The following is a 57,671-nucleotide window of genomic DNA, read 5'->3' on the forward strand; positions in this document are numbered from 1 at the left end:
TGGTTGGGTCCCCATGTAGAAGTCCAGTGTTTGTGTGAGTTTCGTGTCCGAGAATGGACGCAGGAGGAAATTCACGAATCATGGCACGCAGACACACCCCCGAGCAGGTCATCGCCAAGGTCCGGCAGGGCCAGAAGATGCTCAACGACGGACGTCCGATGGTCGAGGTCATCAAAGAACTGCAGATCACCGAGGCGACCTGGTACCGGTGGCTGAACCAGTACGGGTCCGAGAAGAACGCCGAGGCGTCAAGGCGGACCAAGGAGCTGGAGAAGGAGAACGCCCGGCTCAAGCGTCTGCTCGCTGAGAAGGAGCTGGCCATCGACATCCTGAGCGAGGTGGCGAAGGGAAAATTCTGAGCCCTGAACCCCGCGGCCGTGCCGTGCGCATGGCGGTGGAGAAGTTCGGGGCGTCCGAACGCTTCGCCTGCAAGATTCTGGGCCAGAACCGTTCTGCGTTCCGCAAGAAGAAGCCGGACATGGGTTTCGAGGAAGCGCGGCTGCGGATGGAGCTGCGGGCCGTGGCCGGGAAGCATCCCGCCTGGGGATGGCGGAAGGTGCGCTGGCATCTGCTGGCCCAGCCTGCATGGGATGGCGTGGGGCTGAACCGGAAGCGGGTGCGCCGGCTCTGGCGCGAGGAGGGTCTGGTCTGCAAGCCCAGGGCGCGGAAGAAGCGAAGGACCGGGCCCGGCGCCGGGGAACAGCAACGGCTGACGGCCCAGTATCCGATGCATGTGGTCAGCTTCGACTTCCAGTCCGATGTGACCTCCTGCGGGCGGCACATCCGGTTCTTCAACGTCATCGATGAGTACACCCGCACGGCGCTGGCGATCATTCCGCGCCGGTCGTTCAAGGCCTCCGATGTCGTTGCGGTGCTGGAGGACATCATCGCCGAAACCGGCACCGCCCCGACCTTCGTCCGCTGCGACAACGGGCCGGAATTCACGGCCGCCGCCTTGATCGAGTGGTGCAGCACCGCCGGCGTCGACACGGCATTTATCGATCCCGGATCGCCGTGGCAGAACGGCTTTATCGAATCGTTCAATGCCCAGTTCAGAAGGGAGCAACTCGCCGGAGAAATCATGGACACCGTGGCCGAAGCGAAGTATTTGGCCGAGGAATGGAAGGCTATCTACAATCATGAACGGCCCCATGGATCCCTGGACGGTATGACGCCGAAACGCTACTGGGAAACCTGGACGCAAGAAAACCAATTAGCTATCGCATAGGCGCTGGACTGCTAACGGGGGCCCAATCAGGTCACGGCGAGTCTGCGTCGCTCGGTCGACTTCAAAATGAATGTAACCGCAGTAAGAAGGCAATCAGGATGGGTTGTTCTGCCGGCGAGGGCACCGAATACTCTTGCTCGGACGGTACCATCGACCGCCGACGGAATGTCGGAACGATCAATGGTGGTAATCAAACGTCCATCAATATCGACGATCAGGGCCATATGAACGTGATCATCCCTAAATAGGAGTCGGACCTGATCCACAGTGGCGAGAGGACCCAAAGTCTTCGGCACAGTTACCATGGCGTTCTTAACAAGGAGTTGCCGGGCTTGCCCCTTGTTGTGCGGTTCATCGGTTCCGCTCATAATTACGACTTCCTTGCCGCTGTACAGCTCGTGCCTTCAATATGGTTTGGATTCGGGCCCGGATGGCCAGACCCTGAAAGCGATACCGCTTCAGTATCGGTGGCAGCGGGCGCCTCGCCATCGTGCAACCAATAGGTTACGAGTTTGAGTATTAGTGCAATTTCCAGTATTTGTGCCAGCAGACCATCCTTCTTCGTCGCTTACCATGCTTGCCAAGTGGCGCGGGCTGTCACGGCAGTGAAAATTCCCAGCCAATCTTAATGAGAAAATTATGGACGGCGATGAACTTCAGGCCGACGCTGAGCGCATTGCCCTGGATCTTCCTGAAACCACACAATCCCAACCCTTCGGGCCCGATTACGAAGTTTTCAAAGTGGCAGGCAAGGTGTTCATGATGACTACAGAAGTTCCCGGCAAGAAAGTAGTCACCTTGAAGTGTGAGCCGCCCCACGGCGAAGCCCTGCGCCAGGAGTTTGAAGGGATTGTTCCCGGCTACCACATGAACAAACGGCACTGGATTTCGGTGGGAGCCGACGAACGGATGACTTCAGAACTACTCGAGGAACTCGTTCAAAACTCCTATCTCCTAGTCCTTGAAGGTGTTCCGCGCTCCATGCGTCCAATCGATCTCGGTGCTTTCACGGATTAGGGTCCCATTGGGCCACCTGCGGGACCCCCGTGCGGCTTGACAGGCACTCTTGGAGATCCCACGATCTCAGGATTGCGCCGTCGGCTCTTCTCCAATTCTTATGCTGCTGAGCTCGCCATAGTCTTGGTTGCAAAGCGGCTTGAAGCGGCTGAACAGCATTATCTCCGTCATGTAGATGAGTACATCAACAGCGAAGCCCCGGTCGGTGTATTAGGACAAAGGACTCAAAGGGACGGCATCATGCGTACGCATTTGACACACTGGGGAGCCTTCGAGGCCGAAAGTGACGGTAAGTCACTCCACTCGGTCAAACCGTGGTCTGAAGACCCGGACCCCCGCGACCTCCTCGACAACGTAGCTTCATCGCAGCACCATCCTACGCGTGTACTGCGTCCAGCAGTTCGGTTGGGATGGTTGGAAAACGGCCCAGGTAGTGGGTCGGGTCGGGGGAATGAACCCTTTGTGGAGGTTTCCTGGGATCGGGCTATCGAACTGGTCAGCGCAGAACTGGGACGGGTCTATTCCGAAAAGGGTCCCTCCGCTGTATACGGCTGTTCCTACGGATGGGCCAGCGCCGGGCGATTCCATCATGCCCAAAGCCAAATCCATAGATTCCTCAACTCTTTGGGGGGATATGTTGCCGGTGTCACGGACTACAGCTATGGGGCGTCCGGAGTGCTGTTGCCCCACGTCATCGGCGCCACCCCGGACCAAGTCATGGCACGTGCAACATCATGGAACGTGGTCAGTGAAAACACGGAACTGTTCATCGCCTTTGGTGGGCTGTCCGAAAAAAATAGCGGCATTGGACCTGGCGGTATTGGCCGGCATGTTGCCCGGGACGCGATCCGGAAGGCAGTTGCTCGAGGATGCCGGTTCATTGACGTAGCGCCGATCGCAGATGACACGTACAGCGAAGCCAACGCAGAATGGATCGCCCCAGTGCCCGGCAGTGATGGTGCCCTGATGCTGGCACTCGCCTTCGTATTGGATGCTGAGAACCTCGCTGATCGCGATTTCCTCTCCCGGTATTGCGTCGGCATGGACAAATTCCTGCCCTACCTCCGCGGTGACATTGACGGCACGCCCAAGGATCCCCTCTGGGCCGAGAGACTCACCACGATTCCCGCCGACAGGATTGTCCGGCTCGCCCGAGAGATGGCCGCTTCGCGAACCATGATCAATCTCAGCTGGTCTATGCAGCGGCAGCAACATGGTGAACAGCCTATTTGGCTAGGCGTGACGCTGGCAGCGATGCTTGGACAGATCGGATTGCCAGGGGGTGGATTCCAGCACGGGTACGGTTCCTCAGCCGACGTCGGGCTGCCGCTGAGGGTCTCTAGCGCGCCGTCCTTCCCTCAAGGGCGCAACTCTGAGCTTTCCTATATCCCACTGGCAAGAATCTCCGACATGCTGCTGGAACCCGGTAGCCAGATCGATTTCAACGGTACGCGAATCACGCTGCCGGAGATTGAGCTGATCTACTGGGCTGGCGGTAACCCCTTCCATCACCACCAGGATCTAGCGCGCTTCCGCAGGGCCTGGTCCAAACCGGCGACCGTCATCGTGAATGAGCAGTTCTGGACCAGTACGGCAAGGCATGCTGACATTGTGCTTCCGGCCACCATGTCATTCGAGCGCAATGATTACGGAGCCGGGCGCAACGACCCCACCTTTTTCCCGATGCATGCCCTGACGGCACCGGCCGGTCAAGCGCGGGACGACTACGACATTTTCGCAGATATAGCGCAAAAGCTGGGACGGAGTGACGTCTTTACGGAGAACCGAGACACCATGGGCTGGCTTCGCCATCTATATGAGGGGTGGCAGAAAAAGCTTGCTGACCATGGTGTCAGCGTCGTTGATTTCGACACGTTCTGGGCGTCGGAGAAAATTGAAATACCGGTCGTCGAACCAGATCAGGTTCTTTTTTCCGAGTTCCGGCAGGATCCGGAGATGAACCCGTTGGGTACAGCCAGTGGCAAGATCGAAATTTATTCCTCTACTATCGCCGGTTTTGGCTACGCTGATTGCCCTGGCCATCCGGTTTGGATTGAGCCGGACGAATGGCTTGGTTCCACGGGGATTTACCCGCTGCACCTCATCGCGAATCAACCAAAAACGAAACTGCACAGCCAGTTGGATATCGGTGCCACCAGCCAGAAATCGAAGATTCAGGGACGTGAGCCCATCCGTATGAACCCTGAAGATGCGGCCGCCCGCGGCCTCACTAATGGACAGGTAGTCCTCGTTCACAACGACCGCGGCAGCTGCTTGGCGGGTCTGGTGCTTTCCCGAGCCCTACGACGCGGCGTCGTTCAACTTTCAGCCGGGGCGTGGTATGATCCGGCGCCCGATGACCCATCATTCTGTCGCCATGGCAATCCCAATGTGCTCACAGCGGACCGGCCCTCATCAAGCCTTTCACAGGCTACAACGGCACAACATGCACTTGTAGAAGTCAGGGCTTGGTCGGGCGAAGTTCCTGAGTTGACGGTGACGAAGCCGCCCATTCTGCTACATGACGGTCAGAGCGCCTAGCAAGCCTCGATAGAAAGCCAAGGTGAACTAGATCGTGGATATCACCAGGACTCCTAAGCCAGAGACCCCCGAAGTCCCGGCTCCTTACGGAAGCGGCCCTTCCTCGAGTAGGCACCGCGCGACGGATTCCGCTGGAAACCCGGCGGGGCGGATCCGAACGCATCACCTCCAGCAGGCAAAAGATGACGGCAAACGATTCGCCATGCTAACGGCCTATGATCAGTACACAGCCGAGATCTTCGATGAAGCAGGTATTGAAGTGCTCCTCGTCGGCGACTCGGCCTCCAATAATGTCTTCGGCAACGAGACAAGCCTGCCAGTCACAGTTGATGAGCTCCTTCCGCTCTGCCGAGCAGTCACCCGCTCCGCGAAGCGTGCACTCGTAGTAGCAGACCTGCCCTTCGGCAGCTACGAGGTCTCAGAGCAGCAGGCGGTGGCTACAGGCGTTCGGTTCCTTAAAGAAGGCCTAGCTCATGCAGTGAAAATTGAGGGAGGCCGCTTTTATGCGAATACGGTGAGGGCCATGGTCGAGGCAGGAATCCCTGTCATGGCACACATTGGCTTTACACCGCAAAGCGAACACGCGCTCGGTGGTTACCGCGTACAGGGCCGTGGCGACGGCGCCCAGGGGTTGATAGACGACGCAACCGCCCTCGCAGACGCCGGAGCCTTCTGCATACTCATGGAAATGGTTCCTGCCACAATTGCAGAGACCATTGACGCGGCCATTCAGGTTCCCACCATAGGCATCGGCGCCGGGAACGCGACGACCGGACAGGTTCTGGTGTGGCAGGACATGGCCGGGCTCCGTGCGGGGAAGCTGGCGAAATTCGTCAAACAGTACGCCGATCTCCGATCCTCGCTTTTGAGTAGTGCTAAAGCATACGGGCAGGAAGTCCGTGCGGGCCAGTTCCCCGGCCCGGAACACTGCTTCTAGTCGGCAAAGGGGTGCTGCCGAGCTCGGTTAGTGCGTGGTCTACTAGATCTCGGGCCGGTTTCCGGGGGATCTGTCGAATCAAATGAACGCGGTCCCGCCGGCGCCCATGCGGAAGGGAGTGGCTGGGTTCGGCCTACGATTCCCTGGTCCACTCAGTGCTGCGCGAATATGCATTTCCACGCGCCTGCGGCCTCCCTGCGGGAAACCCCTGCTTTGCATAGCCGGAAGAACGACTCTCGGCCAGGATGGGGCTGTCTGCCCGGTTTGCTGGTGTCTCTGTCACATATTCCGGTTTACGCCTAGATTATTAGCAGCAGGCGTGACTGTCCCCAGCTGGTCCAACAGAACGAAGAACTCCTCCTCTAACTTCCTGATGGATCTGGAAGCCCCTTAACGACGGGGCGGTCGTTGCAACACCCAGAATGACTGGGGTGTTGCAACGACCGCTAAAGTCCCGCTCTAAAGATTCCGGCGTTTCAGTGAGGACACGGCCGCTGCCCGGGCTCCGATAGCAGGTCTAGGGTACGTCAGCGGACTTTGACGTCGTCGCCTAACATGTAGTCCCTGATTGCCGCTGACATAGGCCCGAAAACTTCACCTTGTCACGGTGATGGCTTCCAACGAAATTCCCGCCTCCGACGCAGCACGTTGTACGGCGAGGTCATCATGGGGGAGTTGAACGATTGTGCCATCAGGGGAGCGCGAAAATGCCGCGTAAGGGAGTGGCATCTGTTGCCGGTCGATTAGCGCGTTGGCGTCCTGAGTTTGCACGAGGTGCTGTGCCTCGTCTTTGGTTTCGACGTTGGGCAGGGATCCATTTAGTGGCCTCCTGCTCGTCTCCTTGAGGAAGAACACTGAAACGAGGCCCAGTACTGCGGCCCCTATCAGGTAGTAAGCAGGGACCATTACATTTCCGGTGACGCCGATGAGCGCAGCTACCACCAGCGGGGCTGTCCCACCAAAAGCTGCGTTGCCCAGGTTGTAGGCAAGGCCGAGCGCGCTGGCCCTTGATTCTGTTGGGAACTGTTCTGGGAGAGCAGATGCATAGCTCGACGAGAAGAGAGTCGCGCATACCATGATGAACAAAGTCCCTAAGGCCGCGCCCCAAAGATTGCCCGAACCCATCATCATGAACGCCGGTATCGGGAGAAGGATGCCCAATGCTGCACCGATGAAGAGGATACGCTTCCTGCCGATCTTGTCCGAAAGCGATGCAAAAAATTGCGTCGCGAATGCGGCCAGTACGAACAGCGGGAAGATCACGAGGGTTCCTTGAGCACCCTGGAATCCGAGCGTCTGGTTCAAGTAGGTAGGCGTGAAGGACGTCATTGTGTATGCGATGACATTCCCGGCAGCCGCGATTCCCATGACCGGAAGAATGAAGCGACGCTGAGCCCGAATGACCTCAACCACACCCATGTTCTCACGGAGCTCCCCGGTTTTTTGGGCTTCCTCGGACCGTTCCTTCAATACCGCCGAGAAGGCGGGTGACTCCTCAATCCGGTAGCGGAAGTACAGGGCAATCGCAGCGAGCGGCCCGGCGATCAGGAATGGTATCCGCCAGCCGAAGGACTGCATTGCGCCCTCGCCCAAAGTGACCTGCAGGACGGCGACAAGACCGGCCCCAAAAGCAAAGCCAAGATAGCTGGACCCCATGAATCCAACGTAGAAACCCCGCTTGCGGTCAGGGGCGTATTCACTTAAAAAGGTTGCGCCGCCCGTGTATTCCCCGCTGGCCGAGAAGCCCTGGAGCAGTTTCAGGAAAACGAGAAGAGCTGGAGCCCATAGTCCGATTTCGGCATACCCGGGAAGAAGACCAGTAGCGAATGTGGCTACCGACATCAGCAGCAGAGTGAAGGTGAGCACCTTTCGTCGCCCAATTCTGTCGCCCAGCCATCCGCAGAAAACCCCGCCGAGCGGACGGGCGATGAAGGTGACTGCGAAGGTTCCGTACAGATAGAGGGCTTGAACTGTAGGGTCCGCCTTGGGCAGAAAGACCGGGCCAATGACCGTTATCAGATAAGCGAATACCCCGAACTCATACCATTCAATGACGTTTCCGACAACGGTTCCTGCGACGGCACGCCTCAGGGCATCCTTCCGGACGATGCGGACATCCTTCAAACGCAATCGGCGCTTGCCGAAGTAGATGCTTTGAGCATCGACAAACTTTGGCTCGCCAAAGGACATTAATTGCACCCCTTCCAACGCTCTGCTGCTGGCTTAGCAGGTTGTCGCAAGAGAGTGTAGCCATCGCCAACATGAAACAGGCGACGTTCCCCCACTGAAGATCGAAGCCAAATAATGTCCCGGTCATCAGTAAATTCTTCTACCGTACCGGCAAAGCGGTGAGTACCCTTTTCTAAGACCACATCCTGCCCGTGCTCCACCATGGTCCAGGAAAGGCCCCTAAATGAGGTTTCTGTCTGATCCATTTATCCCGCCCCCACTTATGCGCCGGCCTCACGCCAATTAAGCGGCGAGATGGACAAGAGGAGGCGAGTGCCGGGAATTGCTCCGTATTTGACAGTCGTTCCTTTTGGAAGGACGAGCAGCTGGTCCGGTTCCCCGATCAGCGTCTCCTCATTGTCACCGTCAATGATGACGAGGCGCGCCTGGCCTTCAATGACATATATTGTTTCCTCGTACTGAACGGTCCAGGGGTCGCTGAAACCAGTCTGATGGAAAGTCATGAAGTAGGTGCCGAGCTGTGCAAGTCCCGAAGCGGCTGTCCGGTGTTCGATTTTCGCGGGACCAAAGTCATTTACGTTGCCTGGATCGAAGGCTGGTTTGAGGTTCAAAGCGACTGTCATTTTTGGCTCCTAGAATGAATTGTTTGCGATATGGTCAACAGGGGAGTAGTCGCCGGCCCTGGGTTTCAAAGGCCTTGATTCGATGAGCTGACACGTGATGAATTAACCGACTGACGCATCACGAAGTGCCAACACGACCGCCTCTGGTAATGGACGTGGACGGGCTTTTGCGGGATCGACGTTGACGTAGATGAGTTCCACCGTTGCCAACTCCGTCTCGTCACGGGTAATCGAAATATCCAGATGGAAGCTGGAAGTTCCCACTTTCCGGCACTTCACGTCGATGTCGAGGTTGTCGTCGAAATAGGCGGGGGCTTTGAAGGAGAGAATAGCGCTGACTACAGAGGGATCAGTGCCTTCGGCCACGAGTTTGGGGTAGGGCCAGCCAATGCTGCGGAAGAATTCTGTCATCGCTACGTCGGCGACTTCAAGGTAGCGGCTGTTGAAGAGAAATCCCTGCGAGTCGACCTCGTGGTTCCTGACACGATGCTGATAAAGAGGCATTATGCCCCCATTTCCGCCTGGAGCTTGGCGTAGAGGTCCGGCCTCCGGAGTGCCAAGCCGGGGGCTTCTGGATTTGCCCTCGAAGCCATCAGCAAGTCATGGTCCAACTCTGCGATGAGAACTTCCTCTTCAGTTGATGCAGTTGTCGCAAGGATGCCATCGTTGATTCCCACGGTCTTATCTACCGGTCCAGTAATGAGTGCTTTGCCTACGGAGTACATTGGCGAATCAGCCGGCAAACCATTGGCTCCGAACAGTGGCGACATCACGACGTAGAGCTGGTTCTCGATAGCCCGTGCCTGGCATCCGGTGCGTACACGGTGGACGCCGCGCCTATTCCAGGTTAGGGAAGGGCAAAGAATCAGGTCTGCTCCCTTATGTACCAGGTAGCGTGACAGTTCTGGAAACTGGATGTCCGCGCAGATCAGAAGGCCCGCTGTGAACGGACCGATCTTTGTTACGAGCAGTTCGTCGCCGCCTTTGGCGCCCAGCGAGTGCTCCTGGGGCGTGAGGTGAATTTTGTCCTGCGATTCAACTCGTCCATCCGGGTGGGCGATGAATGCGGTATTTCTCAGCGATCCATCCTCCGCCACCCGATTGTGGCTCCCACCGGCGATGACGACGTTGTATTCCCGGGCCATCCTGCGGAGGTCTTGAACGATGTCTTCAGTAAACTTCGGAAGGAACTTCCAGTAGTCCGTTGAGATTGTGGCGGTTGTGACTTCGTGATCGTCAATTGCCCCGAGAAGTCCTGTGCTCGCTAGTTCAGGGAAAAGCACAAGCTCGGCGTCCTGTTCCACCGCGCGCTTTACGAGTGCCTCCATATGATTCAGGTACTCCTGTAGAGACTTCTCGGATCGAAGCTCGAACTGAACGGTGGCTACCTTTAGTGACGTCTTGGTCATAGGAATCTCCTGTCTGAGAAGTCGGCCGCCTTCTGACGGCGATTCTTCTGCTGCCGCCCAACTGGTCTAAGCCGACGAAGTGGCAGTTGTGCCGTAGAAAAACATTCGACGTTCAGCTGAGGTGGTTCAGACTCGCTGCCAGGTCGGCCGGGGCGACTTATGCCTCTGACGGTAACGGAAGGCTAAGGTGCTGAACACTGGGAGGATTCTCAAAGAAACGGTAGGACATTGGTTCGAATGCCAAGGCCGGGACCAGCATGCTGGCTCATGAGGACTGTTGAGGAGGACAAGTTGGTTCAGCAGCCATGCGTGGAGAACCGGCCCAATTGGCCGGTTAAACGAAAGTAAATGCCCATTAAGGTCAAGCGCCAGGACAATCTGGGAAGCGACCGCTGCAGCTGGAGGCCTCTCCTGATGTAGGAATTGACAACAGCGAGGGACTAGGAGGATTGATCGGTGTCGATGGTGAGCGTTTGCCTATTCATTTTTAGAGCACCGGCAAAGCCGCTGTCTTCACCGGCGATGACCTCGGCCATCACCTGGCCGCAGATCGGGCCGCTGGCAACACCCCAGGCATGACCGACGTTGATGTACGAGCCGTCAGCACGATCGACGATAGGAAGGTGGTCAGAGGTTTCGCTTCCCAGCCCGGCCCAAAGACCGGTCACGCCGTAATCGGCGAGGCTCTGATACCTATCCAGCGTCGTTGAAACCATGGCATTTGTGGCGTTGATGCTGATGTGAGGGTTGAGCGAACCCCGCCCGTCGAGGCTGTTGCCGATGAACATGGAGCCACCGCGGTTTTGAGCGATTGAATCGTCATAGCCAACGGACAAAGTGGCCGCTGCGGCGTCGGGGCGAGCGAGCATTGCTCCGTTTGGTATTGCGAAAATTGTTGGGTCATAAGTCTGGAGGTCGGTGAGAGCTCCACACCCATAAACGCCGCGCGGGCCGTGCATAATGGCATTGGCGCGGGTATCAACGGGTTGAGTTAGCATCTGACCCACTCGGGCCGTTTCGATCGGCACGTCGATGCCCTCGGCCCGAAGATTGGTGGACCAAGCACCTGTCGCCCATACCACGCCGGAGGCATGAATTTCACCTCGGACGCTACGGACTCCGATGACGGTGTCTCCTTGTCGCAACGTAGAAAGTACGGACGTATTTTCAAACTTGCGGATACCGGCCCTGACGCAGGCAGCGGCCAGAGCATTGACGAATTGCACACCGTCGATTTGGGCGTCGTCGGCACAGAAAACGGCGCCAATAGCAGTGTCGGGAAGAATCGAGGATTGTTTCAGTGCCTCCTCGCGACTGATCATGGTTATGTCCAAGCCGGCCGCGCGCCGATCGGAGACATAATCTTCCAGAATCCGGCCCTGTTCGTCGTTTTCGAAGAAGAAGAGTCCGCCCTGATTGCGGTAATCGAACACATCACCAAACTCGCGCAGGAATTCCTTGTACTTCTCGTTGCCAGCCTTGGCCAGCGCCAGTTCAGTTCCTGCACGCCGCGTCTGCAGCCAGATGGCACCTGCGTTGCGTCCGGATGCACCGTATCCGGGGAATCGCTGTTCAACGACAACGACATCAAAACCCCTTTTGCGCAGCTCCCACGCTGTGCAGAGACCCACGATTCCAGCTCCTACGACCACAATGTCGCCGGTCGCCAGGGTGTCAGCGCCCATAGCGCGTTTCCTTCCTACTGGGAGGGCCTGTCCAAGGCTCTCACGCTAGTCTTCCAGATCGCCGGGCCCGAAAGCACACATGGGACTGCGCAATGCGAGCCTTTTCCGGTTTCTTCTGAGATGGCAGTTCGATTTGTCAGATAAAAAGGCTGCTTGGTCGTTCATGCAAGCTCCGAAGCTTCGAGTCTCCTGCAAGAGACGTTAAGCGGCCAACGACGGGCCGGTAATTGTTAGTCATCCAAAGGTTTATGCGAAGAGTTAGAATTCTTACAGTGGATTGGTTGCGATCGTGGTCTAATCTGGGCGACAGCGACAGGCGCGAGGGTAACCCGTCCGCCCCGGTCTCTTTCCGAGAGAGTTCCCTTATGATCCTTGAATCGATACCCATACCGCTGGGGGCTGTGCTGGCGGACATAGGTCCAGCTGCGAGACTCCTCACAGGGGATGAATCCCAGCTGTCCAGGCAAGTCCGTGGCACGGTTGTCTTGCTGAAGCCTGAAGACTTGCCTGACGACCCGGACATTGTAGTTGTCTGCCCTCGCTTGGCGAACGCCGCTGACGCGAAGGAGTTTTTTGAGCACCTTCGTGGACCAGAGCGTGTCATATTCATAGCCGGAACGGCCTCAGCAGCAATGGACGAGGTCCAAGCGCTAGCTGGCCGCCATCTCGTTGTCGCAATTGATGAAAACCTGAACGTCGCCGATGTCGTCATGTCGATTTCCGGATCAATGCAGGTACCGGAAGAATCGGTGTCCAGGAGATTGGCCTCGTTGCAGCGCGCGCTCAGCCAAGCCATGACGGACCCTGAGCCGATACCCGCACTCCTGAACCGGCTGGCCCATGTATGCAACGCAACAGCTGCCTTGGTGGATAAGTCCGGCCACTCAGTGCATACAACAGGCCCCATACCTATGAGCCTCCTGTTCGATGAGATCGCTCGCACTGAGGCTGATTCACAGAGGCTGGATGTCGACGGGTGGCGGGGGATCGCTGCCAGAATTTCCGCTCCAGTGGAGGCCGAGTCACATTTCGGATGGCTCGTCGTTACTGCACGACGCCCTAATTTTCCCGACGCCTATTCAACGTCGGCGGCTCATGTGGCGGCCACACTGGTCGAGGCCAGCCAACGGATGGCGGTGGCTGCCCGCCAGCAAGAGAGAGCGATACGGACCGCAGTGCTGGAAGAGGCGCTGGCATTGCGTCGGGAGCCGCACAACCCCGAACTCGCCGGCCGAATTTCAGCTTTCGGCCTGTCCTTCGCCGACGAGCTGCGAACCATAGTGTTCCGTCCAATCCGTTCTTCGGTGGCATCGCGGTCGTTGCCCGGAACCGACGACCTTTCGGAGATGCTGGGCAAGGCGCTCGAGTCGCAGTCGATCGCCTACCTGATGACCACCAGGGATAAAACCGTCACGATAACTGCCCAATGTAGTGTCCAGACCTTCCGACGTATTGTCATAGCCGAAGGCTCCAAACTCCCAGGCGCCCACATCGGCATTGGCCGCAGCGTGCATGCGCTTGGGGACATCCTGGATTCCTACCAAGACGCACAGCTCGCCGTGCGGACGCTTCGCCGGGCCGCCCGCGGTCCAAAAATTATGGCTTACGAAGATTTCAACTATGCAACAAGGCTGTTCGCAGATGTCGGCTTCGACAAGATGATCACGTGGGCGCAAGAGTTCCTCAAGCCACTCGAAGGCAGAGAGCTCCTTGTTGAGGGCCTTCAGACATACTTCGAGCATTCTCAGAACATCAACGCCGCTGCGGATTACCTCGGGATCCACCACAATTCATTACGGTATCGCTTGGCCAAAGCCGAAGAAATTCTCGGTATCAACCTGAGGGAACCGGGCGCGGTCTCTTCAGTCTTTCTGGCACTGACGGCCCTTGAGCTCGGGCGGCTTCAGCAGCCCAGGCCAAAGTCATCAGGGGAGGACGCCCGGAGCGGTAGGCCGTCGGACGTCGAGGCTGTGGAAGCGCTGCCCTATGCGAGGCCGACGGTTGAAAGAGCCGGCGTGGTGCGTGCCCCTGCACGTTGAGTCCTGTTGCGGTGCAAACCGACGCATAAGGCATGTTGGTCTGCGTGCACCAGCGCAAAATGATGGGGCCAGTTCCACCGAAACGGTATGCCGCACGCGCCGTCGCGCCCGGTGTGTCAGGAGAAGATTCCCAAACATTAAGCAAGGGTGTCGGAGTGCTGAACCCGCTGACCCAGCACAGCAAATCCCCAGCTGCTTTTCCCGGGGTTCGATCCCGGGCACGATCAGCAAGTCAAAGTGGCGGATTGCAAACTCTCCCGTTGCTCCGGGCTCTCTTGCCCAGCGGCCGATGGGAACCTAAAGTTTGGAGTTCCTTCACGATGCCAGCGCCGTTGCGGGACGACCCTGAGAACTGCTTCTTGCGGGGCCCGCATGGAAGGTGGCTTGAGAGGAGAGCCGAGAAACCCCGGCCCTCCTACTCGATTTCTCAAGTCAGTGTTGCGGGGCGTCTCCCGCCAGAAGTCCCAGCGCCACGTCCATGGCGGTCGAAATCCGGTCAGATACGTCTGAGATATTGCCCGTCCCGTCGACCTTGGTTAAGATACCGCGTTCGCTGTACAGGGATGTGACAGCCGTGGTTTGCTCAAAGTAGAGAGCCATTCTGTGCCGTCTGACATCCACTGTATCGTCCGTGCGATTTTCAAGGGCAGCGCGTTTGAGGAGGCGTTGAACCAGTTCTTCAGTGTCGGCGACGAGCTGCACAACAACATCCAGTTCCTGGCCCTTCTCCCTTAGGATGCCGTCGAGAAAATCCACCTGGCCGGGAGTACGCGGGTATCCGTCCAGTAGGAATCCATCGGCTGCATCTCGCTGGGCCAAACGGTCACGAACCATCGCATTGGTGACTGAGTCGGGTACGAATTTACCTGCGTTCAAATACGACTCCGCAGCTACCCCCAGCTCGGATTTGCTTTTGACATTTTGCCGGAAGATGTCGCCCGTGGAAATGGTGACGATGCCGAGCCTCTCTCCGATGAAGCTGGCCTGAGTACCTTTGCCTACCCCGGGGGGACCTATGAGAAGCATTCTGATCAAGGGACTGTCCTTTCAAACCGCGCGGAGGCACGACGGACACGTTCGGCAGCGGGGGCGAAGTCGGTATGTTCGGGTGAAGTGGCATCGTGCCAGCAGTCGAAGAGCTCGGAGAGAGTTGGAAACCACACACCTTCGAAGGAGGTGAGGTGGTCGAGGAACTTTTCAAGCATGAGGAGGTTATGCGCTCGTCCGATCGTCTGCGGGTGCAGGGTCCAGGTCATCGCGCCGCCTTGGCATCTTTCATACGCGAAGTCGAAGCTGTCAATCCAGCGGGCGAGTACGGCGTCGTTGCTTTGCATGAGGGCGTTGCCCTTGAAGGATTCGAGTTCGGGGAAGTCGTCCAGGAACCAAGAGACCGGGAACTCCAGAACCCTGCTCTCCGGTCCAAACGTATTTCCTTCTTCCTGGTCTACTTTCACGACCATGCGAGGTCGGTAGGGTTCGAAATCCCTCCCCATAAGTGAGGAGTCCCAATCGAAACCAAACTCTTCCAGCAATTCAAGCGTGTGGTCAGTAACGTCTAGTGCGGGAGAGCGGTACCCTCGTGGACGCCGACCAAGGAGCTCTTCGTGCTGCCTTATCTGCAGCTCGAGAAGCCGCCGTTCCTCGTCCCGTTCGAGGGCAGGCACATACTCGTGATAAACGCCATGGGCACCGATTTCATGGCCTGACTCCACGATTGCATCCACTGAATGACGGAATGTCTGCATCGTATGGGTAGGTACGCACCACGTCGTCGTTATTCCATACCGGCGGAAGACGTCAAGGAGTCGTGGGGCGCCGACCAGTGCGCCGAACTCACCCCTCGACATCAAGGATTGCGACGTCGAACGGAACGTCCCCAGCCAGACGCTCTGGGCATCAAAGTCGGGGCTGAGCGAAACGGCGAGGCGCTTGCCTTCAGGTAGATGAAGTGGCACAGCAGTCAACTTTCTTTCGGGGGCAAGGCAGGACAGTAGTGGCTTTGCGTGGAACTTGCAGGTTTAGATCGGCCGACGCGACAGCAGAACGACCCAATCGCCTTCTTGGCAAACAACGCCGTTCTGGTTCAAGATCCGGACTCGGGTAGTTACGACACCGCGGTCCGGTTTACTGCTGGACGGCCGGATTCCAATGACTTCTTCCTGAACCGTGATGGTGTCCCCGATGCGAATGGGCGCTCGAAGGTTCCAGTTGTCGATACCGAGGAACGCGAGGGCGGAACCGTTCTTCCAGCCCAAGGCCATTTCCAGCCCAAATGCCAGTGACAACGCTCCCGGTCCGTGGAAGATCCGGGTTCCGAATTCGGTTTTCTTGGCATACTCCTCATTGGTATGCAATGGGTGCATGTCACCGGACCATGTGGCGAAAGTTACGACGTCGAACTCGGTGACCGTCCTACCCGCCGACGTCCACTCCTGTCCAAGTTCCAGGTCATCAAGGTACCTCACGGCGGACGCGTTGCTCGTGCCGAGGAGATTCGTAGTCAAGGTGTGTGCTCCAATTCTAAGTAGCTTTTTCGTAGGATGCTTTGATGACTGCAACGTCCGGGGTCAATACCGGATGACTCCCTCAACGGGCGCAGCCAAGGATGGCCGGTAGAGGGACAGTTCATCGAGGGGGAGACTGAGATCCTCGCCTGAGATCAGTTCTGCTACCAGGCGTCCCGTAATGGGCCCGGCCAGGTTGCCATAGACATGGCCGGTTGCCAGGACCAGCCCAGGAAGCTCTTCCACTTCGTCAACGATTGGAAGGGAGTCGGCTGTTGCGGGTACCAAGCCGGCCCAGGCGCTTTCAATGCCAAGTGTCCTGTAGTTGGGGAATGTTCTGAGGAGTGAGTCGATGGCAAGCTTGAGACCTGCCGCAGGCATCCGGTCATCGAGCTGCTCAGGATAATCCATGGGGCAGCCTATGAAGAGATTTCCGTTCTCGGTCTTGGCCACGCACTCCATATGCTCGAGGCCCTGTGAATGGTCCTCGGAAGGTGATGTGAAGTACTCATCCTTGTAACTGGGGAGGTTGCGGATGTGAGCGTATTGCTTTGCGGCCAGCGGTCCGTTCAGTATCTTGTCGAGTTTTTCCTCGACCGGTGCGAGCAGTACAGCTCCAAGCCTGTGTGCCTTGATGGGCACGGTGATGCCTTCGGATTCAAGCATCGTTGACCAGATGCCCGTTGCCCAGACAACCCTATTCGCGGGGACATTGCCGCTTATTGTCTGTACACCCACCGTTTTCGAGCCATTGCGCAACAGGCCCAGGACGGGCGTGTTTTCATGTATGCGAACGCCTAGTCGCCGGCATTCCTGAGCCAGGGCACGGACGAACTTCGGTGTTCGGATTTGGCCGTCCTCAGGGCTGAAGGTTGCTCCGATGACGTCAGGGGGGAGGATGGGGGCAGCTTCGTGGGCCGCCTGGTCATCGAGAAGTTCGGCTTTGAACCCGTCCGCAATGCGGGCTTCTACAAACTCCTTGTAAACGCGGCGCTGATCGTCCGTGTAGAAGAATGTCATTGCGCCATTGCTTCTATACTCGAAGGCTGGTCCAAGGATGTCTGCAAAATCGTCGTAGAGAGCCCTGCCGGCACGAGTCAGTTTGACGGCGTAGTCGCCGTGACGATTTTGCATATGCAGGAATCCCAGGTTGCGCCCGGAGGCGCCGTGCGCAAGTTCCCGCTGTTCGAGGAGCACGACATCGTGGCCCTTTGTTGCCAGGAAATACGCGGTCGTTACTCCTACGATTCCGCCACCTACGACCACTACTCCGGCCTTGTCGAGGTTCATCTCGTCATTGTCCTAACTTCGTCTTTCGGGCAGCCTCTCTAGAAGTGCCGCCCCATTAATTTGGTGGGCGAATACAGCGCCGTTTGCTATGCGTCGCTGTGGCTTGTTTCTTCGGTCAGCAAGGCCGCCACATCCCGCCGGTTGACTTTCCCGGTTGTGGTATTAACGGGAAGGGCGTCGACCGTGATGAATTGGGTGGGGACCTTGTACGACGAGAGACGTGCAGCAGTGAACTCCTTGAGTTCGTCTTGGTCAAGGGGAACGGTGCCGTTTGGGACAATTGCGGCCACGACCCGCTGGCCGTAGATGTCGTCCGGGATGCCCACCACGGCAACCTCGCCAACTGATTCGTGCTGCTGAAGGACCCGCTCAACTTCGGCTGGAGAGATGTTTGTTCCACCCCGGATAATGACGTCGGACAGTCGGCCGACGACGTAAACGAACCCCTCCTCATCAATGCGGACGAGATCTTTTGTGCGGTACCAGCCGTCGTCAGTAATGACGGTTCGAGTTTGTTCATCGTCTCGCCAATATCCGAGCATGAGACCAGGTCCCGTAGAGTAGGCCTCTCCGATTTGCCCGGTGGGAACCTCCTTCCCGTCAGGGCCGAGAACCTTCAGCTTCGATCGAGGCACAAGTTTGCCGGCCGATCCTGGTTTAGGAGTCGGGTTGAGGACAGGGTCGTATGTAACCAGAGGCAGGCATTCTGACGCACAGTAGGCGTCCAGGACTGGTAGACCAGTTTGGGCTTGCCAGCGGCCGAAAGCGGCTTCATTTCTTGGCTCACCGCCTGAGATGCAAAGCCGAAGCGAGGGAAAAGCAGGATAGCTGGAGCTCTTTTCTTCAGCGTATTGCGCCAGTTTTCCGAAGGTTGCAGTGACTCCGGCCAGGAATGTTGCGGAGTGCTTCTCGATGGCCGGGGCTATCATTTCCGGACGTGCCCGCCGGACAACCACCACTGTCCCGCCGCGTAGCAAGACGGCCAATGAGGTGCTGGCCAACCCGTAGAGCCAGGCCATCGGCAGGCAGATAATTGCTGTGTCTTCGGGTGAGAGGTGCCAAACTTCGCCATAGGTTTCCGCGCAGTTGTGAACGGCCGTAGCTGACAGCATGATCGCTTTCGGGCGGCTCGTGGTACCTGACGAGAAGCAGATCATGGAAAGTGGTTCGCGAAGACCCTCGGGGTTGGGCACGCCGTCATGCCGTACCTCTGTAACCTGGAATTCCGCGATGTCGACAATTGGCGCGTTCCGTGAAGCTGGAGTGATAAGCGCACGATCAACGCTGTCGGAGGTGACGATCAGTGCAGGGTCGCTGGTATCGATGGCATATTCCAAGTCCCCGGGTCCAGAGGAAGGATAGACGGTTACGAGTACGCCGCCGCTACGCCAAACGGCCAGAGCGGTTGCAAGATAGTCGGCCGAGCTTTCTGCTATGAGGGCCACTCGATAACCTGGCTGGAGGCCGGCCTTGAGCAGCATCACGGCACGGCGTTCGATCGTTGCCTGCAGTTCCCTATAGCTGATGGTCGTATCGCCGTCGATGATTGCCGTGTGGTCAGGGTACCGACTGGCGATTTTTTCGAGTGCTGAAACACAGCTCGTTTGCTCGAATGACGACTTATTCATATCCGCTCCACTTTGATTTTGAGACTTGGAAGACCAGGTGAGCCTGCTGAGCCCGCCGTGGGTAGACTCAACAGGCCCCTTTGTGGACTTGAACTGCAAGCTATGCTCGTTACTCCCCGGTCGCGAGTCCTCTGAGGATCTTCTCGGCATCCGAGGCCATATTTTCAACGATCTGGCCAGCGGGAAGAATTTCGTGAACGAGCTGCATGGTCTGTCCGACCGGCATCATCCCAAAATCCATGTCGCCGTCCTGGTATCCTGTCTCGACACGGGTGCCTGCGACCGCGTACTGTCCAGGGAACCCTGCGGGCTTCTTTTCTGCCGATTCCCATTCGGAAGTCCATTTGTTTTCAAAGGCACGCATGCGCTTACCGCTGTAGGAATAAGTGATGGTGCTGTCCTTGAAGGTTCCTTCCACCACGCGGTTCTTGAAGTTATCGTGACCGTAGGCTTCGGGGCTCGCGATGAAGCGGGTTCCCACCCAAACGCCGGCTGCGCCCAGAGCGAGGGAAGCCGCCAGCCCACGGCCGTCGGCGATCCCACCAGCGGCCAGAACCGGCTGGTCGACAACATCTATGACAGCCGGGACGAGGGTCATGGTTGACGCGTAGCCTGTGTGGCCACCGGCCTCAGTTCCTTGAGCCACAATAAAGTCAACGCCTGCCGCGCTGGCTTCCTTCGCCTTGCCAACCGAACCGACAAGCGAGAAGACGGTGATCCCCCGATCCTTGCACTCTTTAATGAACCAATCCGGCGTAGCGAAGGTCAGGACAACGGCAGCAGGTGCTGCATCCAGGACGATCTGAACCTGGTCTGCTACGGCACCAGGCGTCAGCAGTGCTTCTACGCCCGCCAGTTTTTCCTGGTCAGCTCCAGAAAGTGACTGCCACAGCTCCCGCACCGGCGCCCATTGTGCTTCATCTTCAGTAGTGAGTGAGTCGGGGAGCAGGAGATTGACGGCATAGGGCTTGTCGGTACCGGCTTCGATCTTCTTGATTTCGGCCCGAAGGTTATCCGGCATGAAGCTGACTCCGCCGAGGCATCCCAGGCCGCCGGCATTGCTGACCGCCGTGACAAGTTCGGCTTGTGCCACACGAGCCATACCAGCTGAGCAGATGGGGTATTGGAGACCGAGGGCCTCGGTCAACGCTGTCTTGATCACTAAGACACCTTTCAATTCTCGGGGCGAGAGCCTCGCTCCAGTTCATGTTTGCCCCAAGGCGGGGAACTTGGTAGTGGTTTGTTTCCTACTGGTGGACTTTGGGGCCGGCAGATTACGTGGCGTTCCAACCGCCATCGACCTGGATGGTCTGCCCATTGACGTAGCCCGCAGCGTCTGAGGCGAGGAACAGGACTACACTCGCGACTTCTGATGGTTCGCCCGACCGTTTCGCAGGAATGAGGAAGTCCATGATTTCGGGCGATACGCCGATGCCGCGCTGCTGTGTTGAGACGAGATCGCCGAGGATTTCCTCTGAGGTAGCACGAAGGTTTGTCTTAATGACCCCGGGGGCGACGACATTTGCCGTTACGCCGTGAGGCGCGACGTCGATGGCGAGGCGGCGGGTAAGACCTTCTATCCCCGCCTTGGAAGCGACATAGGAGATGCCGTCTGCTGCACCCCTCTGGCCAGCGACGGAGCCGATAGTAATGATTCGGCCGGAATTCTGCTTCGTCATGACTTGTGCCGCCGCCCGGCAACCGTAGAAGGTGCCGGTCAGGTTGACCCCGATGATTTTGGCCCACAACTCAGGCGTGGTCTCCAGCACGTCGGCGTACCCATCGAAGACTCCGGCACTGTTGACCATAACGTCAAGTTTGCCGGTCGTGTCCACGACCTCGTCCACGAGAGCCGACACCGACTGGTAGTCACTGACGTCCACGACGCGTGTGTGGAGCGACTTCGGAGAACCGAGTTCACGCTCGGTCTCTGCTAGACGTTCCCCTGAAATGTCGCTGGCATAGACTTCGTAGCCTGCTTCGACAAATGCCAGAGCAATGCCTCGGCCGATGCCCGATCCGGATCCTGTGATAATTACGCTTTTGCTTCCCATGCCATACAAGTTACGGGTGGGGCGTTGTGCGCGAAACTGGCATCTTCACGGCATTTTGTCCTTGGCGTCGTGGAAGCTACAGGAGTTGGGCCCGTAAGGTTCCCGATATATCGAAGGCCCACCAGGAGCGCTAGTGCCGAGCCGCGTGCGGCGCGACTTCGTTTCCCGATTAATCAGGAGAGTGAAAGCTCAGCCGTCGCTGGCGCCATTTAGAGATCGACCAAGGTCGTGTACTTTCGTTTGAACAATTTATGGGGACTGCCGCAGGGTCGTCCGTTCTAAGATCACAGCACGGCCGCTCCATTTTGGCCGACACCGCAATTCCTGCTAGTCGGGTTCAACCGACCACTCCCTCAAGCCAAGGCCCGACCAGCCAATTTACGGAAAGTATCAGCACCATGAGCTCAGCCCCCAGCGAAGCGCTTGTTCGTGATCTTGAAGACGTTGGTGTTGAGATAGACGGAAGTAGTCGGCGACTGACCGAATACTCATTCGATGCCTCCAACTATCGCGTCCGACCAACGGCAGTTGCCTTTCCTCGCAACAGCCAGGAAGTCGGGTCCATTATGCGCATTTGTCAGCGGCATGGATTTCCGGTGACAAGCCGTGGTGGCGGAACGAGCATGGCCGGTAACGCAATTGGCAGTGGCTTGGTGCTGGACTTCTCCCGATATATGAACCGCTTGCTTGACTTGGATCTGGAATCGAAGACTGTCAAGGTTGAGCCTGGCATCGTCCTGACTACCCTGCAAAAAGAGATTCAGGCCGCGACGGGTGGGAAGTATACTTTTGCCCCTGACCCTTCAAGCATGGGCCGCGTCACAGTGGCAGGCGCCATTGGTAATGATGCTTGCGGCAACCATTCGGTCAGGGATGGCAGAACCGTTGACCATATCGTTTCGGTAGACCTAGTAACGGCGTCGGGCCATCTGGTGACAGCAGGTCCTGGGGGAGTGTGGGCGTTTGATCCCTTGGATGCAGAATCGACTGCGGAAGCAGCACGCATCCACGATGGACTCAAGCGCCTTGCCGACGCCAATTTGGCGCTTTTCCGAACTGAGTTTGGCCGCCTTGCTCGGCAAGTTTCCGGATACCAGTTGGCGAACCTTTTGCCTGAGAACGGCTTCAATACCGCCAAGGCCTTAGCCGGCAGCGAAGGTACCTGCGCCGTGATTGTCTCCGCCACCGTCAAGCTGGCGCAAATATCGCCGGCCGCCCTTCTGGTTTGCCTGGGATATCCCGACGTCGTTGCGGCGGCATCTGATGTTCCGGAGATTCTCCGCTTCAATCCTGCCGCCGTCGAAGGCATCGACGACGCAATAGTTCAAACCGTCCGCCACCGCCGCGGAGACGCGGCAGTTGGCGCGTTGCCTGAAGGAAAGGCCTACCTCTATGTGGACCTAGATGGCGACGACCCTGAAGATGTGAAACAGCAGGCCGAAGTTCTTTTGCAGACCCTCGCGAAACGGGGAAACATCCTTGGGGGAATGGCCGTACCGGATCCCGTTGAACGGGCGAACCTTTGGCGCGTTAGAGAAGATGGAGCGGGCTTGTCATCCCGCCTCGTTGACGGCAACCAGTCCTGGGCAGGATGGGAGGATGCCGCAGTTGCCCCTGAAAATCTCGCGGCTTATCTTTCCGACTTCACGGCACTGCTGGACAAACATCAATTGCGTGGCATCATGTACGGCCATTTCGGAGCGGGCTGTACCCATGTGCGCGTCACTTTTGATCCCCGGAGCGAGTCCGGCCGAGAGGTGATGGAACGATTCCTGCGGGAGGCTGCCGCTCTGGTCACCCGACACGGTGGTTCCCTATCTGGCGAACATGGTGATGGCAGGGCCCGCTCGGAACTACTGTCCGTGATGTACAGTCCCGCTGCGCTTACGGCCTTCGCTGATTACAAGGCCATCTGGGACCCGCAGGAAATCCTCAACCCCGGCATCATCACCAAACCCGCCCCAATGATGTCAGAGCTCGCCCTTGCCGGCGTCCCTGCACGCGGTTTCCGGACGACTTTTGCCTTGGAACCGACAATCAAGGGTCAGGAAGGCTTTCCGGATGCGGTTCAGTCCTGCATCGGCGTAGGACGGTGCCGGACAACGGCAGGAGCGGGTGTCATGTGTCCAAGCTATCGCGCCACTCGGGACGAAAAGGATTCGACCAGGGCTCGTGCCCGTGTTCTCCAGGAGATGGTCTTGGGATCCAGAACCGCGCAGGAGGGGTGGAAGTCGCAAGACGTCCGCGATTCCTTGGACCTGTGCTTATCGTGTAAGGCATGTTCAACGGACTGTCCCGCGGGTGTCGACATGGCTTCGTATAAAGCGGAGTTCTTTCACCACTTCTATCAAGGCCGTTTGCGGCCCCTTTCGCACTACAGTCTCGGCTGGCTGCCGACATGGCTCAAATTGACTAGCCGCATTGCGCCCTTGGTCAATATGACCCTTCGGAGCCCCCTTGCTGCCTCCATCGCTCGCGTTGCAGGCATCACAACCCGCCGTAAGATGCCGGCCTTTGCTTCGCGCAAGCAACTTGAAAGGGAAATCGGCACCACTACGCCGGACAATGCGGACACAGTGCTGTTCGTTGACAGTTTCACACGCGGTTTCCGGCCTGCAGTCGCGGGTGCCGCCAAAAGAGTTCTGGAGGACGCCCAGCGGACCGTTGAGTGCAGCGCCGACCAATGCTGCGGTCTGACGTGGATCTCAACAGGGCAACTGGACATCGCACGTAAGCTCCTCAGTCGAACTGCCGCCGCGCTGGATGACGGCACGGACCGACCAATCGTCGTCGTCGAACCCAGTTGCGCAGCGGCATTGCGGAAAGACCTCCCCGAACTCGTTCCAACCGAGTCAGCACGCCGTGTGGCGAACCGGATTCAGAACTTTCCGGGTGCGGTCCTGGAACAAACAAATGCCGGTTGGCGTCCAAAGGCTGTCCCGCCCGCAGTAACTGTCCAAACGCACTGCCACGAATACGCCACCTTTGGATCCGCCACGCAGACGTCAGCGCTGGCCGCCCTGGGAGTAGCCACCATCACACAAGCCAACGGATGCTGCGGCGTTGCCGGAAACTTCGGATTCGAACACCAGCACTTTGACGTCAGCATGGCAGTCGCGGAGCAGTCGCTAGCACCTGCACTTCGGGAGGCACCGGAAGGGACGCCTGTTCTCACCGACGGCTTTAGTTGCCATATGCAGGTCCGGCAGATTCTGGATAACCACTCGGATCAGGCATCAAGGCATCTGGCTGAGATAATCGATCCCCAAAAGGCCAGTAAGCAAGCAACAAGTCCTGATGGTAAAACTATCGCCTACTAAATAACGGAACGCCCTTGGCGGCGCAACCACCTGCGCTGCCCCAAGTCCCCGGGTCCTCCAGCTGTTTTCCGGCGCTGGAGGTCCCGGCACCAAGCAGCAAGGATTGGCAGCGGGCGCAATTCCTAAGAGCAGATGCTGTGCCCTACTGCCTAATCCCTGCCTCTGAACGGTGCAGTTTCGGGGCGGGGCAAAGCACGGGCTTCAAAAGCGACGGATCATCGAATCTGTGTTTCTGCGTCCCGACAGTGAGTGGCGGCCAACAGTTGAAGATCTTGGACCACGAGCCTCTTTGCCTGCTCCCGCTGTCCGATTCTGTGACCCAAATTTCTGCGGGTGCTCCCTCCGAACGGCTTGACGGGCAACAGCGATGCATCAGAAATTGGGCTACTGCTTGGGGTTCCGGTTTCCTGCTCGAAGGGGTCGTAAAAGACCAAATCAGCCATCTGCTCTCCTAGTTCATGAGGTATGGAAGCGTGATCCCGCTCGTCCGCCGGTGATGGCCGAAGAAACGGGAACCCACGGAGATTCCCAGCCTGAATCTCCACTCGCATGTTCGGGCGGAAAGCGCTGTTGTTGGCAGATCATCGACTTCCAGGAAACCTCATCGCAATCCCTGCTTGGCGTGGCTGCTTCATCTGCGTTACAGGGCAACCCGGATACGCCTTTGCTGTCCCAACTGCTCCCGTTCAGCTCCTCCTTCTGCCCCAAGTTCTGCCCCGAGCCGACTGCTCGACAAGTTCAGAAATCCAGGGACGGTAGCCGCGATGGAAGGTGATGTTGTCGGGGAGACCCTGAACCGAGGGAATTGAACCTTTTACATCTATGGTGATCCTCCCAGTCCCCATGGGCGCGTTGGTGATGTGTACATCTCCGTAGGAGGGCGGAAGTACTGGGTCCATCCACATGCCGCCTTGTGAAATGTGGGCGTCGTATCGCATGAGGCTCGTTATGAGAAGGATAGGTGTGGTGGCTGCCCAAGCTTGGGGAGAGCAGGCCGATGGGTAGGGCACAGGCTCAGGGAATTGATCACGGCTAAAGCCGCAAAACAGTTCTGGTAAACGCCCGCCGGTATATTCGGCTGCCTCCAGCAAAGCCGTCGAGATCCTCTGCGCCTCTTCCATAAAGCCATAGCGCAACAAACCCGCGGCAATGATGGCATTGTCATGGGGCCAAACTGAACCGTTGTGGTAGCTAGCGGGGTTGTAGGCACCCATGTCACTGCCCAATGTTCTTATGCCCCAGCCACTGAACATTTCTGGAGACATCAGTCTTTTTGCGATTAGTGGAGCTTTGTCTTCATCAACGAGGCCAAGCCAAAGACAATGACCCATGTTGGAAGCACAAGCATCCACCTGTCGCTTTTCGTTATCCAATGCAACGGCGTAGTAACCGTGTTTGGGCATCCAGAACTGCTCATTAAACTTTTTTTTGAACACCACCATCTGGTCGGCCAATTCGTTTCCCAGGGCTTCGTCACCTGCGTCGTAAGCCATCCATGCCCGGGCGGAGTATGCCGCATATACATAGGCTTGGACCTCGCACAACGCGAGAGGCGGCTCGGCCAAACGGCCATCAGCAAAGTTAATTCCATCCCATGAGTCTTTCCAACCCTGATGGATGAGCCCCTGATCATTCAGGCGTTCGTATTCTACGAACCCGTCACCATCTTTGTCCCCAAAGTTGCGGATCCAGTCCAAGGCACGGTCGGCATTAGGCAGCAACTTGGCGATGATGTCCTTCGCGAAGCCCCAGCGGCTGACTGAGCCAAGCACTGCCACAAATAGAGGGGTAGCGTCTACGCTGCCGTAATAGACTGACTTGCCGCCCAGTGCCAGCCCGCTGGAGACGTCGAGCCTGACCTCATGAAGAATCTTGCCAGGCTCTTCCTCGCTTACAGGATCCACTACTTTGCCTTGGTAGTCAGCCAACGTTTGCAAAGTGCCCAGTGCCAGAGAGGGGTCTACAGGTAGTGACATTTCCGAGGCCCACAAGGAATCCCTGCCAAACAGAGTCATGAACCAAGGTGCGCCTGCAGCTACGACGACCCGCTCCGGATGCCTTGGATCCTCAATGCGAAGGGCGCCGAGATCGTCATAACTGCGCTGGAGAGTTCGTTCAATCGACCGGTTACCCATCTGAAGCCTGGGAGTTTTGGCTACCCACTCCAGCCGACGCACATCACTTGGAGACGGTCCGTCCTTTTTGTCACGGACGAACTCAACTGCATCTGCTTCCTCGGCCGCAGGGACCACACTCAGGGAAGTGCTCCAGTAGCCTCTTGCCGGCACCGTAATCCTAAACGTGAGGCCATCCGACTCAATTTCCGCGGCCGATGCGCTGATGACGATGCTCTTGCGGATGTTATGCCACTCCGAGCTGATAGTTATGGAGTCGACGCCCACATGGCGCGTTTCGTTCCAGCTATTTTGGATACGCGCTGCCTTTACTTCGAACAGATCCGCAAAATCCGCTTCCACGCGCAACGAAACTAGGCAATCCACTGATTCAAGGGAGAAATTTCGGATGGTCAATTTTTCTTGGATACCCGCTCCGACCTCATGCAATCTCTCCACGATCAATGGACTGTCCGCTTTTCCATCGGGGCCGCGGATACGTCCGGCGAACAATGCCCGATATGGCTCCTTTGGCTGTGCCGTGAGGGATTCAAGCGAGTGTCCGTTAACGCTTAGGTTCCAGCGAGAAAGGATACGCGTGTCTTGGTGAAACACACCATGCGGTTGCTCAGGGAAGATATCGCCATTGGACAAGGAAATACAGAAAGACGACCCCTCAACAAGAGTGACTGTGCCAGCCCCAAGGGGACCTGCGGCTGTGTCCACATTCCATCCAGCCATGTTTCAGCCTCCTTAAGACACCAACGCTCTCGGCCCAGAAACCTAGTCGGGCACATGCCGCACCACAACCCAATTGGACGCTACTCCGCTAGGTCCATTGACACCAGAGCGCGCGTTGACTCATAAAAAACCTCCGCGAAGGGGCATACATTGCCTCATAAGTAGACCTCCGGTTGACCGGGGTTTGGGTGAACTGCCTGGGGCTAGGCAGGGTGGATGGGTCTGACGATGACGGAAACGCAAGGCCGTGAGGAAGCAGTTGGCAGGGGCCTATCGGGGCGGTGACCGGGTCCGGAAAGGCAAGGATTCTGGACGAGCTCGTTGAGCTGAGCGGCTGCCACCGGGATCATGCCCGGGCGGTGCTGCGGCATGCCCTGGATCCGCCGAGGCCGCGTCCGGTGCGGCCCGGGCCGGGGCGCCGGTGTACGGGGCGGATCTGCAGCACGCTCTGTTGTTCTGCGGGGCGGTGCTGCGGGCCCCGGCAGGGAAGCTGCTGGTGGCTCAGATGCTTTTCCTTGTGCCGCTGTTACGGCAGGAGGGCGCGCTGGATGTCACGGATTCCCAGGCGTTCCTGCTTTCGAGAATGAGCGCGGCTGCGATCGATCGGGCGGCTGGCCGGGGAGCGGGCGAAGCTGCTGCCCCGCGAGCGGTCCCATATCAAGCCCGGGTCGGTGCTGAAGTCCCAGATCCGGGTCCGCACCTGGGCGCAGTGGGATGACGCCCGTGCTTGGGTTCGTGGAGATCGACATGGTCAGTCACGACGAGTCCAATAGCTCCGGGCAGTTTTGCTTCACGCTCACCGTGACCGACATAGCAACCGGCTGGACGGTGAACAGATCGGTGTCCAACAGGGCGCAGAAACACGTGTTCGCCGCCCTGCAGCCCGTGATGAACGTGTTCCCGTTTCCCATGATCGGTATGGATTTGGACAATGGCGTTGGGCAAAGATCATCTGCTGGTTTACTGCCACGTACACCAGGTCGCGTTCACACGTTCCCGTTCGGAAAAAATCGACGGCGGAACAGTGTACTGCAGGTTCCCGGGGTCGGGTTTCGATTTTAGAAGAAGCCTGTCTCATAGTACTTCTAACGGGACTGCCTGACAGCGCCAGGACATGATGCCGATTCCGATTGAGCCGCGGCCGACCGAAGTGCCGTCGGTCGGCCGCGGAGTACTATGCTGCGTTGACCTGCTCAGGAGTTACGACTTGCCACGTCCTCTGTTCTTGGCCCGCGCGACGCGGTCTGGAGTATCCGGAGCACGTGCGGACCCGATCACTGCCGTCCGATCCGGCTGTAGCATTCAGGCTTCCGGCGCTTGTACACCGTCGCTGTCGCGCAACCAAGGATAAAGACGCCTGCTTCCACAGCCATGAGGATGTTGGCTAGCAGCTGGGATCCCCCGACCATCATCGGGAAATTGATTGCTGCCAAGATCAGGCCTATTCCCAAGCCGACTCCGGCGAGAATTGGGCAAATGACAGTGGCCCACTTGGAAGCCAGAGCGCCACCGGCGCGGCGCATGTATACGGCGACTGCAATGTTACAGATGAAGATGATGGCCAAGCCCATAAAGCTGGTCATACCAAGCATGGCGGCGTAGAAGGCCAGCGGATCGAGACCGATGATGACTGCGATTCCGTTCAGGGCGAGGGCGGCGATGCTTGTGGCGATAGAGGCCACGTGCGGAGAACCGTGACGCTTGTGCACGGCCGCCACCCTCGCTGGAAGAATGTTGTCTGCCCCCAGATTGAATACATATCGTGCTGTGATGTTGTGGGCCGCCAATATGACCGCGAAGGTGCTCGTGTTGACCATGACCGTGGCAAGGTCCTGGAGCAGTTTACCGCCGAAGTTAAGGAGGCTGGTGTTCATGGCACCCGTGGGATCCGCCGTGGTGATAGCCACAGCTTGGTCAGTACCTAGGGAACCCATGAACATGATTGAGGAGATGGCATATATCGTCATGGCTACAGCAATGACAGCGCAGGTGGCACGAGGAATAGTCCGTGCCGGATTGCGGACTTCCTCCCGGAACAGCACCGTCACCTCGAAGCCCCCGTACATGCCGATGGCGAGCATTAGTCCCAGGCTGAAGTTGCCGTCAAACCAGTGTGCTGGGCTCAATGGCTCCCACGAAACTCCCGCTCCATTCGCGCCGCCCTGGAAAAAGACGAGGGCATCGTAGGCGACAATGATGAGAAGCTCGGCGAGCAGGAAGAATGCAAGGACCTTGGCCGAGAGCTCGACCTTCAGGTAGCCCAGAATGGCCGATCCGATCCAGAATACGGCGCCCCAGACGTACCAAGGCAATTCGGGGCCGTGGAAGGTGTTAGCCACGAGCTCACCCAACATCACGCCACCGAAAGAGAAGGTACCGGCGTAGACGCAGAAATACGTCAGCAAAGCCCAGTATCCGGAACCCAGGCCCACCTCTCGGCCCAGACCGGCCGTGATCAGGGCATAAAAGCCCCCAGGATTGGGGAGCACGCGTGCCATCCGGGTAAAACCTACGGAGAATAGTGCCAGGATTATGCCCGCTCCGATAAAGGACATCGGTGTCCCAAGCCCAGCTCCCTCCATAACCATGATGGGGATGATGCCGATCACCACTACCATGGGTGCGTTATAGGCCAGCACGCTGAATATGAGCTCGAAGAAGCCCATGTTGCCCTTTAGGTGTGGATTAGACTGAGGCGCTCGCTCGGTCACTGCCGAGATTGTTGTGTCCATTGTCAGTCCCTTTCAGGTACATATTGATTTTGCAGACGCACCACGGCTTCTGCGAGGCCCCTCGAGTTCTGCTGCCGAAGCAAATTGAGATGATTCGGCCCATAGTCTTCGAGCTTTGGCGACCAGGTGAAGCTGTATGGCGACCGGGCACCTACTGTCATTCGGTGCAACATCGGCGCTGCTACGGGTGTTGGTGCTGCCATACCGTTAGATTTTTCGGAAGTTTCATGCAGCAACATGAAAAGATGGTGCCCTTACGCTGGAGTCTTTGGAATTAGAAGAATGACGAAGAGGCGTCTTCCGCGTTGGCGACCTCCCAGTCGCTGCACTCTCCGGCCTGTCGGTGGGATACTTCGATCGTTTCTTGGGCTGGGCGCCTAAGATCAACGATTCAACTTGAGGTGCCCTGACCGTCAGGTCTCCAGGATGCCCGCTGCCATGTATCCTCCATCGACCGGGATAGTGTGGCCAGTAATAAAAGAAGCATCGTCGGAGCAAAGGAAATCGACGGCGGCAGCGACCTCGTCCGGCCTCGCATATCGGCCTAGGGGCACAAGCCGGTTATACGCGGCGCGGGTCTTTGGCGAATGGGTTGTTTTGGCCAAGGCGGTCTCAACGGGACCAGGTGCTACCGCGTTCACCGTTATTCCGAGCGGCGCTAGTTCGATTGCCATTTGTCGTGTCAACCCAGTGACCGCTGCCTTCGATGTGCCGTACGCCATTCGCCCGGCACTGGCCCGTAGCCCACTGACAGAACTAAGGTTAACGACGCGACCCCAGCCGTTTCGTCCCATAAGGGGGACAGCTTCCTTTGTCATCAGCATCGCGCCCGTCACATTTACGGCAAGGGTGGTATTCCAAGTTTCAAGGGACAACTCGGATAACGGCGTGAGCTTTGCAATACCCGCGTTGTTGACCAGAACATCACACCGGCCAAACATTGCTTCCAGTTCCTGGTAGAACTCGACAATGGACTCCTTAGAGGACACGTCGAGGGTCATGCCTTTCGCAGAGTAGCCTGACGACCGCAATTCGTTAGCAAGTCGGTCTGCGCCGGTCCTATCCAGGTCGGCGATCACGGCGGTAAAGTGTGGTCGCATCGCTATGCGACGGGCCACACTCTCGCCGATGCCCCCGGCACCCCCTGTTATTACGGCGACTCGTGATGCCAGTGAGCCATTAGTGGTCGCGGCGGGAGTCGGGTTCATGGGGATATCACCTTTACTTTGCGGTGGTGGCTCACCCTCACCGGGTATTCGAGCCGGGGCGCTGAGCAGCTGGACGTTGTCACTCGGACGAACTTGTTTGATAGGGAGAGGAGCCTGTCACCGGCTGTGAGTCCGGCCGCTCGAGGTGGGCGAACTCGTTTATCTGGTGCCGCCGTGCCAGCGCAGTATAGGTTCGGGCGTTGTCGAGCAGTGCCTTAGCCTCGGCGTCGGAAACGGACCTAATCACTTTGCCGGGAACTCCGGCAACGAGTGAAAGTGGTGGGATGGCTGTGCCTTCGAGGACTACCGTGCCTGCTGCGATGAGACTTCCATCGCCGATGGTTGATCCGTTCAGGACGACGGCGCCCATACCCACTAATACTCCATGCCCGATTGTGGACCCGTGGCAAATAGCGCCGTGGCCCAAAGTGGTGTTGTTGCCGATTGTAAGGGGGAAATTGGGATCAGAGTGGAGGACACAGTTGTCCTGGATATTGGACCCGTTGCCGACCCGGATCGGGGCCAGATCTGCCCGGGCGACGGCGCCGTACCAGATACTCGATCCCGGACCTACGACGGTAGCGTTGGGGGCCACCCAGGGCCCTGGAGAGTGATTAGACACAGCGGGCCGCCAAGCCGCCGTCGACCGGGAGGCAGATGCCGTTAATGTACGACGCCTTGTCCGAGGCTAGAAAAACGGAGGCGTTGGCGATGTCCTGAGGAGAGCCCATTCGTCCGGTGGGACTCAGGGCATGGCGGGCGGCCAGGGCTTGGGGGTCGTCTGTGATCTTGTGGGTCACGAGTGGCGTGTCGATAAGTCCTGGGAGAATTGCGTTTGCCCGGATTCCTTGCTTGGCGTAAGTCAGGGCCAGAGAGACAGTCAGTTGGTTCACTGCTGCTTTGGCTGAGCTGTAGGACGGGTAGGTGTAGCCGGTGTCGCGGATACTTGCGACTGACGAGATATTCGTGATGACGCCTCGGCCAGCCTGCAACATGTGCGGGACCGTGTGGCGGCAGGTCAGATAAGCGCTGGTGAGATTGAGGCCAATGGAAGCGTTCCAGACGTCCAGATCGGTGTCGAGGACCGATCCCATTCTTGGGGCGCCCACGTTGTTGTGCAGTATTTCGGGGGTCCCGAGCTCTTGCACGACCGTTGCGACTGCACGGGCAACGTCGGTCTCTAAAGTCACGTCGGCGGTGATGCTGATACCGATCCCGCCTGCTGCGACGATCTGCTTCGCGACGCGATCCGCCTCATAGCTGTTTACATCAATGGCCGCCACCACTGCGCCCGCGGCGGCGTAGGCCAAGGCAGCTGCCTCACCGTTGCTCATGCCGGCACCGCTGGAACCGGCACCAAAAACGAGGGCGACCTTGCCCTCAAGTTCATGTGTGTTCATCGCATAATTTCTTCCACTAGCAGGTCAAGAGTGCAGGCCACGATGCTTTCTTCCTCGACTAGTTGTCCGGCATGGACGGCGCCAAAGCGGTCGATGGCAATACCGCTGATTCGCGCGGCAGCGGGTTCGCTCAGGTCGAACTCACCGGTCAGGGCTACCTCTGTAGCGGGACCCTCTACGACTAGAACACTGTCACCGCGGCGAAAGACAGCACCCACAAGGCTGCCGACGCTGCCAGCGATTGAGGCTCGCTCGAAACCCTGCTCGCGCATGATTTCCCGGACGGCGGAGGCGACCTCGACGCCTGGTGCCAAACGGGACATGACGGCACGCACTGAACCACTCTGGTCCAGATTGCGGGAGGGGCAGGGGTGGGGCATGAAGACCGGAAGGTTGCACTCGGGGTCGGTGTCGTTGATTAGCTCGACTTCGTCCAGGGCGTGGACGATGGCATGGACAGGCCCGGGGCCGATGACGGTTTCCCACCAGAGATGGCCTCCTCGGACATCTCCGTTGGCATCAAACCAAGCGGCATGGCAGTGGGCAAGGCGCTCCCCGTCACGGAATCCAACGGTGGCAGACCCTGCGATCACCCGGGCCGGCACCAAAGCCTCGTGCGTCGAGCTGAATGTAACAGCGGCTGATCCGTCGTGGCACAGTGCTGGGATGCAGTAGCTTACCCTGGACAGGGATCCGTCGAGGAGCTCGACCTGGCCTGATGTGGCTCCCAGTGACTCCAGTGCCTCGGCCATGGCATCGAGGAGCCGCGCCCCTGCCGGGAGGATCACGGGTCTCGGGATGGTGCGGGTGGTTACTGCGGTCCTGCGCTCCACAGCGACGACTCCTGGGTGTTTAAGGGGCTTGGTCCGCCGGGTGAGATTCACAGCGTAGCTGCCTTCTTTTCGCCTGTGCCGGGGCCAAGCTGGGGGTCCCAGCCGAGTTCGAGAAAGAGCTGCCGTACTGTGCGGCGAACGATTTTTCCGTTTCCGGAGCGCGGCAGTTCGTCCCAGAAAACGATGTGGCGCGGCACTTTGTAACGGGCCATGCGTTCGGAGAGATACTGGCGCATCTCCTCTTCGCTCGTGGAACTGCCGGGGTGCAGTACGCATACAGCCACTCCGACCTCGCCCCATGTGGAGTGGGGCATTCCGAGGACAAGTGTTTCCTGAACGGCAGGGTGGGAGAGGATCTTTTCCTCGATGTCGCGGGGGTGGATGTTCGATCCACCGGAGATGAACATGTCGGAGGAGCGGCCCGTGATGTAAAGGAAGCCCTCTTCATCGAACGTTCCGATGTCCCCGGTGCGGAGCCAGCCGTCACGGAATGCTGCCTCGTTCGCCTTGGGGTTATTCAGGTACCCAGGGAACACTCCGGGTCCGGCGACGCAGATCTCACCGTGCTCCAACGGCGGCAGCTCGTTGCCCTGCTCGTCTTGGATGCTCACCTGCATCCCCGTTCGCGGGAAGCCGCAGGTGCTGAACTCGATTCCCGGAGGTGACGGGTGACCGTGATGGTGCGGCGGAAGGACTGTGATGTTTCCCGTGGCTTCGGCCAGGCCGTAGTACTGCACGAGAACCTCGCCGAGGACGGCGCGAGCATGCTGCTGGTCTCGGCTCGGCATCGGTGCGCCCGCGTAGACGACGTAGCGCAGGGAGGAGTGGTCACGCGTGCTGCTCGACTCATCGTCGACCAGGCGCTTGAGGATGGTGGGGACCGTGAACATGTTGACTACCCGCTCGGTCTCGATCAGTTCCCACACCTCTGCCGGATTCAGGCTGAACGAGAGCGGGATGACCGTAGCTGCTCCTCGTGCCACCTGTGGTAGAAGGTGGACGCCTGCACCGTGCGAAAGAGGGGCAACAACGAGAGAACGATCCGTTTCAGTTGTGGTGGGCATCAGATCGGCGAGGTGGTTGGTAACTACAAAGCCGAGCTGGTCGTGGCTGAGCACTGCCGCTTTCGGTGGGCCGCTGGTCCCGGAGGTGAAGAAGTACCAGGCGGCATCGCCTTCCCAGACGCCCCGGTCCTGGAGCGGGCCGGCCGGACGGACGTAAGTGCTGATGGCGTCCGGTCCCGAGGATTCGAGCCAGAGCGTTTCCAGTCCCGGCCCGACAGCCGCCTTAACAGCGCCGACGTGGGAGGCGGTGGATGAGTGGGCAATCATCAGCACCGGTTTGCAGACTTCGGCGATCGAGGCGAAGTCACTCTCGTGCAGACGGGTGTTGACAGGCGCCAAGACCGCACCGATACGCCAAGTGGCATACATGGCCTGCACGAACTCGGGATGGTTGGGCGCGTCCAGCAGCACACACTGTCCAGGCTTGACGCCCCTTTCAATCATCTGGGCGGCTAGGGCTGTGACCCTCTCGTCCAGGTCGCGCCAGCTCCAGCATGTTTGTCCATGAATCACAGCATCAGCATCCGGAATTCGCCTGGCAGTTTGGGTCAGAAAATGAGCCAGGTTTACTGCCCTATGAGCCGGGATGCCGACAGGACTTCCGGGGGTGGGGGCAGAGGTCATTTTTGTGTTGATGGCGTTCACCGGCCACTCTCCAGAACCGTTGCATAGTTTGCCACTCCGCTGCCGCCCATGTTGAACACCGCTGCCCGGTTGGCTTTAGCCAACTGCATAGCACCGGCCTCGCCAACGAGCTGCATTGCCGCCATCACATGCTGCGACACGCCTGTCGCTCCCAGCGGGTGGCCCTTGGACTTCAAGCCTCCGGAGACATTTACCGGCAACCATCCATCGCGGTCAGTGGCGCCGCTGGCCAGGACCTGGGCTGCCTTACCGGGTTCGGCGATACCGAAAGCTTCGTACTGCAGAAGCTCGGCGATCGTGAAGCAGTCGTGGGTCTCGAGCAGATCCAAGTCCTGAAGGGTCACCGACGCTTCGTCGATGGCTGTGCGGAAGGCGCGGCCCGCGCCGGTCAAGGCAAGAGGGTCGGGACGCGCGGCGACTGCCAAATGGTCGTTAACGTGCCCACGGCCGCGGACGACAACCGACCGGCGGGCAGTGCGAGCTACATCTGCGTGGGTGATAACCATCGCTGCTGCACCATCAGAGACCATCGAGCAGTCGGTGCGCAGCAGCCGCCCAGCCACCTTGGGATTCCGCTCGGACTCGGTGGCGCAGAAATCAAATCCCAGGTCCTTGCGCATATGTGCCCATGGGTTGTCCACACCGTTGCGATGGTTCTTTGCGGCAATCATCGCCATGGCGTCATGGGGATCGCCGTATCGGTTCGCGTATTGATCGGCGAGCCCTGCGAAGACACCTGCGAAACTGCCGGCAGACGCTTCGGTCCTCCGATGTGAACCGCTAAGCAAAATTCTGTTAACCTCGCTGTTTGCAGTCGAGGTCATCTTCTCCGCGCCAACGACGAGCACGGTCCGGGCTCGCCCGGCCTCGATGCGGTCCAAGGCTGCAAAAATGGCAGCGGAGCCAGTCGCGCAAGCATTCTCCACATGCGTGGCCGGCACTCCGGCCAGCTCCGGCATGGCAGCTCCAGCGAGAGCACCCTCGAATCCTTGCGCTGAAAACCCGTTGTTGAAAACGCCGACGTATATCGCGTCGATGTCGCGGGGCTCAAGTCCTGAGTCTTCTATGGCGGCGCTGCCGATAGCTGCGATCAAGGCTTCAACGTCCTCGTGCGGCAGCCGTCCGAAGGGGGTATGTGCCCATCCAATGATGTGGGGTGAAGTGACCATCGAAACCTCTTCGTTTCAAAGCTTGTGCCGGAACACCTTGACCCAAGAGCCAGGAACCGGCATCAGAACTGGAAAGGAGCGCCCGTTTTGCGTGGGCTGCTGTGTCTTCCCTCACGATGTCAGGGATCGTGTGGGGAAGGGACCGTCTGGCGACGAGAGAAAGTGAAAACCTTTCCTCTATCTGTAGAATCAGTGGCGTGAGTGATAGCCGGATTCAAATCGCCGTGGACCAACTGGCGGAGCACTTGCGCCGTTCGGTGGTCATTATCGACCCAGGTGTCCAGATGCTTTATTCCAGCGTCCATTTCGGCGATGAAGACCAAGTTCGTGTGCAGGCGATCCTCAACAGAGGCGCTAGCACTAAGGCGATAGGCCACGTCCTCGCCCAGGGCGTATCGACGTGGACCACGGCTGGCATCATCCCGGCCAATGACGAGATCGGGATGAAGGCGCGCGTCTGCGTGCCGATCAGGTGGCACGGGGAGCTCCTGGGCCAGATGATGGTCATGGACGCAGACGGAACTTTGACCACTTCCGAGTTGTCAGCCATCAACCAGACGGCCCAGGACATCGCAGCTGCCATGTCCGTTGAGGGGCAAAAAGAATCCGATTCTGGGGTTCAAGAACAGGCGGTCCGGGATCTGGTCCAGCGGGACGCGAGATTACGTCGGCGCGCTCTTATAGAGCTTGGGGCAAGCCACGCACCGGAACGTTTCGAGTACGTGACGGCTGTGGAGTTGGGGGTGCAGGGGATCTCCAACAGTGCGACGGCGTCGCACGCCGATGCCGCCTTACGCGCTGTGTTGACCATGGGTTACCGGCAGGGACGTCTTGCAGAGCTGCACGCTGTGGACTCGGGCACTGGCCTACTCCTTCTTGGCAGCGCTGCGCCCCCCGGGCAGCCCGCCATCCGGCTCCACGTGCAAAAAATGCTCGATCAGCTGGAGGATCTGTCCTCCGGGAGGTTCGGCTGCGTGGCCGGCATCGGACCCTCCCTCTCAGGGCTTGAGCAGGCCCACAAAGCTGCTGGGCAAGCCCATTTGGCGCGGCGGGCAGCGGCGAGTGTCCTCGGTACGCAGGTAGCGGCATGGGCAGATCTGGGACCCTACGCGCTGCTGTTGCGGATACCCGAGGAGGACCTGAATGAGGAATCACTGCCTGAAGAAGTCCGGCGGCTTCTCGCCGTCGATCCTGGTCGGGACCTGACCGAGACGCTGCGGCGCTATCTCGATTACGCCTGCAACGGCCCGGCGGCCTCCGAGGCGCTGCACATCCACCGCACCACGCTCTACTACCGTCTGGGACGCATTTCCGAGCTGACCGGACTGGATCTGTCCGACGGCCGGACGCGGCTCAGCCTTCACCTCGGGCTGACCATGCTTGACCTCCTCCCTGCCGGCCCCTCGCACTGACGCGGCAAGGGAAGCTTCCAGCCCCACACGCGGGGCTAACTCTTTGCCTCTTATTGAGCGGCTTCTTCGGTGCGGAGTCCCGTCTGACGCGGCGCCCTAACTAATGGTCGAGCTGACTGGACCGCGTGCAGCTTTTCGACCATCAGAGGAAAGTGCACGCCAATCTCTCATAGATCAGTAGTAGTGATGTACAGCACACATCACCCAAGCTGGTGTGAGCAGGCTTACGCTCTCGCGGGCTGCTCTTCGACCCGTTCTCTAGCGTTTCCCCTCTTAACCAGCAAGGAGATTGTCCTAATGAGTTCCGGAACTGAACAAGTACACCCGAACAAGGACCAACCGGTCATGCAGGTCCAAGTTATGCGCAAAGTCGCCACGCGGCTCATTCCCTTCCTGGCGCTGGCGTACTTCCTTAACTACCTGGATCGGACCAACATTTCCTTTGCCAAGCTCACAATGAGCGCGGATTTGGGGCTTAGCGAGACGATGTATGGCCTGGCGAGCGGGCTCTTCTTCATCGGTTACGTGTTCTTGGAAGTTCCCAGCAACTTGGCACTGCACAGGTTTGGTGCACGTCGCTGGATAGCCCGGATCATGGTGAGCTGGGGCCTTGTTACCGCAGCAATGGCATTGGTAAACACCCCAGCCTCCCTTTATGTTGCGCGAATCCTGCTCGGCATAGCGGAGGCAGGGTTTTTTCCTGGCATCGTCCTGTACCTCACGTTCTGGTTTCCGCGTGCCGTAAGGGTTCGGCTCATCGGAACGTTCATGGTCGCGCTACCCGTATCCTCGGCCTTGGGCGCCCCCGTGTCGGCTGCAATTCTCCAGTATCTGGACGGCCTGTTCGGCCTGGCCGGGTGGCAAGTGATGTTTCTATTCCAAGGCGTCCCAACAGTTCTGTTGGGTGTAGTTGCGTGGTTCTACCTGACAGACCGCCCGCAGCATGCGAAATGGCTCTCTGCTCCGGAGCGGGAGTGGCTCGCCGGTACCATCGACGCCGAACACCAGAGTGCATCAGAGGTAGGTCACGCATCCGTGGTTCATACCCTTCGCGATCCTCGCGTGTGGGCTCTTGGCCTGGTCTATTTCGGTATCGCCTATGGCCTCTTCGCTCTGAGCTTCTTCCTCCCCACCATCGTTGGCGGACTCGCCAAGACATTCAACACCAAATTCTCCATCCTAGAGACCGGCCTGATAGTCGCGGTTCCTTTCGCGTGTGGTGCGATCGCTATGGTGTTCTGGAGTCGGCACTCGGACCGTACCGGGGAGCGGGTCTGGCACGTCGCCCTGCCTGCGCTCCTTGCGGCCGTCAGTATCCCGCTGGCCCTGTACACGGACTCACCCTTCGCCACGATGGCCGTTATCTCCGTCACCGCCATCGGCATCTTCTGCGCGCTGCCCGTGTTCTGGTACCTGCCCTCAACGTTCCTGGCAGGAGCCGGCGCAGCGGCCGGTATCGCTCTGGTGAACACCTTGGGTGCAACATCCGGCCTCGTCGCCCCCTACATGACCGGGTGGCTGCTTGACATCACTGGCGACTCGCGTGCCGCCATGTGGCTCGTCGGAGGATTCGAGCTCGTAGCTGTAATAGCGGTGCTCCTCCTGCGCAAGAGCCTCCACGCAGCAGACAAGCATCGCGGTTCTGAGGCCCGCACTGCACCCCCGGTACTTCGAGGGAGCGGACCCACCAACTTAAGCCCTGAGGACGGCATAACCGGACGCCCGGTTTGAAGGCCTCACGGTTGATGGGGCGAGCGAGTGCAGATAGAGAATGGTGCCGACGGAACGGTACCTTCCTGTTCTGTCAGGCCGCTGAGGAGGTTGGCGTCCTCGGGATCACGGTCAATTCGCTGACACTCGGCTCCATCCCCCAGGAGTCGAGTGTCACCGGTCAAATGCTGCTGGAATGCGGCAGCGCACGAATAAGGCTCAGACGCCCCGTACACGCAATGGCTCTAAGGTATCTGTCGGCGCCAGAAGGGCCCCACGGCCTAGGCTTCGTGTCCGGTCGCTAGACAGGACGTGCGGATCTTGTAAGGCGCCCGGCTGCGGGACCGTGTTCAACCTGGTAAACGAATTCGGCCCAAGGGATGGCGATTGCGGATTCTCGGCTCAGTCGTTTACTCGGGTTGATCGTCTATATATAAGACATATGGCGGCGAAGAAGAGGGCGGCCCCTGAAGCGCCAAGCAGGAACGTATTGACGCCGACCGTCGCGCCCCAGAAATCCATGGCCAACCCAAGACCGAGAACCGGAAGGGCGCTGCCCAGGTAGGTCACGACGTACATCAGGCTGACGGTCCGGGCCGCGGTTCCCAAAGGAAGCTCGGAATTGAGCCCGGCGAAGAGTGTCCGGAAGCCAATACCCTGGCTCAGACCCGTGAGGGTTGCAGCAATGAACAGCAGACCCCGGAGCTGCTGAATCTGGCTGACCACAACCAGCACAAGACCGCCCGCCATCACCATCAGACTAATCGCTGCTTTATGCCGCCCGCGGACCGGCACTAGCTGGGCGCACGCCGAGCCGCCCAGTACCAGCGCGCCCGACAGCCCGCCCATGATTCTCGACCCACCTAGCATCGGCGCATAGAACGCCGGGGCGACGGAGAGAAAGAAACCAAACACGGCAAAGGACAAAAAGCCCACACCCGAGGTGAGAAAGAACGTTCTGAAAATAGACCGGGGAAGCGACGGGCGGGGAGGGCGCAAACTCCCGAAGAACCCACGTGGTGGGGGATCCAGGACTGGAGGATTAGCACGCACCGCTGCCAGCATGACAAGTACCACCACCACGGCCAGGAGATACACAGAGAACGGGACACCAATAGGATCCCCGAGTTCGGATAACCACCCGCCCACAAGGGGGCCGGCGGCGCCTCCTCCCACGGAAGCCAGTAAGGTGATTCGGGCGCAGAGACCCGGCTCGCCCGGCAACAGATCCCGAAGTGCCGCTGCACCCGCCCCGAAGGACAAGGCGACCGCCAGCCCGTGAAGAGCCCTGCCCGCCAGCAGTTCGGGGAGGCCCGAAGCCAGGAGAAGCACAACAGCGGCAAGGATGCCAAGCCCCAAGCTAGCCACGAGCACCACCCGTCGCCCCATGTACTCAGACCAGTGGCCGAAAAGGGGCAATCCGATCACCACCGGCAGGACATAGGCTACAAAGGCTGCCGTCACAGCACCGTTGCCCAGCATCATACGTTCCTGGAACACGGGAAACAGCGGGGTCATCAAGTTGGTCCCCAAGGGGAGCAGGCCAACGACGAGGGCGGCAAGAACAATGCGTACCGCGGGCGGTGCGTCCCACCCCCGGGGCGAAGGGTTCGGGCGAAGCAAAAACTCCCGGGCGAGATTCAGCAGCATAATATCTTTCTCAATGTCGGAATTCGGCCGTGCGGAGATTTAGCCTGAACGCGTTGCCTTCTCCAGATACTGGAGCACGTGCCAATATGGCCGTCCCGTGGCTTCGGTCATTCCCTGCTCGCAGGTGCGGTTGAGGGAGGCGTAGGCGTCGTACTGGCCGGAATTGATCTCGGCCGCCTCTGCTGCGGTGGCAGACGCCGTTAGCTCGGGGTGCAACATCCCCCTGTCTCCTGCATAGGCGCAACAGCTCCATTCTTGGGGGAGAACGACTTTGCTGGCCACTGCCCGTGCCACCGTTTCCAAGGCGTCGGTGATGCCCAGATGGATAGAGGAGCACGTCGGGTGGAGGGCCATCGAGTCCAGGGGCCTGGTCACGTTGAGGCGGGACAGGACGTTGTCCGCGATGAATTCCACCGAGTCAACGAACCGGAGCATGCTGTATTCGGGAGACGTCAGGGCGAGGTCACGCATGGCCGCCAATCCTTCCGTGCACGAGGACGCGTCGCACACCACCGGTAGTCGGCCGTGATCGGAGGCTTCCCAGAGCATACTGAGCGTACGCGGTGCCATCGTGCGATATCCCGAGGGCAGGCCCTTGGATTTCCAGGGCGTCCCGCAGCACGCGGAGCCAATCCTATCGGGGATGGTAATAGCCACACCGGCCCGTTCGCACAGGGCAAGGAACGCCTCGGAGACGGAAAGCCCAGTCCCGTCTGGAGTGCCGAACATGCCGGAGACGCACGCGGGAAAGAAGACGGCTGTAGCAGCCTCGTCCCGGCGTGAGGGCCGTGGCCGTCCACCTCCAGGCAGCAGGTTCTGATACTGAGGAACGTGTTCGTCGCCCAGTACGGCGCGGCCGACCTGAGTTACAGCCCGTGGCAGCATCGGCGGAAGTGCGTTCGCCAGGCTGAGCCCGAGGCCGGCCACTCGTGTGGTCGTTTCCCACACCGATGCGGCTGCCCCCCAGACACGATCGGCGAGGACGGAATGGTTCTCCGCACGCAAACGGCGAACGAGATCTCCGGTGTTGATGCTCACCGGGCACGCTGTGGCGCACATGCCGTCCACGGCACACGTCTGCAAACCCTCGTAGTCATACTCCTTGCGCAGACGCATGGCCAGTTCATGGTCGCCGTTGGCTTCCGCAGCCTCAATCTCCCGGCGCCCTACGATGCGCTGTCTCGGCGTGAGAGTGAGGTCTTTGGAAGGACACACGGGCTCGCAGTAACCGCACTCCACACACCGGTCGACCTCCTCCTCCACTGTTGGCGCAGTTTTGAGGTGATTAAGGTAGGAGCGCGGATCATCGCTGAGCACAACGCCCGGATTGAACGCGTTCCGTGGATCCACAAGCGCTTTGAGCTGGCACATGACCTCATATAGTTCGTCCCCGTACTGGCGCCGAACATACGGGGCCATGATCCGGCCCGTGCCGTGCTCTGCCTTTAAAGAACCGCCCCGCTCCAGAACGAGCTGAACCATCTCCTCCGTGAACTGCTCATACCGCCCCAAACACACAGAGTCCTCGAAGTTTTCGTTGAGCATGAAGTGGACGTTTCCGTCCTTGGCGTGGCCGAAGATCACGGAATCCTCATACGCGTGGCTCTCGAAGAGGCGCGTGAGCTCCTGGCACGTTTCGCCCAGGACGGCAACGGGAACGACGATGTCCTCCAGCAGGGCATTTGACCCACTGGGCCGACTCCCGGCCACCGTGGCGTACAGACCTTTCCGGACCTTCCACAGAGCCGCGCGTTCGCCAGACACGTCCGTCAGTGTTGCGGGGGTGCTGAGATTCAGGCTCGCAAAGAGCCGTTCAGCCTCTGCGGTGCGGTCGCGGAGTTCCTGATCGTCGCGCCCCTGATATTCCACCAACAGGGCAGCATGTTCCTGCACATTAATCTCCGCCATTCGCGCGGGGGCTTGGCCACTGCGCTGAGCCATGCGCAGCGAGGTCGAATCCAAAAGTTCCACGGTGGCAGATCGCGCGTCCACCAGATCCGGCACAATGCTTGTGGCACTGATCAGGTCCGGGAAGACGAGTAGACCGGTGGCTACCTTGGGCATGACCTCCACGGTGTGAAAAACGGCCTCTGCCACGAAACCGAGTGTGCCCTCGGACCCGATCAGAAGATGCTCCAGAATGCGCACCGGTTCCTCGAAATCGAGGAAAGCATTGAGCCCGTAACCCATGGTGTTCTTCATTGAGAACTGATGGCGAAGGGTCCGCACGGAGGCCGCGTTCTCCACCACGCGACGACGCAGGCCGATCAATCCCGCGTGCAGTTCGGGCTCACGCTCGCGGAAAATGCTGTCCGCCCCCACGTCGGCCGTGTTCACCACTGTCCCAGACGGCGTCACGAAGGTCATTGACTCCAAAGTTTGGTACGTGTTGAACTCCGTACCACAGTGCATCCCCGAAGAGTTGTTCGCGACGACGCCCCCAATGGTGCAGGCTGCTTCGCTCGCCGGATCCGGACCCAACTTCCGCCCGTACTGAGCCAGCCGCTGATTGACTTGCCGCACAGTCGCCCCGGGCTGGACGCGAACGCGGCGGCCCCCGTCCAGCACCTCGATGTTCCGGAAGTTTCGGCGAGTGTCCACAAGGACTTGGTCCGAAACCGACTGGCCCGACAGTGAGGTGCCGCCAGAACGGAAGGTGAGCCCCAAGCCATGGCGATCAAGGACCCGAAAAAGCTCACCCATGCCCGCCACGGAACCGGGACGGACGACAGCCCGGGGTTGGAGAAGATAGTGGGAAGCGTCGTGCGCGGTGGTGCGACGTTCCAGTTCCGACTCCACTACAGAGCTTGGCCCTCCCCATGCCCGAAGGTCGCGCAGCAACGCGTCGTCCTCAGTTCGGGGAGATCGCTGCAGGCGATGCGCGGAGTGGATAAGAGTCATTGTTGAGTTCCTCTAAGGGGAAGGGATTGGAAAAGGTCGGCAGGGCGCGCCTTTCCATGCCGGGGCGGTCCGCACCCTTTCCCACTATGCCCGCGAAACGGTCTTTGATGCACCGACTCTGGACGAAACACCTCACGGAAGATTGCTCCACTTGTAGTGTCTTCTAGCGATAAGTGTCATGAAGAATAGTTCTGAAGATGTGGGGCGTTGTTCTTGAATGGCGCGGCCGATCAGGTAAGGCCCGACGTCTGCACTTGTCCTCCCTATTCATGGCCGCGCTGAGATTGCTATCGGCGATCAAAACTGGTGCCCACCACATGCAGGATGAGCAGGTTGCCGGGCGGCCTCGCCAGCCCTGCCTAGTAGCTCCAGTTTCGCCGTCCAGTCGTTGACTCTCTCGCTTCCGCGGGTTGTTCGTCCCACACGCGAATCGATGCCCACAGGAATTTACTAGGATCCCCTAGTAAATAGTAGGAATACCTAGTATCTTGATGTTGAAGTTCTAACTTGTCATCGCAATCGCAGGAGGAGCGGTTCAATGAAAATCATCGTGCTGGTGAAGCAGGTGCCGGACACCGCAGAGGAACGCAGGCTTGATCCGGCCACCGGGCGCCTGGACCGTGACGCAACGGATCGTGTTGCCGACGAGATCAGCGAACGCGCCCTTGAGGTAGCGCTGCGCTGCAAGGACGCGGATAAGAAGACTGAGGTCGTGGTACTCACTATGGGCCCGGCGGATGCCGACCAGGCGCTGCGCAAGGCCCTGTCCATGGGTGCCGACTCGGCGCTCCATGTTCTAGATGACGGGCTGCAGGGCGCCGACATTGCACGGACAGCCGAGGTGCTGGCCGCTGCGGCTAAGCAGGCCGGCTTTGATCTGTTGGTGGCGGGCAACGAGTCCACAGACGGCCGGGGCGGTGTGGTGCCGGCGATGATTGCCGAACATCTGGCTTTGCCGTTGCTGCCCTCGCTGAACTCGATCGAATTCGACGAGGCGTCCGTCGGCGGTGAGGTCGGCGTCGAGAATGGGGCCCTGACGGTTCGTGCATCGCTGCCGGCGGTGATCTCCGTGACTGAACGGGTAGCCGAGGCCCGCTTCCCCAATTTCAAGGGCATTATGACCGCCAAGCGCAAGCCCTTGGCCACCATGTCCCTGAGCGATCTGGGACTGGACACAGCGCCTCCGCAATCAGCAGTGCTGACTACGTCCGAACGGCCGGCCCGCGCCGCCGGAAAGAAAATCTACGACGGCGGCGGCGCCGGCGTTGAGCTTGCCGAATTCCTGGCCGCCGGCCGCCTGATCTGAGCGAGGAACCTCCATGTCAAACGTACTGGCACTTATTGAAATATCGCACGCCGGAGATATCGCCGGCAGTGCACCGTCCGTCATTGCAGCCGCTGCAAAACTCGGCACCCCGATTGCCGTGGTCGCTGTAGAGCCGGGCCACACCGCCGGCATCTCCGAGCAGCTTGGCGAATTCGGCGCGCAGCACGTCTATGTCGCCGAAAGTACCCAGACCGGCATGGTGCTCGCCGCCCCCCAAGTCGCTGCGCTCGCCAGCGCCATCCAGGCGTTCTCCCCGATAGCGGTGATAGCCGCCAATTCAGTGGAGAGCAGGGATGTTGCGGCGCGGTTTGCCGTTCGCGTCGGAGCAGGCCTGCTGGCCGACGTCGTCGACGTCGCCTTCTCTGCCGACGGCACCCCGGTAGCCTTCCACTCCGTGTTCGGCGGGGCCTACATGGTGGAGGCGACCGTCTCCGCAGGACTGGCGGTCATCACGCTGCGCCAGGGCGCTCTGGATGACCGAGCTCCCGCAGCCACACCGAAGACCACGATCGTGACTGTCGACGCTGAGACTGGCAACGCAGCCGTCATCGAACGGGTCCACCCGGCCATTGCCGACTCAGGACGCCCGCCGCTGAATGGCGCATCCACCATAGTCTCCGGAGGCCGCGGCCTGGGCTCGAAAGAGAACTTTGTGCTCGTCGAGCAACTGGCAGATGCGCTCGGTGCCGCTGTCGGTGCATCCCGCGCAGCTGTGGACGCGGGATACGTCCCCCAGGCCTCGCAGGTCGGGCAGACAGGAATCACCGTCTCCCCGCAGCTCTATGTAGCTTTGGGCATCTCCGGGGCGATCCAGCACCTGGCCGGCATGCAAACCGCCAAGACCATCGTTGCGATCAACAAAGACGAGTGCGCGCCGATCTTCGACGTCGCTGACTTTGGCGTCGTGGGCGACGTTTTCACCGTGGTGCCCCAGCTGATCGAAGCACTCAAAGCCCGCCATAACTAGGACTTCACCCCCGGCCAATGCAGGCCGGCGGTGATCCACGGAAAGGAACAAGTACATGACCACCACGACAAAGCCGGGCACGGCGCCCAGGAGCAGGGCCAAGGTGGTCACGGCCGTCGTTATCGCGGTGGTGACATTGCTGGCCGTAGTGCTCATTGCCAAATGGACGCGGACCCTACCCGCGTTCCAATCCTTCCTGGCAGATTACCCAGGTCATGTGGACCTGCCCGCAGGCGCCCCGACAGGACTGCCGGGGTGGCTGGGTTGGCAGCACTTCCTCAACGCCTTCTTTCTTCTGCTGATCATACGTTCCGGCTGGCAGGTCAGGACCACCACCCGCCCGAAGGCGCATTGGACGCGGAACAACAAGGGCCTGATCCGGACCAAGAACCCGCCGTCCAAGATCAGTTTGGACCTGTGGTTTCATCTGACCCTGGATGCACTCTGGGTGCTCAACGGCGTCGTCTTCGTGGCGCTGCTCCTGGCCACGGGGCAGTGGATCCGCATCGTGCCCGCCACTTGGGAGGTCTTTCCCAACGCCCTGTCCACCGCCGTCCAGTACGCCTCGCTGAACTGGCCAATTGAGAACGGATGGGTCAACTACAACTCTCTGCAGGTGCTGGCCTACTTCACCACCGTCTTTATCGCAGCTCCGCTGGCCCTCGCTACAGGGCTGCGCATGTCAGGCGCCTGGCCCAGGAACGCTCCGAAGCTCAACAGGGCTTATCCGATCGAACTCGCCCGCGCCATCCACTTCCCGGTGATGCTTTACTTCGTCTTCTTCATCATCGTCCACGTGACCCTAGTCTTCGCCACAGGGGTATTGCGCAACCTCAACCACATGTACGCCTCAAGCGACGACGGCAGCTGGGCAGGGTTCTGGATCTTCGCCGCTTCACTGGCGGTCATGATCGCCGCCTGGTTCCTGGCGCGCCCTCTGTTTCTGCGCCCTATTGCCTCGCTGACAGGCAAGGTTTCACGCTAGCGGCAGGGCCTCCTGCCGGCATTGGAAGTGCCCTCGGGCGCGGCTACACAACCAACCACGAGCTCGGAAGGGCGAAAGATGTTTGAACTAAACGAGGACCAGCAAGCAATGGTCCAGATGGTGCGGGACTTCGCGAGCGAAGCCCTGGCACCCAACGCGGCCAAGTGGGACGAAACCAAGCACTTCCCAGTGGACGTGCTTCAGGAGGCCGGCGCCCTGGGCATGGGCGGCATCTATGTCCAGGAGAAGTTCGGCGGCTCCGGACTCACGCGCAGCGACGCGGTACTGATCTTCGAGGAACTGGCCAAGGGCGACACAACGATTGCCGCCTACATCTCTATCCACAACATGGTGGTGTGGATGATCGATACCTTCGGCAACGATCAGCAGCGCGCCCAGTGGGTGCCGCAGCTGGCCTCAATGGAGGCACTGGGCAGCTACTGCCTCACTGAGCCGGGCGCCGGCTCGGACGCCGCGGCACTCAGCACAAAGGCAGTCCGCGACGGCGACGAATACGTGCTCAACGGGGTCAAACAGTTCATTTCCGGCGCCGGAGCTTCCAGCTTTTACATCGTCATGGCCCGCACCGCCGACACCGGGAGCAGGGGCATCACGGCAATCGTGGTTCCCGCCGATACCCCCGGGCTGTCCTTCGGGGCCAACGAGAAGAAGATGGGCTGGAACGCGCAGCCCACCCGCCAAGTCATCTTCGAGGACGTCCGCGTCCCCGTCGCTAACAGGCTGGGCGAGGAAGGCAGCGGCTTCGGGATTGCAATGAGGGGCCTCAACGGCGGTCGTATCAACATGGGTGCGTGCTCCCTTGGCGGCGGCCAGGTTGCCCTGGACAAGTCCGTTGCCTACCTCAAGCAACGTTCGGCATTCGGCGGGCCGCTGATCAACCAGCAGGCCCTGCTCTTCCAATTGGCCGACATGGAAACGGAACTTGAGAGCGCCCGGACCCTGCTCCGGCGTGCCGCCGATGCGCTGGACAGGGGAGCGGACGACGCCGTCAAACTCTGCGCGATGGCCAAGCGGGTTGCCACGGACGCCGGGTTCAACGTAGCCAACGCCGCTATCCAGCTCCACGGCGGCTACGGATACCTCAGCGAATACGGACTCGAAAGGATCGTGCGGGACCTGCGGGTCCATCAGATCCTGGAAGGCAGCAACGAGATCATGCGTCTCATTGTCGGCCGGATGCTGGCGGAGGCGTAGCCCGTGGAAAGCGAAGCATTGCAGAACAACGAGATCCTGCTCCGGCGCGACGGCCGTCTGGGCCACATCATCCTAAACCGGCCCCAGGCAATGAACGCGTTGACCCAGGGCATGGTGAAGACCATCGCCGCCACGCTTACAGAGTGGGAGAACGACGACGGCGTGTCGACGGTTCTGCTGTCAGGTGCCGGAGAGCGGGGGCTCTGCGCTGGCGGAGACATAGTGGCCATCTACCGTGACGCTCTGGACGGCGGGCAGGAGACTGCCCGCTTCTGGATGGACGAGTACTGGCTCAATGCCCACATCGCGCGGTATTCGAAGCCCTATGTGGCGGTGATGGACGGGGTAGTGCTCGGCGGCGGAGTCGGCGTTTCCGCCCATGCGTCGGTGCGCATCGTTACGGAGCGGACGAAGGTCGGCATGCCGGAGACCGCCATCGGTTTCGTCCCCGACGTAGGGGGCACCTACCTGCTCTCCCGTGCTCCGGGCGAGCTGGGCACCCATGTGGCGCTGACCGCGTCGACTATCTCCGGGCCTGACGCCATCGCCTTGGGGCTGGCGGACTTCTTCGTGGACAGTGACACGTTGCCCGCGCTGGCAAGGGCCCTTGGCAGTATGGATGCCCGCGAAGCGGTCCAGGCGTTCGCGCCGGATTACTTCCCCCCGTCGGCGCTGGTTTCGGAGCGCGGGTGGATCGACGAATGCTACGCGTTCGACGACGTTGAGGCGATTGTCGATGCCCTGCAGCGGTCCTCTGCGCCGGCCGCCCGCGATGCGGCAGACCGCATCCTCGCCAAATCACCGACGGCACTGAAAGTGACATTGGAGTCGCTCCGCCGGGCACGGCAGATGCCCCTCCTGGAAGAGGCACTGGACCAGGAATACCGTGTTTCCCTTCGTTGCCTGGCCGGCGGCGATTTTCCCGAAGGTATTCGCGCGCAGGTCATCGACAAGGACCGCAACCCACGCTGGTCGCCGCCGTCGCTGGCTGAAGTCTCGACCGAGGCGGTGGAAGCGTACTTTGCGGACCTTGGTGCCGCAGAACTCGGGCTGGGCGCGGAAGCCATCCACCATCTCAACAAATAGACGAATCCTCAGGACACAGGTCGTCAGGGCAAAAAGGTAGGAGAAGAGTTTCATGACCAAACGGATAGCCTTCATCGGACTGGGCCACATGGGTGGGCCCATGGCCGTGAACCTTGCCAAGGAAGGTTACATGGTTGAGGGTTTTGACCTTGCGCCCGCAGCTCTGGAGTATGCCCGGGACAATGGCGTTACCTTGGCTGCTTCGGCGGCTGAGGCCGCCAAGGACGCCAACGTCGTCATCACCATGTTGCCTGCGGGCAGGCACGTCCTCGCGGCTTATCAGGGCGAGGATGGACTCCTCGCGGCGGCCAAGCCAAACACCCTGTTCCTGGACTGTTCCACGATTTCCGTCGAGGATTCGCGGACCGCCCATGAACTTGTCCAAACGGCGGGGCATCGCTGTCTGGACGCGCCGGTCTCCGGCGGTGTGGTCGGGGCTGAAGGCGGGACGCTGACCTTCATGGTCGGTGGCGATGAGGCAGACTTCGTCGAGGCAAAACCCGTCCTGGAAGCAATGGGCAAGCGCATAGTCCACTGCGGCGGCCCGGGCGCCGGGCAGGCTGCCAAGGTCTGCAACAACATGATCCTGGGCGTCTCCATGATCGCGGTCAGCGAGGCCTTTGTGCTGGGTGAACGGCTGGGTCTGTCCAATCAGGCACTCTTTGACGTCGCCGCCAACGCGTCGGGCCAGTGCTGGGCGTTGACCACCAACTGTCCCGTGCCCGGACCGGTGCCCGCCAGCCCGGCCAACCGCGACTACCGGCCCGGCTTCGCCGGAGCTCTCATGGCCAAGGACCTGGGCCTGGCAGCCCACGCCATGGAAGCCACGGGAGTCGATGCCCGCCTGGGCAGTCTGGCCGAAGAAATCTACCGCCGCTTCGCCCAAGGAGACGGCGCGGAGCAGGATTTCTCCGCAATCATCAACGAGATTCGGGCGAACTCCAAGACAAAGGAAATGGCATGAGCGATTACCAAAACATCGTTATCAAGCAGCAGGGCCGCGTGGGCATCATCACCCTTAACCGTCCGGAAGCCCTGAACGCGCTCAACGATGCGCTTGGCTATGAGGTCCTGGCCGCAGCACTTGAATTCGACCAGGATCCGGGTGTCGGAGCCATTGTCATTACCGGCTCGGAACGCGCCTTCGCCGCCGGCGCGGACATCAAGGAAATGGCCACGAAGTCCTACATGGACATGTACCTGGAGGACTGGTTTGCGGCCTGGGATCAGCTTGCCAGGGTCCGCACCCCGATGATCGCCGCGGTGGCAGGATACGCCTTGGGCGGCGGCTGCGAGCTCGCCATGATCTGCGACTTCATCATCGCCGCCGATAACGCCAAGTTCGGCCAGCCCGAAATCAAGCTCGGAGTCATTCCCGGCATGGGCGGCTCCCAACGCCTTACCCGCGCGATCGGCAAAGCCAAGGCGATGGAGATGGTTCTCACCGGTCGGACCATGGGGGCCGAGGAGGCCGAACGCGCTGGCCTCGTGGCCAGGATAGTTCCAGTAGCAACGCTAATGGACGAGGCCCTTGCCACCGCCGAAACGATCGCTGCCATGTCCAAGCCCGTGGCCCTGCTCGCGAAGGAAGCCGTCAACTCCGTTTACGAGACATCTCTGGCCGAGGGAGTCCGCCTTGAGCGCAGGCTCAACCATTCATGCTTTGCCATCGAGGACCAAAAGGAGGGGATGCAGGCCTTTATCGAAAAGCGTTCCCCCCGTTTCAGTCACCGGTGAACTCCACCCGTTAGCCAGTTGGGCCTCCATGAGGCACAGAAGAATTCTTGAAATGCGAGGAAGCATGACTGAAGTAAGCGTTGACCCACGGTTCGGATCCATCCTGAATGGTACAGATCAACTGATGTGGATCGACGGCGAGCGGACGGAGGCGGCCACGGGGGAGTGGCGCGAGGTCAAGAACCCCGCGCGCCGGGACACCGTGATTGCCCGGGTGCCGTCTGCCGGTACCCAGGACGTGGAGCGCGCCGTCGCCGCATCGCGCAAGGCCTTTCCGGGATGGCGCTCACTGCACTTCACGGAGCGTGCCCGTGCGTTGTCCCGGATCGCCGACGATATCGAGGCCAGGGCCGAGGACTTCGCCCGGCTGACCGCACTGGACACCGGCAACGCGCTACGCACCCAGGCCCGCCCGGAGGTGGCGACCCTGGTGGCCCTCTTCCGCTACTTTGCCGGCATTGCCGGCGAGGTCAAGGGCGCCACGCTGCCAGCCGGAGACAACCAGCTGCAGTACACCCGGCTGGAACCCCTCGGCGTGGTCGCCTGTATCCTGCCCTGGAATTCGCCGCTGATGATCGCCGGCTTCAAGGTACCCGCCGCGCTGGCTGCGGGCAACACGGTGATCCTGAAGGCGGCCGACGACGCTCCGCTGACCATCCTGCTGCTGGCGGAAATCTGCAACCGGCATCTGCCCGCCGGCGTCGTCAACGCTCTGACCGGGCGCGGCAGTGTCATCGGTTCGGCGCTGTCACGGCACCCGGGAGTGGACAAGGTTTCATTCACCGGCTCCACTGACGTGGGGCGCGGTGTCGCACGCGAGGCCGGAGAACGGCTGGCCCACGTGTCGCTGGAGCTCGGCGGCAAGAACCCCTCAATCGTCTTCCCTGACGCGGTCGATGACGAACTGATAGACGGTCTGCTCGCGGCCTCACGATTCACCCGCCAAGGTCAAAGCTGCACAGCGGGCTCGCGGCTGTTCCTGCACGAGGACGTCTATGAGGAGGTACTCGATCGGCTGGTGGCCAAGCTTGGTGCCCTGAAGGTCGGGGATCCTCTGGACGAGGCCACCGACATGGGCGCCATCATCAACAACAGTCAGTTCACGCAGATCAGCCAGTACCTGGAGGAAGGGCGGGCCAGCAAAGACCTGGAAATTGCGCTGGGCGGCAATGTGCCATCCGAGGGCCCGCTGACGGAGGGCTACTATCACCTGCCCGCCGTGTTCGGCGGCGTGAAGAACGAATTCCGGCTGGCCCAGGAGGAAATCTTCGGCCCGGTCCTGGTCGCCATCCGCTGGAAGGACGTTGACGATGTCGTCCGCATGGCCAATGACACCCACTTCGGTCTTGCCGCCTACGTGTGGAGCCACAGTCTGGACAACGCCCTCAATACTGCCCATCGTGTGGAAGCGGGCTGGGTACAGATCAACCAAGGTGGCGGCCAGGTAGTGGGGCAGTCCTATGGCGGCTACAAGCAGAGCGGCATCGGCCGCGAGGTGTCCCTCGAGGGCATGCTGGCGGGCTTCACGCAGACCAAGCAAATCAACGTCAAGCTGCGGGGCTGAGCCATGGCTGAATCAACAGCGACAGCCGCACCACTGGCCGGGATCACGGTCCTGGATCTCAGCCGCGCGCTTGCCGGTCCCTTTGCCACGGCACTCCTGGCGGACATGGGTGCGGCGGTTATCAAGGTTGAGAGCATCAAGGGCGGCGACTCAACCAGGTCCTGGCCGCCATTCGAGAATGAACACAGCCTCTATTTCGACTCCACCAACCGGGGAAAATCATCCTTGGCCCTGGACTTTTACAGTCCCGAGGGACAGAGACTGCTACGTCAGCTGGCGCTGGAAGCCGACGTCCTCGTGGAGAATTTCCGACCGGGCGTCCTAGGCGACATCGGGCTGGATCCGGCCGGGCTGCGCGCCGAAAAGCCGGACCTGATAATCGCCTCCGTGAGCGGCTTCGGCACCACAGGTCCGCTCAGCCAGGCGGCCGGGTTGGACCAAGTGGCCCAAGGCATGTCGGGCCTCATGTCCATCACTGGTCCGGACTCGGAGAATCTGTATCGCGTTGGGGTGCCGCTCATCGATATGTATGCCGGAGTGTTCATCGCGTTCGGCATCGCTTCAGCCCTGGCCGGCAGGGAACGCAACGGGGCAGGGATGGAAGTTTCGACGTCGCTCTTGGAGTCCGCGCTGGCCATCTCGTCCTTCCAGGGGCAGCGCTATCTCAGCACCGGCGAAGTGCCAGTGCCGCAGGGTAACAATCACCCGGTGCTCTCGCCATACGGCGTTTTCAAGACCGCTGACATTCCGATCATCATCGCCGTCGGCAACGACAAGCAATGGCGCCAGCTGTGCGAGCTGGTGGGTGATCCGGGCCTGGTCGATGAACGGGAGTATGTCACCGGCCGCGACCGCACGATACATCGGGACGCCCTGACGGCACGCCTCGAAGGGCTGCTCGCAGTGCGCCCTGGAACCGAATGGGTGCAGATGTTCCGGGCCGCGGGGATCCCCACCGGGCCAATCTACAATTACCGCGAAGTCTTCCATGACCCACAAGTCCAGGCCCTGGACATGGTCCGGCACGTCTCTCGGCACGACGGCTCACCCCTGCCGCTGTTGCGGGGCCCGCTATCCATCAACGGCGAAGGTACGCCCATCCGCAAAGCGCCGCCAGCCTTAGGTGGGGACACCCGACGAGTGCTGGAGGGGCTGCGGCTCAGCGAGGAGCAGATCACCGGACTCCTTGAGGCCGGTGTGGTGAGGGAAGCTCTTGTTCCGCAGGACGTGCCGCTATGAAAACCGAACCGCAAGGGAGGAAACTGTGACCGGAACCCTCCGGGTCGAATACAACGGTCCGGTGGCCACCATCGTGCTGGACAATGAGCGCCGGCGCAATGCGATGACCAAGGACATGTGGCAACAGTTCCAACCCCTGCTCGATCTTCTGGCGGTCGACGAAACCGTTAAGGTGGTAGTGGTGCGTGGAGCGGCGGAGAACTTTTCCGCGGGAGCAGACATCAGCGACCTCAAAGACATCCTGCATGATCCCGGCACCGGCCGGCACGACGGCGGCCACGTCACCGCCGGAGAAAACGCGCTGGCCAGTTTCCACAAGCCCACCATTGCCGCCATCGACGGCTACTGCATCGGCGGCGGCTGGCAGATTGCAGGTGCCTGCGACATCCGGATCGCCTCCGACCGGTCAACATTCGGCATCACACCCTCAAAGGTCGGCATAATCTACCCGCTGTCGGGCATTGAACGGCTGGTCAGGCTGGCCGGGCCAGCGACGGCGAAATACCTGCTCTTCAGCGGAGACTTTATCCCGGCTGCGGAAGCGATGGCCCTGGGCTTGCTGGCACGGGTGGTACCCCAGGGCGGTTTCTGGGCGGAAATCACGGAATTCGCCGAGCGTCTGGCCTCCCGTTCGCAGCTGTCCATCCAGGCGATGAAGGATATCGTGGACATCATCGCCAAGGGCGGCGATGACCCGGGGGAGACCAGCGCTGCATGGCAACGTGAAATGGCCCTCAGCGGTGAGCCCGAGATAGGGATCCAGGCTTTCCTCGCAAAGCAGACTCCCGAATTCAAATGGGCGGGACGTGATTCCCGGCTCTTCGAGCTCTAGCCGCGTTTTGGCATTCTGTTGGAAGTGCCCGCCTTGCCGTCACTCGTCGTCCAGGCGGGCATTTTCATCGAAGTCGCCCGCCTGGCGCCGGAAGCGACCAAGGGTTTCGATCAGACCCTCAACCTCGTCACTGGTAAATCCGGTTCGGGTGAATACCTGCGCGTTCAGATCCTTGGTGGCTGCCAGGACAACGTCCCGGCCCTGAGGGGAAATCTGCACCAAGGTGGCCCTGCCGTCCGTCGGGTGGGCAACCCTGCGCACCAGCCCAGCACGTGCCAGTCGGTCCACCGCACTTGTCACGCTCGTGGGGTGGACCTGCAGCCGTGCACTGGCCTTGGCCATGGGCAGCGACCCGCTCCTGGTGAAACTGAGCAGCGCCAGCAGTTCATAGCGGGCGAACGACAACCCATGGGGTTTGAGCACGCCTTCGATACGGCCGAGCAGAATCTGCTGGGCACGCATGAGCGCGGTGACCGCGGCCATGCCTTCGGCGGCATCACCCCATCCGTGCTCCTGCCAATGACGCTGGGCCTCGGCTATCGGGTCCTTGGACAGGGGAAGCAAGCCCGGCACGCCATCTCCTTCGATCGAAAATACCTGAGCAATATGCTCCTTTTGACTAATTCTCTCATTTCGAAGCGTGTTACTAGGAAATGCTAGTATTGCGGCCAAGTTCGGGGTAACGGAGCGTTCGAGGGCGACGAGGAACCGCTTTATGTCGAGACAAGGACAGCCACTATCTCATCCAGCACACGGTCTTCTCGAATCACTCAACGGATCTGAGCAGTCGCACCTGACGTAAGGAATATCCTGCAACTCCGGACAGGATGGCGTTTTCTCCTAAAGTAAAGCGCAGGCGGGGTACCAGCCCTCACAGTCCGTTCCGGAGTGCTGTCTTGTTCAGCGCGAACGGGGGCCGCAGTAGTCCCGGTGTGAGGCCCTGGGCGGGGTCATTGCCCCAATACTATGAGCCGGTTGTGTTGGTCAACATGAACCACACGCGGTTCGTAGACCCTCGCTTCTTCGGAGGTCATCTGAGCGCACGGAATCAGGATGACAATGTCGTTTTCATGTACCACGTGCGCAGCCGGCCCAATTGATGCCGATGACGCCCGAGGCCCGTTCGCCGGCGATGGTGTAGGTCTCCAGACGGGCGCCGTTAGTTACGTCCACGATGGCGACGAGCTCCCCCGGAAGGACGTCGGCAGCATCGAGCAGGTCCAGGTTGACGGTGACCAAACCTACATAATGCAGGTCAGCCTGAGTGACGGTGCCCGGTGGATTTTGGATTTGAATATTGTTCGATCCACAGGAAGCTCCAATACTCGGGTTGCTGTAAGGCCGCCGGTCTACAGCCGATTCAGCATGAACGCCGCCCTTGCGGAACGCGTAGTGGCATCTTGCCAGCAGCTCGCAATCGCCTGCTTCCACAATTGCTGGTATTGTCCACGAATCGGCCCCCTCGCTACAGGTGTGCGCATTTCCCGATAGCATCGTCGACCGGACAGACACATGGCAGGGACTGATGAGGTGCAGACACTGCAGGAGTGCGCCAAGATTCGCGCCGAGTTGCTGCATGGTGCGGGGCTGGAACAGGCGTTCGGACCAGACTCGGAGATCTAAAAGTGCGGGAAGGTGTCCATGCTGCTTACCACCGGGACTAATGACCCAATCGTGATCTTTCTGGCGGTCGAGAACCTCCCGCGGGTTCACCGGCCGGTGGATGCGGAGACGTTCGAACGGGGCCTGCAGTCGTGACATTGAGCGGCGAGGAAGTGCAGCGGATTGCTCGGCAGGTTGCCGAGGGTTTGCCGGAGACCAGTAGCGGCTATCCGTTTACCCCTCACCTGCAGGTGTGGAAGGTAGCGGGTAAGGTCTTCTTGATCGTGACCGAGGACGATCCGGATCAGCAGATTGTTACCGTCAAAATAGGCCTGGACCACGGCGACGCACTACAGCGAGACCACGCCTCGATCAGCCGAGGTCACTACCTCAATAAGGAGCATTGGGTATCTATCGCGGCCGGCCCCGGGATCACCCGCACAATCGTGGAAGACCTCGTCCACGGCTCGTATGAACTCGTCACCGCGGCACTCTCTGGGAAAGATCGGCCAGAGTAAGTCGTCGCGCTGTCGAAACGTGCGGGGGCCATCGTCCTTTCGAAAGGAGGACACGTCACAGGATCGGAAGCAGCGCCGTTCGAGCCCAGAATGAGCTGACCTGCTCCTAATCAGTAGCCAACGAGTCAGCCACGTCAGGTGCCTCTCCAACTCCTTGGCGCGCCGGTAAGACGTCGCGCGATTGTTTGCCTTGCATTGTGTATGATCTGGCGGGCATAGGCGTGCTGGGCCCGCAGACCGGCCGAACCGCTTGATACGGCGGCATTGTGGGAAACACAAACAGCCTCCGCTAAGTTGTGAAATCCAACAATCAACACGTGACCTCCTTCACAGATATGTTCTTTTCAGTCGTCATCGGTCTGTCCGAGGCGTTGAACCTGGAGGTGTATCGCATGGTCCACAACTTTCAAGAGCCGTCCGCGTCAGGGCCCGTCAATCCGTTCAAGCTAGAGACTTCTCGGCGCCAGGTGCTGGCGGTCGGAGGCATCAGCCTCGGCGCTCTCTTGCTCGCTGCTTGCACCAATTCGCCGAGCAGCGGCACCGAGCAGTCCGGCG

General features: G+C 59.9%; 44 protein-coding genes and 1 pseudogene (1 of these 45 running past the window's edge). 20 read left to right on the top strand and 25 right to left on the bottom strand.

From position 1 onward, the window contains the following. The first annotated feature begins 80 nt into the window (after positions 1–80). Positions 81–1,228 (top strand): IS3 family transposase gene (locus tag J7E82_RS14510; protein WP_214863828.1). Its coding sequence is split into 2 segments (ribosomal slippage): positions 81–354 and positions 354–1,228, totalling 1,149 coding nucleotides; the frame shifts between segments, so codons are not numbered across the junction. Positions 1,229–1,254: 26 nt separating this feature from the next. Here the strand turns inward: J7E82_RS14510 and J7E82_RS14515 are convergent. After that, positions 1,255–1,596 carry a CBS domain-containing protein gene (locus J7E82_RS14515; protein ID WP_214863830.1) on the bottom strand — a complete coding sequence of 114 codons (342 nt, stop codon included), beginning with the start codon at positions 1,594–1,596 and terminating at the stop codon, positions 1,255–1,257. 271 nt (positions 1,597–1,867) lie between these two features. Between J7E82_RS14515 and J7E82_RS14520 the strand changes: the two genes are divergently transcribed. The 3 genes from J7E82_RS14520 (at position 1,868) to panB (ending at position 5,723) form a co-directional block, all read left to right on the top strand. Further along, positions 1,868–2,245 carry an MmcQ/YjbR family DNA-binding protein gene (locus J7E82_RS14520; RefSeq protein ID WP_214863832.1) on the top strand — a complete coding sequence of 126 codons (378 nt, stop codon included), beginning with the start codon at positions 1,868–1,870 and terminating at the stop codon, positions 2,243–2,245. A gap of 240 nt (positions 2,246–2,485) precedes the next feature. After that, positions 2,486–4,786 (top strand): molybdopterin-dependent oxidoreductase, encoded by a 2,301-nt coding sequence (locus J7E82_RS14525; RefSeq protein WP_214863834.1) that lies wholly within the window; start codon positions 2,486–2,488, stop codon positions 4,784–4,786. 34 nt (positions 4,787–4,820) lie between these two features. After that, positions 4,821–5,723, top strand: coding sequence for a 3-methyl-2-oxobutanoate hydroxymethyltransferase (panB, locus tag J7E82_RS14530; RefSeq protein WP_214863836.1), 903 nt, complete (start codon positions 4,821–4,823; stop codon positions 5,721–5,723). 594 nt (positions 5,724–6,317) lie between these two features. Here the strand turns inward: panB and J7E82_RS14535 are convergent. The 5 genes from J7E82_RS14535 to J7E82_RS14555 form a co-directional block, all read right to left on the bottom strand. Beyond that, positions 6,318–7,913, bottom strand: a complete 1,596-nt coding sequence (locus J7E82_RS14535) for an MFS transporter (RefSeq protein WP_214863837.1) — start codon at positions 7,911–7,913, stop codon at positions 6,318–6,320. 260 nt (positions 7,914–8,173) lie between these two features. Beyond that, positions 8,174–8,536: a hypothetical protein gene (locus J7E82_RS14540; protein ID WP_214863839.1), complete on the bottom strand. Its 363-nt coding sequence runs from the start codon at positions 8,534–8,536 to the stop codon at positions 8,174–8,176. Between the two features lie 102 nt (positions 8,537–8,638). Continuing rightward, positions 8,639–9,040, bottom strand: a complete 402-nt coding sequence (locus tag J7E82_RS14545; RefSeq protein ID WP_214863841.1) for a thioesterase family protein — start codon at positions 9,038–9,040, stop codon at positions 8,639–8,641. After that, entirely contained in the window at positions 9,040–9,945 is a 906-nt protein-coding gene (locus J7E82_RS14550; RefSeq protein ID WP_214863842.1) for a nitrilase-related carbon-nitrogen hydrolase, read from the bottom strand. The genes J7E82_RS14545 and J7E82_RS14550 overlap by 1 nt, the downstream gene beginning before the upstream one ends. Before the next feature lie 440 nt (positions 9,946–10,385). Next, on the bottom strand, positions 10,386–11,630 hold the full coding sequence (locus J7E82_RS14555; RefSeq protein ID WP_214863844.1) for an FAD-binding oxidoreductase: 1,245 nt from the start codon (positions 11,628–11,630) through the stop codon (positions 10,386–10,388). 227 nt (positions 11,631–11,857) lie between these two features. On the opposite strand from J7E82_RS14555, the gene J7E82_RS14560 reads away from it, so the two are divergent. Beyond that, the gene (locus tag J7E82_RS14560) at positions 11,858–13,669 is read left to right on the top strand and encodes a CdaR family transcriptional regulator (RefSeq protein WP_214863846.1); all 1,812 of its coding nucleotides are present in this window, start codon (positions 11,858–11,860) and stop codon (positions 13,667–13,669) included. Between the two features lie 432 nt (positions 13,670–14,101). Here J7E82_RS14560 and J7E82_RS14565 read toward each other — a convergent pair whose 3' ends face one another. The 7 genes from J7E82_RS14565 to J7E82_RS14595 form a co-directional block, all read right to left on the bottom strand. Further along, positions 14,102–14,695 (bottom strand): adenylate kinase, encoded by a 594-nt coding sequence (locus tag J7E82_RS14565; RefSeq protein ID WP_214863911.1) that lies wholly within the window; start codon positions 14,693–14,695, stop codon positions 14,102–14,104. A 5-nt stretch (positions 14,696–14,700) separates the two neighbouring features. After that, entirely contained in the window at positions 14,701–15,624 is a 924-nt protein-coding gene (locus tag J7E82_RS14570; protein WP_214863848.1) for a polysaccharide deacetylase, read from the bottom strand. Between the two features lie 63 nt (positions 15,625–15,687). After that, positions 15,688–16,173 carry a MaoC/PaaZ C-terminal domain-containing protein gene (locus J7E82_RS14575; protein ID WP_214863850.1) on the bottom strand — a complete coding sequence of 162 codons (486 nt, stop codon included), beginning with the start codon at positions 16,171–16,173 and terminating at the stop codon, positions 15,688–15,690. Between the two features lie 63 nt (positions 16,174–16,236). Beyond that, the gene (locus tag J7E82_RS14580; protein WP_214863852.1) at positions 16,237–17,463 is read right to left on the bottom strand and encodes an FAD-binding oxidoreductase; all 1,227 of its coding nucleotides are present in this window, start codon (positions 17,461–17,463) and stop codon (positions 16,237–16,239) included. An 86-nt stretch (positions 17,464–17,549) separates the two neighbouring features. After that, a complete protein-coding gene (locus tag J7E82_RS14585) occupies positions 17,550–19,091 on the bottom strand; it encodes a class I adenylate-forming enzyme family protein (RefSeq protein WP_214863854.1) in 1,542 nt (513 codons plus the stop codon). 109 nt (positions 19,092–19,200) lie between these two features. Further along, on the bottom strand, positions 19,201–20,253 hold the full coding sequence (locus J7E82_RS14590) for a nitronate monooxygenase family protein (RefSeq protein WP_214863856.1): 1,053 nt from the start codon (positions 20,251–20,253) through the stop codon (positions 19,201–19,203). 112 nt (positions 20,254–20,365) lie between these two features. Continuing rightward, positions 20,366–21,145 (bottom strand): SDR family NAD(P)-dependent oxidoreductase, encoded by a 780-nt coding sequence (locus J7E82_RS14595; RefSeq protein ID WP_214863858.1) that lies wholly within the window; start codon positions 21,143–21,145, stop codon positions 20,366–20,368. A 398-nt stretch (positions 21,146–21,543) separates the two neighbouring features. Here J7E82_RS14595 and J7E82_RS14600 point away from each other — a divergent pair, with 398 nt between their 5' ends. Beyond that, the gene (locus J7E82_RS14600) at positions 21,544–24,465 is read left to right on the top strand and encodes an FAD-binding and (Fe-S)-binding domain-containing protein (protein ID WP_214863860.1); all 2,922 of its coding nucleotides are present in this window, start codon (positions 21,544–21,546) and stop codon (positions 24,463–24,465) included. A 686-nt stretch (positions 24,466–25,151) separates the two neighbouring features. Here J7E82_RS14600 and J7E82_RS14605 read toward each other — a convergent pair. The 8 genes from J7E82_RS14605 to J7E82_RS14640 all read right to left on the bottom strand — a co-directional run bounded on the left by J7E82_RS14605 (position 25,152) and on the right by J7E82_RS14640 (position 36,371). Beyond that, positions 25,152–27,320: a glycogen debranching N-terminal domain-containing protein gene (locus J7E82_RS14605; protein ID WP_214863862.1), complete on the bottom strand. Its 2,169-nt coding sequence runs from the start codon at positions 27,318–27,320 to the stop codon at positions 25,152–25,154. Positions 27,321–28,594: 1,274 nt separating this feature from the next. Continuing rightward, positions 28,595–30,052 (bottom strand): APC family permease, encoded by a 1,458-nt coding sequence (locus tag J7E82_RS14610; protein ID WP_214863864.1) that lies wholly within the window; start codon positions 30,050–30,052, stop codon positions 28,595–28,597. 413 nt (positions 30,053–30,465) lie between these two features. Next, positions 30,466–31,260: an SDR family NAD(P)-dependent oxidoreductase gene (locus tag J7E82_RS14615; RefSeq protein ID WP_214863866.1), complete on the bottom strand. Its 795-nt coding sequence runs from the start codon at positions 31,258–31,260 to the stop codon at positions 30,466–30,468. A 79-nt stretch (positions 31,261–31,339) separates the two neighbouring features. Next, a complete protein-coding gene (locus J7E82_RS14620; RefSeq protein ID WP_308113849.1) occupies positions 31,340–31,855 on the bottom strand; it encodes a gamma carbonic anhydrase family protein in 516 nt (171 codons plus the stop codon). Positions 31,856–31,874: 19 nt separating this feature from the next. Next, a complete protein-coding gene (locus J7E82_RS14625; RefSeq protein ID WP_214863870.1) occupies positions 31,875–32,660 on the bottom strand; it encodes an SDR family NAD(P)-dependent oxidoreductase in 786 nt (261 codons plus the stop codon). Next, the gene (locus J7E82_RS14630; RefSeq protein ID WP_214863872.1) at positions 32,657–33,493 is read right to left on the bottom strand and encodes a DUF296 domain-containing protein; all 837 of its coding nucleotides are present in this window, start codon (positions 33,491–33,493) and stop codon (positions 32,657–32,659) included. Before J7E82_RS14630 ends, J7E82_RS14625 begins: the two co-directional genes overlap by 4 nt. Before the next feature lie 47 nt (positions 33,494–33,540). After that, positions 33,541–35,181: an AMP-binding protein gene (locus J7E82_RS14635; RefSeq protein ID WP_251041923.1), complete on the bottom strand. Its 1,641-nt coding sequence runs from the start codon at positions 35,179–35,181 to the stop codon at positions 33,541–33,543. A 17-nt stretch (positions 35,182–35,198) separates the two neighbouring features. Then, positions 35,199–36,371 (bottom strand): thiolase domain-containing protein, encoded by a 1,173-nt coding sequence (locus J7E82_RS14640; protein WP_214863875.1) that lies wholly within the window; start codon positions 36,369–36,371, stop codon positions 35,199–35,201. 197 nt (positions 36,372–36,568) lie between these two features. On the opposite strand from J7E82_RS14640, the gene J7E82_RS21260 reads away from it, so the two are divergent. Continuing rightward, on the top strand, positions 36,569–37,783 hold the full coding sequence (locus J7E82_RS21260) for a CdaR family transcriptional regulator (RefSeq protein WP_214863877.1): 1,215 nt from the start codon (positions 36,569–36,571) through the stop codon (positions 37,781–37,783). A gap of 297 nt (positions 37,784–38,080) precedes the next feature. Then, a complete protein-coding gene (locus J7E82_RS14650) occupies positions 38,081–39,514 on the top strand; it encodes an MFS transporter (protein ID WP_251041920.1) in 1,434 nt (477 codons plus the stop codon). A gap of 381 nt (positions 39,515–39,895) precedes the next feature. Here J7E82_RS14650 and J7E82_RS14655 read toward each other — a convergent pair whose 3' ends face one another. Further along, positions 39,896–41,143: an MFS transporter gene (locus J7E82_RS14655; protein WP_214863879.1), complete on the bottom strand. Its 1,248-nt coding sequence runs from the start codon at positions 41,141–41,143 to the stop codon at positions 39,896–39,898. A gap of 39 nt (positions 41,144–41,182) precedes the next feature. Further along, entirely contained in the window at positions 41,183–44,044 is a 2,862-nt protein-coding gene (locus J7E82_RS14660) for an FAD-binding and (Fe-S)-binding domain-containing protein (protein ID WP_214863881.1), read from the bottom strand. A gap of 538 nt (positions 44,045–44,582) precedes the next feature. Between J7E82_RS14660 and J7E82_RS14665 the strand changes: the two genes are divergently transcribed. The 10 genes from J7E82_RS14665 (at position 44,583) to J7E82_RS14710 (ending at position 54,996) form a co-directional block, all read left to right on the top strand. Further along, positions 44,583–45,350, top strand: a complete 768-nt coding sequence (locus J7E82_RS14665) for an electron transfer flavoprotein subunit beta/FixA family protein (protein WP_214863883.1) — start codon at positions 44,583–44,585, stop codon at positions 45,348–45,350. Positions 45,351–45,363: 13 nt separating this feature from the next. Beyond that, a complete protein-coding gene (locus J7E82_RS14670) occupies positions 45,364–46,338 on the top strand; it encodes an electron transfer flavoprotein subunit alpha/FixB family protein (protein ID WP_214863885.1) in 975 nt (324 codons plus the stop codon). A gap of 55 nt (positions 46,339–46,393) precedes the next feature. Beyond that, entirely contained in the window at positions 46,394–47,323 is a 930-nt protein-coding gene (locus J7E82_RS14675; protein ID WP_214863887.1) for a cytochrome b/b6 domain-containing protein, read from the top strand. 78 nt (positions 47,324–47,401) lie between these two features. Then, positions 47,402–48,538, top strand: a complete 1,137-nt coding sequence (locus J7E82_RS14680) for an acyl-CoA dehydrogenase family protein (protein ID WP_214863889.1) — start codon at positions 47,402–47,404, stop codon at positions 48,536–48,538. A 3-nt stretch (positions 48,539–48,541) separates the two neighbouring features. After that, complete coding sequence (locus tag J7E82_RS14685) at positions 48,542–49,624, top strand: enoyl-CoA hydratase/isomerase family protein (RefSeq protein WP_308113851.1); 1,083 nt, start codon at positions 48,542–48,544, stop codon at positions 49,622–49,624. Positions 49,625–49,676: 52 nt separating this feature from the next. Then, entirely contained in the window at positions 49,677–50,588 is a 912-nt protein-coding gene (mmsB, locus tag J7E82_RS14690) for a 3-hydroxyisobutyrate dehydrogenase (protein ID WP_214863891.1), read from the top strand. Continuing rightward, a complete protein-coding gene (locus J7E82_RS14695) occupies positions 50,585–51,361 on the top strand; it encodes an enoyl-CoA hydratase (protein ID WP_214863892.1) in 777 nt (258 codons plus the stop codon). Before mmsB ends, J7E82_RS14695 begins: the two co-directional genes overlap by 4 nt. A 64-nt stretch (positions 51,362–51,425) precedes the next feature. Continuing rightward, a complete protein-coding gene (locus J7E82_RS14700; RefSeq protein WP_214863894.1) occupies positions 51,426–52,925 on the top strand; it encodes an aldehyde dehydrogenase family protein in 1,500 nt (499 codons plus the stop codon). Between the two features lie 3 nt (positions 52,926–52,928). After that, on the top strand, positions 52,929–54,164 hold the full coding sequence (locus tag J7E82_RS14705) for a CaiB/BaiF CoA-transferase family protein (protein WP_214863896.1): 1,236 nt from the start codon (positions 52,929–52,931) through the stop codon (positions 54,162–54,164). A gap of 25 nt (positions 54,165–54,189) precedes the next feature. Then, entirely contained in the window at positions 54,190–54,996 is an 807-nt protein-coding gene (locus J7E82_RS14710; RefSeq protein ID WP_214863898.1) for an enoyl-CoA hydratase/isomerase family protein, read from the top strand. Positions 54,997–55,035: 39 nt separating this feature from the next. Here the strand turns inward: J7E82_RS14710 and J7E82_RS14715 are convergent, their stop codons facing one another. Next, positions 55,036–55,569 carry a MarR family transcriptional regulator gene (locus J7E82_RS14715; RefSeq protein ID WP_308113852.1) on the bottom strand — a complete coding sequence of 178 codons (534 nt, stop codon included), beginning with the start codon at positions 55,567–55,569 and terminating at the stop codon, positions 55,036–55,038. A 298-nt stretch (positions 55,570–55,867) separates the two neighbouring features. Beyond that, positions 55,868–56,306, bottom strand: a pseudogene (gene panD / locus J7E82_RS14720) (aspartate 1-decarboxylase). Between the two features lie 450 nt (positions 56,307–56,756). Here panD and J7E82_RS14725 point away from each other — a divergent pair. Next, positions 56,757–57,116 carry an MmcQ/YjbR family DNA-binding protein gene (locus tag J7E82_RS14725; RefSeq protein WP_214863900.1) on the top strand — a complete coding sequence of 120 codons (360 nt, stop codon included), beginning with the start codon at positions 56,757–56,759 and terminating at the stop codon, positions 57,114–57,116. Positions 57,117–57,433: 317 nt separating this feature from the next. Then, positions 57,434–57,671, top strand: the 5' end (the start) of a protein-coding gene (locus J7E82_RS14730; protein ID WP_214863901.1) for an ABC transporter substrate-binding protein. 1,442 nt of this gene lie beyond the right edge of the window; the window shows 238 of its 1,680 coding nt (coding positions 1–238); its start codon is at positions 57,434–57,436; the stop codon falls past the right edge of the window.

This window comes from Arthrobacter sp. ISL-30 (assembly GCF_018613855.1).
Classification (GTDB): Bacteria; Actinomycetota; Actinomycetes; order Actinomycetales; family Micrococcaceae; genus Arthrobacter.

Coding starts and splice junctions, on each gene's coding strand:
- J7E82_RS14515 (WP_214863830.1), bottom strand. CDS start 1,596: ATGAGCGGAACCGATGAACCGCACAACAAGGGGCAAGCCCGGCAACTC.
- J7E82_RS14635 (WP_251041923.1), bottom strand. CDS start 35,181: ATGACCTCTGCCCCCACCCCCGGAAGTCCTGTCGGCATCCCGGCTCAT.
- J7E82_RS14555 (WP_214863844.1), bottom strand. CDS start 11,630: ATGGGCGCTGACACCCTGGCGACCGGCGACATTGTGGTCGTAGGAGCT.
- J7E82_RS14565 (WP_214863911.1), bottom strand. CDS start 14,695: ATGCTTCTCATAGGTCCCCCCGGGGTAGGCAAAGGTACTCAGGCCAGC.
- J7E82_RS14650 (WP_251041920.1), top strand. CDS start 38,081: ATGAGTTCCGGAACTGAACAAGTACACCCGAACAAGGACCAACCGGTC.
- J7E82_RS14670 (WP_214863885.1), top strand. CDS start 45,364: ATGTCAAACGTACTGGCACTTATTGAAATATCGCACGCCGGAGATATC.
- J7E82_RS14615 (WP_214863866.1), bottom strand. CDS start 31,260: ATGAACCCGACTCCCGCCGCGACCACTAATGGCTCACTGGCATCACGA.
- J7E82_RS14605 (WP_214863862.1), bottom strand. CDS start 27,320: ATGGCTGGATGGAATGTGGACACAGCCGCAGGTCCCCTTGGGGCTGGC.
- J7E82_RS14625 (WP_214863870.1), bottom strand. CDS start 32,660: ATGAACACACATGAACTTGAGGGCAAGGTCGCCCTCGTTTTTGGTGCC.
- J7E82_RS14580 (WP_214863852.1), bottom strand. CDS start 17,463: ATGAACCTCGACAAGGCCGGAGTAGTGGTCGTAGGTGGCGGAATCGTA.
- J7E82_RS14660 (WP_214863881.1), bottom strand. CDS start 44,044: ATGACTCTTATCCACTCCGCGCATCGCCTGCAGCGATCTCCCCGAACT.
- J7E82_RS14525 (WP_214863834.1), top strand. CDS start 2,486: ATGCGTACGCATTTGACACACTGGGGAGCCTTCGAGGCCGAAAGTGAC.
- J7E82_RS14665 (WP_214863883.1), top strand. CDS start 44,583: ATGAAAATCATCGTGCTGGTGAAGCAGGTGCCGGACACCGCAGAGGAA.
- mmsB (WP_214863891.1), top strand. CDS start 49,677: ATGACCAAACGGATAGCCTTCATCGGACTGGGCCACATGGGTGGGCCC.
- J7E82_RS14640 (WP_214863875.1), bottom strand. CDS start 36,371: ATGGTCACTTCACCCCACATCATTGGATGGGCACATACCCCCTTCGGA.
- J7E82_RS14655 (WP_214863879.1), bottom strand. CDS start 41,143: ATGCTGCTGAATCTCGCCCGGGAGTTTTTGCTTCGCCCGAACCCTTCG.
- J7E82_RS14550 (WP_214863842.1), bottom strand. CDS start 9,945: ATGACCAAGACGTCACTAAAGGTAGCCACCGTTCAGTTCGAGCTTCGA.
- J7E82_RS14545 (WP_214863841.1), bottom strand. CDS start 9,040: ATGCCTCTTTATCAGCATCGTGTCAGGAACCACGAGGTCGACTCGCAG.
- J7E82_RS14520 (WP_214863832.1), top strand. CDS start 1,868: ATGGACGGCGATGAACTTCAGGCCGACGCTGAGCGCATTGCCCTGGAT.
- J7E82_RS14600 (WP_214863860.1), top strand. CDS start 21,544: ATGAGCTCAGCCCCCAGCGAAGCGCTTGTTCGTGATCTTGAAGACGTT.
- J7E82_RS14700 (WP_214863894.1), top strand. CDS start 51,426: ATGACTGAAGTAAGCGTTGACCCACGGTTCGGATCCATCCTGAATGGT.
- J7E82_RS14680 (WP_214863889.1), top strand. CDS start 47,402: ATGTTTGAACTAAACGAGGACCAGCAAGCAATGGTCCAGATGGTGCGG.
- J7E82_RS14540 (WP_214863839.1), bottom strand. CDS start 8,536: ATGACAGTCGCTTTGAACCTCAAACCAGCCTTCGATCCAGGCAACGTA.
- J7E82_RS14675 (WP_214863887.1), top strand. CDS start 46,394: ATGACCACCACGACAAAGCCGGGCACGGCGCCCAGGAGCAGGGCCAAG.
- J7E82_RS14610 (WP_214863864.1), bottom strand. CDS start 30,052: ATGGACACAACAATCTCGGCAGTGACCGAGCGAGCGCCTCAGTCTAAT.
- J7E82_RS14695 (WP_214863892.1), top strand. CDS start 50,585: ATGAGCGATTACCAAAACATCGTTATCAAGCAGCAGGGCCGCGTGGGC.
- J7E82_RS14595 (WP_214863858.1), bottom strand. CDS start 21,145: ATGGGAAGCAAAAGCGTAATTATCACAGGATCCGGATCGGGCATCGGC.
- J7E82_RS14585 (WP_214863854.1), bottom strand. CDS start 19,091: ATGAATAAGTCGTCATTCGAGCAAACGAGCTGTGTTTCAGCACTCGAA.
- J7E82_RS14535 (WP_214863837.1), bottom strand. CDS start 7,913: ATGTCCTTTGGCGAGCCAAAGTTTGTCGATGCTCAAAGCATCTACTTC.
- J7E82_RS14705 (WP_214863896.1), top strand. CDS start 52,929: ATGGCTGAATCAACAGCGACAGCCGCACCACTGGCCGGGATCACGGTC.